Annotated in this window: 55 protein-coding genes and 1 tRNA gene (1 of these 56 running past the window's edge); 23 read left to right on the top strand and 33 right to left on the bottom strand. The window is 58.7% G+C overall.

What is annotated here, in order from left to right; genetic code table 11:
- Positions 1-314 (bottom strand): transcription antitermination factor NusB (locus tag GKA01_RS13815; RefSeq protein WP_371859268.1); only part of this gene is annotated, 314 nt, incomplete at its 3' end.
- 75 nt (positions 315-389) lie between these two features.
- Between GKA01_RS13815 and GKA01_RS09475 the strand changes: the two genes are divergently transcribed.
- The 7 genes from GKA01_RS09475 to GKA01_RS13625 all read left to right on the top strand — a co-directional run bounded on the left by GKA01_RS09475 (position 390) and on the right by GKA01_RS13625 (position 7,562).
- Positions 390-1,085, top strand: coding sequence for a YggS family pyridoxal phosphate-dependent enzyme (locus tag GKA01_RS09475; protein ID WP_146862208.1), 696 nt, complete (start codon positions 390-392; stop codon positions 1,083-1,085).
- A gap of 139 nt (positions 1,086-1,224) precedes the next feature.
- Positions 1,225-3,255: a potassium transporter Kup gene (locus GKA01_RS09480; protein ID WP_146862017.1), complete on the top strand. Its 2,031-nt coding sequence runs from the start codon at positions 1,225-1,227 to the stop codon at positions 3,253-3,255.
- Between the two features lie 11 nt (positions 3,256-3,266).
- A complete protein-coding gene (gene hemW / locus GKA01_RS09485) occupies positions 3,267-4,430 on the top strand; it encodes a radical SAM family heme chaperone HemW (protein WP_146862211.1) in 1,164 nt (387 codons plus the stop codon).
- A gap of 36 nt (positions 4,431-4,466) precedes the next feature.
- Positions 4,467-5,555: a nucleoside hydrolase gene (locus GKA01_RS09490; protein ID WP_146862020.1), complete on the top strand. Its 1,089-nt coding sequence runs from the start codon at positions 4,467-4,469 to the stop codon at positions 5,553-5,555.
- Positions 5,556-5,582: 27 nt separating this feature from the next.
- Positions 5,583-6,002, top strand: a complete 420-nt coding sequence (locus GKA01_RS09495; RefSeq protein WP_146862023.1) for a DUF1489 family protein — start codon at positions 5,583-5,585, stop codon at positions 6,000-6,002.
- A gap of 169 nt (positions 6,003-6,171) precedes the next feature.
- Positions 6,172-7,134: a VOC family protein gene (locus GKA01_RS09500; protein WP_228119740.1), complete on the top strand. Its 963-nt coding sequence runs from the start codon at positions 6,172-6,174 to the stop codon at positions 7,132-7,134.
- Positions 7,131-7,562 (top strand): hypothetical protein, encoded by a 432-nt coding sequence (locus GKA01_RS13625; protein ID WP_167506349.1) that lies wholly within the window; start codon positions 7,131-7,133, stop codon positions 7,560-7,562. The genes GKA01_RS09500 and GKA01_RS13625 overlap by 4 nt, the downstream gene beginning before the upstream one ends.
- 66 nt (positions 7,563-7,628) lie before the next feature.
- Here the strand turns inward: GKA01_RS13625 and GKA01_RS09505 are convergent, their stop codons facing one another.
- The 10 genes from GKA01_RS09505 to rimP all read right to left on the bottom strand — a co-directional run bounded on the left by GKA01_RS09505 (position 7,629) and on the right by rimP (position 20,820).
- On the bottom strand, positions 7,629-9,617 hold the full coding sequence (locus tag GKA01_RS09505) for an FUSC family protein (protein WP_146862026.1): 1,989 nt from the start codon (positions 9,615-9,617) through the stop codon (positions 7,629-7,631).
- 4 nt (positions 9,618-9,621) lie between these two features.
- Complete coding sequence (locus GKA01_RS09510) at positions 9,622-11,040, bottom strand: NAD(P)H-dependent flavin oxidoreductase (RefSeq protein ID WP_146862029.1); 1,419 nt, start codon at positions 11,038-11,040, stop codon at positions 9,622-9,624.
- A gap of 63 nt (positions 11,041-11,103) precedes the next feature.
- Complete coding sequence (gene pnp / locus GKA01_RS09515) at positions 11,104-13,254, bottom strand: polyribonucleotide nucleotidyltransferase (RefSeq protein WP_146862032.1); 2,151 nt, start codon at positions 13,252-13,254, stop codon at positions 11,104-11,106.
- A 196-nt stretch (positions 13,255-13,450) separates the two neighbouring features.
- Positions 13,451-13,720 (bottom strand): 30S ribosomal protein S15, encoded by a 270-nt coding sequence (rpsO, locus tag GKA01_RS09520; RefSeq protein ID WP_146862035.1) that lies wholly within the window; start codon positions 13,718-13,720, stop codon positions 13,451-13,453.
- Positions 13,680-14,681 carry a tRNA pseudouridine(55) synthase TruB gene (truB, locus tag GKA01_RS09525; RefSeq protein WP_146862038.1) on the bottom strand — a complete coding sequence of 334 codons (1,002 nt, stop codon included), beginning with the start codon at positions 14,679-14,681 and terminating at the stop codon, positions 13,680-13,682. The genes rpsO and truB overlap by 41 nt, the downstream gene beginning before the upstream one ends.
- A gap of 94 nt (positions 14,682-14,775) precedes the next feature.
- On the bottom strand, positions 14,776-15,204 hold the full coding sequence (gene rbfA, locus GKA01_RS09530; RefSeq protein ID WP_194265786.1) for a 30S ribosome-binding factor RbfA: 429 nt from the start codon (positions 15,202-15,204) through the stop codon (positions 14,776-14,778).
- Positions 15,201-17,960 (bottom strand): translation initiation factor IF-2, encoded by a 2,760-nt coding sequence (gene infB, locus GKA01_RS09535; RefSeq protein WP_146862041.1) that lies wholly within the window; start codon positions 17,958-17,960, stop codon positions 15,201-15,203. The genes rbfA and infB overlap by 4 nt, the downstream gene beginning before the upstream one ends.
- Entirely contained in the window at positions 17,957-18,646 is a 690-nt protein-coding gene (locus tag GKA01_RS09540; RefSeq protein WP_264789384.1) for an RNA-binding protein, read from the bottom strand. The genes infB and GKA01_RS09540 overlap by 4 nt, the downstream gene beginning before the upstream one ends.
- Entirely contained in the window at positions 18,621-20,174 is a 1,554-nt protein-coding gene (nusA, locus tag GKA01_RS09545; protein WP_146862045.1) for a transcription termination factor NusA, read from the bottom strand. Before nusA ends, GKA01_RS09540 begins: the two co-directional genes overlap by 26 nt.
- Before the next feature lie 34 nt (positions 20,175-20,208).
- Complete coding sequence (rimP, locus tag GKA01_RS09550; RefSeq protein WP_146862048.1) at positions 20,209-20,820, bottom strand: ribosome maturation factor RimP; 612 nt, start codon at positions 20,818-20,820, stop codon at positions 20,209-20,211.
- Positions 20,821-21,036: 216 nt separating this feature from the next.
- Between rimP and GKA01_RS09555 the strand changes: the two genes are divergently transcribed.
- From GKA01_RS09555 to GKA01_RS09565, 3 genes are read left to right on the top strand one after another with little or no spacing between them, the layout of a single operon-like run.
- Positions 21,037-21,648: a hypothetical protein gene (locus tag GKA01_RS09555; protein WP_146862051.1), complete on the top strand. Its 612-nt coding sequence runs from the start codon at positions 21,037-21,039 to the stop codon at positions 21,646-21,648.
- 33 nt (positions 21,649-21,681) lie between these two features.
- Positions 21,682-22,935: an AAA family ATPase gene (locus GKA01_RS09560; protein WP_146862221.1), complete on the top strand. Its 1,254-nt coding sequence runs from the start codon at positions 21,682-21,684 to the stop codon at positions 22,933-22,935.
- A gap of 3 nt (positions 22,936-22,938) precedes the next feature.
- Entirely contained in the window at positions 22,939-23,883 is a 945-nt protein-coding gene (locus GKA01_RS09565) for a hypothetical protein (RefSeq protein WP_146862055.1), read from the top strand.
- A 42-nt stretch (positions 23,884-23,925) separates the two neighbouring features.
- On the opposite strand, the gene GKA01_RS09570 is transcribed toward GKA01_RS09565, so the two are convergent.
- Together GKA01_RS09570 and GKA01_RS09575 are read right to left on the bottom strand one after the other, a co-directional pair.
- The gene (locus GKA01_RS09570) at positions 23,926-25,452 is read right to left on the bottom strand and encodes an ABC transporter substrate-binding protein/permease (protein ID WP_146862058.1); all 1,527 of its coding nucleotides are present in this window, start codon (positions 25,450-25,452) and stop codon (positions 23,926-23,928) included.
- A complete protein-coding gene (locus GKA01_RS09575; protein ID WP_146862061.1) occupies positions 25,452-26,198 on the bottom strand; it encodes an amino acid ABC transporter ATP-binding protein in 747 nt (248 codons plus the stop codon). Before GKA01_RS09575 ends, GKA01_RS09570 begins: the two co-directional genes overlap by 1 nt.
- A gap of 235 nt (positions 26,199-26,433) precedes the next feature.
- Between GKA01_RS09575 and ccmA the strand changes: the two genes are divergently transcribed.
- The 3 genes from ccmA (at position 26,434) to GKA01_RS09590 (ending at position 31,143) form a co-directional block, all read left to right on the top strand.
- Positions 26,434-27,069 (top strand): heme ABC exporter ATP-binding protein CcmA, encoded by a 636-nt coding sequence (gene ccmA, locus GKA01_RS09580; RefSeq protein WP_146862064.1) that lies wholly within the window; start codon positions 26,434-26,436, stop codon positions 27,067-27,069.
- Entirely contained in the window at positions 27,066-27,731 is a 666-nt protein-coding gene (ccmB, locus tag GKA01_RS09585) for a heme exporter protein CcmB (protein WP_146862067.1), read from the top strand. Before ccmA ends, ccmB begins: the two co-directional genes overlap by 4 nt.
- 103 nt (positions 27,732-27,834) lie before the next feature.
- Positions 27,835-31,143: a S41 family peptidase gene (locus tag GKA01_RS09590; protein WP_146862070.1), complete on the top strand. Its 3,309-nt coding sequence runs from the start codon at positions 27,835-27,837 to the stop codon at positions 31,141-31,143.
- 75 nt (positions 31,144-31,218) lie between these two features.
- Here GKA01_RS09590 and GKA01_RS09595 read toward each other — a convergent pair whose 3' ends face one another.
- Positions 31,219-31,767 (bottom strand): cytochrome b, encoded by a 549-nt coding sequence (locus tag GKA01_RS09595; RefSeq protein WP_146862073.1) that lies wholly within the window; start codon positions 31,765-31,767, stop codon positions 31,219-31,221.
- Between the two features lie 145 nt (positions 31,768-31,912).
- Here GKA01_RS09595 and GKA01_RS09600 point away from each other — a divergent pair, with 145 nt between their 5' ends.
- Both GKA01_RS09600 and GKA01_RS09605 read left to right on the top strand, forming a co-directional pair.
- Complete coding sequence (locus tag GKA01_RS09600) at positions 31,913-32,491, top strand: YqaA family protein (RefSeq protein ID WP_146862076.1); 579 nt, start codon at positions 31,913-31,915, stop codon at positions 32,489-32,491.
- A 444-nt stretch (positions 32,492-32,935) separates the two neighbouring features.
- A complete protein-coding gene (locus tag GKA01_RS09605) occupies positions 32,936-34,774 on the top strand; it encodes a Hint domain-containing protein (RefSeq protein ID WP_146862079.1) in 1,839 nt (612 codons plus the stop codon).
- A 71-nt stretch (positions 34,775-34,845) separates the two neighbouring features.
- Here the strand turns inward: GKA01_RS09605 and GKA01_RS09610 are convergent, their stop codons facing one another.
- Positions 34,846-36,765 (bottom strand): transglycosylase SLT domain-containing protein, encoded by a 1,920-nt coding sequence (locus tag GKA01_RS09610; RefSeq protein WP_146862082.1) that lies wholly within the window; start codon positions 36,763-36,765, stop codon positions 34,846-34,848.
- 227 nt (positions 36,766-36,992) lie between these two features.
- A complete protein-coding gene (locus tag GKA01_RS09615; RefSeq protein WP_146862085.1) occupies positions 36,993-37,829 on the bottom strand; it encodes a uracil-DNA glycosylase in 837 nt (278 codons plus the stop codon).
- A gap of 98 nt (positions 37,830-37,927) precedes the next feature.
- Here GKA01_RS09615 and GKA01_RS09620 point away from each other — a divergent pair, with 98 nt between their 5' ends.
- The 3 genes from GKA01_RS09620 to GKA01_RS09630 are packed head-to-tail and all read left to right on the top strand — an operon-like array spanning position 37,928 to position 41,081.
- A complete protein-coding gene (locus tag GKA01_RS09620) occupies positions 37,928-39,703 on the top strand; it encodes a tetratricopeptide repeat protein (RefSeq protein ID WP_146862088.1) in 1,776 nt (591 codons plus the stop codon).
- A gap of 11 nt (positions 39,704-39,714) precedes the next feature.
- Positions 39,715-40,653, top strand: a complete 939-nt coding sequence (locus GKA01_RS09625) for a 4-(cytidine 5'-diphospho)-2-C-methyl-D-erythritol kinase (protein ID WP_146862091.1) — start codon at positions 39,715-39,717, stop codon at positions 40,651-40,653.
- A gap of 32 nt (positions 40,654-40,685) precedes the next feature.
- Complete coding sequence (locus tag GKA01_RS09630; protein WP_228119741.1) at positions 40,686-41,081, top strand: hypothetical protein; 396 nt, start codon at positions 40,686-40,688, stop codon at positions 41,079-41,081.
- 14 nt (positions 41,082-41,095) lie between these two features.
- On the opposite strand, the gene GKA01_RS09635 is transcribed toward GKA01_RS09630, so the two are convergent.
- The 10 genes from GKA01_RS09635 to GKA01_RS09680 all read right to left on the bottom strand — a co-directional run bounded on the left by GKA01_RS09635 (position 41,096) and on the right by GKA01_RS09680 (position 49,291).
- Positions 41,096-41,461, bottom strand: coding sequence for a hypothetical protein (locus tag GKA01_RS09635; RefSeq protein WP_146862094.1), 366 nt, complete (start codon positions 41,459-41,461; stop codon positions 41,096-41,098).
- Positions 41,427-41,822 carry a response regulator gene (locus tag GKA01_RS09640; protein ID WP_146862097.1) on the bottom strand — a complete coding sequence of 132 codons (396 nt, stop codon included), beginning with the start codon at positions 41,820-41,822 and terminating at the stop codon, positions 41,427-41,429. Before GKA01_RS09640 ends, GKA01_RS09635 begins: the two co-directional genes overlap by 35 nt.
- On the bottom strand, positions 41,819-42,868 hold the full coding sequence (locus tag GKA01_RS09645; protein WP_146862099.1) for a protein-glutamate methylesterase/protein-glutamine glutaminase: 1,050 nt from the start codon (positions 42,866-42,868) through the stop codon (positions 41,819-41,821). Before GKA01_RS09645 ends, GKA01_RS09640 begins: the two co-directional genes overlap by 4 nt.
- On the bottom strand, positions 42,865-43,722 hold the full coding sequence (locus GKA01_RS09650) for a CheR family methyltransferase (protein WP_146862102.1): 858 nt from the start codon (positions 43,720-43,722) through the stop codon (positions 42,865-42,867). The genes GKA01_RS09645 and GKA01_RS09650 overlap by 4 nt, the downstream gene beginning before the upstream one ends.
- The gene (locus GKA01_RS09655) at positions 43,719-44,141 is read right to left on the bottom strand and encodes a chemotaxis protein CheW (protein WP_146862105.1); all 423 of its coding nucleotides are present in this window, start codon (positions 44,139-44,141) and stop codon (positions 43,719-43,721) included. Before GKA01_RS09655 ends, GKA01_RS09650 begins: the two co-directional genes overlap by 4 nt.
- A gap of 16 nt (positions 44,142-44,157) precedes the next feature.
- On the bottom strand, positions 44,158-46,182 hold the full coding sequence (locus GKA01_RS09660; protein ID WP_146862108.1) for a chemotaxis protein CheA: 2,025 nt from the start codon (positions 46,180-46,182) through the stop codon (positions 44,158-44,160).
- Entirely contained in the window at positions 46,179-46,538 is a 360-nt protein-coding gene (locus GKA01_RS09665) for a response regulator (RefSeq protein WP_146862111.1), read from the bottom strand. Before GKA01_RS09665 ends, GKA01_RS09660 begins: the two co-directional genes overlap by 4 nt.
- Entirely contained in the window at positions 46,535-46,804 is a 270-nt protein-coding gene (locus GKA01_RS09670; protein WP_167506350.1) for an STAS domain-containing protein, read from the bottom strand. Before GKA01_RS09670 ends, GKA01_RS09665 begins: the two co-directional genes overlap by 4 nt.
- Positions 46,804-48,279 carry a methyl-accepting chemotaxis protein gene (locus tag GKA01_RS09675; protein ID WP_146862116.1) on the bottom strand — a complete coding sequence of 492 codons (1,476 nt, stop codon included), beginning with the start codon at positions 48,277-48,279 and terminating at the stop codon, positions 46,804-46,806. Before GKA01_RS09675 ends, GKA01_RS09670 begins: the two co-directional genes overlap by 1 nt.
- A 115-nt stretch (positions 48,280-48,394) precedes the next feature.
- A complete protein-coding gene (locus GKA01_RS09680) occupies positions 48,395-49,291 on the bottom strand; it encodes a retropepsin-like aspartic protease family protein (RefSeq protein WP_208653407.1) in 897 nt (298 codons plus the stop codon).
- 231 nt (positions 49,292-49,522) lie between these two features.
- On the opposite strand from GKA01_RS09680, the gene GKA01_RS09685 reads away from it, so the two are divergent.
- Both GKA01_RS09685 and GKA01_RS09690 read left to right on the top strand, forming a co-directional pair.
- Positions 49,523-49,599: transfer RNA gene (locus tag GKA01_RS09685), tRNA-Asp, on the top strand.
- Positions 49,600-49,669: 70 nt separating this feature from the next.
- Positions 49,670-50,020: a DUF3147 family protein gene (locus GKA01_RS09690; protein WP_146862122.1), complete on the top strand. Its 351-nt coding sequence runs from the start codon at positions 49,670-49,672 to the stop codon at positions 50,018-50,020.
- Between the two features lie 9 nt (positions 50,021-50,029).
- Here the strand turns inward: GKA01_RS09690 and GKA01_RS09695 are convergent, their stop codons facing one another.
- Together GKA01_RS09695 and GKA01_RS09700 are read right to left on the bottom strand one after the other, a co-directional pair.
- On the bottom strand, positions 50,030-50,800 hold the full coding sequence (locus GKA01_RS09695) for an ABC transporter ATP-binding protein (protein WP_146862125.1): 771 nt from the start codon (positions 50,798-50,800) through the stop codon (positions 50,030-50,032).
- Positions 50,801-50,804: 4 nt separating this feature from the next.
- A complete protein-coding gene (locus GKA01_RS09700) occupies positions 50,805-51,644 on the bottom strand; it encodes an ABC transporter permease (protein WP_146862128.1) in 840 nt (279 codons plus the stop codon).
- Positions 51,645-51,778: 134 nt separating this feature from the next.
- On the opposite strand from GKA01_RS09700, the gene queE reads away from it, so the two are divergent.
- From queE to GKA01_RS09715, 3 genes are read left to right on the top strand one after another with little or no spacing between them, the layout of a single operon-like run.
- The gene (gene queE / locus GKA01_RS09705) at positions 51,779-52,420 is read left to right on the top strand and encodes a 7-carboxy-7-deazaguanine synthase (RefSeq protein ID WP_146862131.1); all 642 of its coding nucleotides are present in this window, start codon (positions 51,779-51,781) and stop codon (positions 52,418-52,420) included.
- Between the two features lie 2 nt (positions 52,421-52,422).
- Entirely contained in the window at positions 52,423-53,157 is a 735-nt protein-coding gene (gene queC / locus GKA01_RS09710) for a 7-cyano-7-deazaguanine synthase QueC (RefSeq protein ID WP_146862134.1), read from the top strand.
- Positions 53,154-53,681, top strand: a complete 528-nt coding sequence (locus GKA01_RS09715; RefSeq protein WP_146862137.1) for a 6-carboxytetrahydropterin synthase — start codon at positions 53,154-53,156, stop codon at positions 53,679-53,681. Before queC ends, GKA01_RS09715 begins: the two co-directional genes overlap by 4 nt.
- Positions 53,682-53,700: 19 nt before the next feature.
- Here the strand turns inward: GKA01_RS09715 and GKA01_RS09720 are convergent, their stop codons facing one another.
- The 5 genes from GKA01_RS09720 to folP form a co-directional block, all read right to left on the bottom strand.
- Positions 53,701-54,600, bottom strand: coding sequence for a fructose bisphosphate aldolase (locus GKA01_RS09720; RefSeq protein ID WP_146862140.1), 900 nt, complete (start codon positions 54,598-54,600; stop codon positions 53,701-53,703).
- Between the two features lie 155 nt (positions 54,601-54,755).
- A complete protein-coding gene (locus GKA01_RS09725) occupies positions 54,756-55,361 on the bottom strand; it encodes a CatB-related O-acetyltransferase (protein WP_146862143.1) in 606 nt (201 codons plus the stop codon).
- A gap of 161 nt (positions 55,362-55,522) precedes the next feature.
- Positions 55,523-56,194: a GTP cyclohydrolase I FolE gene (gene folE / locus GKA01_RS09730; RefSeq protein ID WP_146862146.1), complete on the bottom strand. Its 672-nt coding sequence runs from the start codon at positions 56,192-56,194 to the stop codon at positions 55,523-55,525.
- A complete protein-coding gene (gene folB, locus GKA01_RS09735) occupies positions 56,191-57,090 on the bottom strand; it encodes a dihydroneopterin aldolase (protein ID WP_146862149.1) in 900 nt (299 codons plus the stop codon). Before folB ends, folE begins: the two co-directional genes overlap by 4 nt.
- A protein-coding gene (folP, locus tag GKA01_RS09740; protein WP_244289194.1) for a dihydropteroate synthase crosses the window boundary here: on the bottom strand, positions 57,087-57,671 show its 3' portion. 252 nt of this gene lie beyond the right edge of the window; the window shows 585 of its 837 coding nt (coding positions 253-837); the start codon falls outside the window, past its right edge — the gene reads right to left on this strand; it ends in the stop codon at positions 57,087-57,089. Before folP ends, folB begins: the two co-directional genes overlap by 4 nt.

Here is a 57,671-nt window from a genome sequence, read left to right on the forward strand (position 1 = left end):
GGCTCGGGCGGCTCGCGGCGCAGCAGCGGCTGAAGCAGTTCGGTCATGCTGCCGAGATGGCGCAGGGTCGTCGCCGCCAGCCTGTGGGCGGAGGCACGGTCCCGCGGGTCCAGCCCCTGCCCGGCGCGATCCAGCGTCGTCTCCAGCATCCGGCGATGCTCGACCACCCCGCAGACGATATCGAACGCCAGATCGCGCGTGGGATCCGGCACCGGTTTCCGCTCCTGCGTTCTGCCAGACGGACGGCGTGGACCGCCGCTTCGGTTCGCGGAGGCGGGATTGCGGGGGGGATTGCTGGAAGGCTTCTGGGTCATGACGGGCTATCAGTCTCTCGCATCCTGCCGAAATCGCATCTTGCGGCCACGGACGCAATGGCGTCTTCTCCCGACATGTCCGATCCTGTTGCCCAGAACCTGATTATCGAGCGCCTTGCCACCATCCGCCGCCGCATCGCTCAGGCGTGTCTGAAGGCGGGACGTGCGGAGACGGATGTCTCCCTTGTCGCCGTCAGCAAGTTCCATCCGATCGAGAGCGTTGAGGCTGCCTTGAAAGCCGGTCAGCGCCTGTTCGGCGAAAACCGCGTGCAGGAAGCCGCGTCCAAATTTCCTCAACTCCGCCAGAGCTTCCCCGACCTGCGGCTGCATATTATCGGCAGTCTTCAGACCAATAAGGCCTTCGAAGCCTGCGAGATCGCCGACATGATCGAGAGCCTGGACCGGCCCTCCCTCTCAGACGCCCTTGAAAAGGGGGCACAGAAGGCCGGTCGACTTCCCGAGCTTCTCATTCAGGTCAATACGGGTGACGAGCCGCAGAAGTCCGGAGTGGCGTGTGAAAAGGCCGATGCTTTCATCGAAACCTCACTCGAACGCTTCGGTTCAAAGATTCGCGGTCTGATGTGCATTCCGCCCGAAGACCAGAACCCAGCGGCCCATTTCCGCCTCCTGCGCCAGATGAGCGAACGCCATGGATTGCCTGTGCTCTCAATGGGCATGTCTGCCGATTTTGAGACAGCCATAGCCGAAAATGCAACGCTGGTCCGGTTGGGGACGGCCATTTTCGGAAGCCGTCCTGCCCCCCATCCGTAACGCCGTTCATTGCCACAATCCTGACACGCGGCTTGCGTCCGGGCCCGAAATCTTGTCATGAGGGACAAATGCCCTGATGCGGAGCCGCGCCCGGAAAGCGCTGTGACAGTAGACTGCGGCACGCTTCTGATGCCCGTAAATGGAACCAGCAATGCCTGAACATGACGGTGACCACGCCTCGAACACATCTCACGGCGTAGGAATTCCCAACGACTCCGGCGAAATCATACAGACGATTGAGCAGGCCCGTTCGGAAGGACATACCCATGAGATTGGCGGTAGCGAGGATGACAGTTCCAGCCATCACCGTCCGGCAGGCATGGGCGCCCTGCTCGCGGTTCTGGGCGTCGTGTATGGCGATATCGGCACAAGCCCGCTCTACGCGCTGCAATCATCGGTCAGCATCGTCAGTTCCCCCAAATCTCCGGCCCAACCCTGGGAAATCATGGGGCTCGCCAGCCTGACCTTCTGGGCGCTGATGCTTATTGTTACCATCAAATACGTTATCCTCATCATGAGGGCGGATCATGATGGCGAAGGCGGCATCATCGCGCTCATGTCGCTGGCCCAACGCGTATGCAAATCACAGCATTTCCGATGGATCTTCGGTCTCGTCGGTATTGCAGGCACCTGTCTGTTCTTCGGCGACAGCATCATTACTCCGGCCATTTCGGTGCTTTCGGCCGTGGAGGGCATCGAAACGTCCGTTCCCTCCGCCAGTCACATCATTATTCCGCTGGCCATGGTCGTCCTCATTGCCCTGTTCTCGGTTCAGGTTCTGGGCACAGGGAAGATCGGCAAGGCTTTCGGACCGATCATGGTCTGCTGGTTCAGCGTACTCGCCATTCTCGGCATCAAGGGCATTTTCCTCTATCCCCATATCCTGCTCGCCCTGTCTCCGACCTTCGCGCTCGAATTCATCGCCATGCACGGCTATCTATCGTTCATCGCACTCGGCTCGGTCGTACTGTCCGTCACAGGTGCCGAGGCTCTTTACGCCGATATGGGCCATTTCGGACGCGCCCCGATCCGCAAGGCCTGGCTGTTCTTCGTCCTGCCCTCGCTGACGCTGAACTATTTCGGACAGGCCGCCCTGCTGATCCATAACCCGCACGCCCTGTCCAATCCGTTTTATCTTCTGGTGCCGCACTGGGCGCAGATCCCCATGCTGATCCTCGCGACCTTCGCGACCGTGATCGCCTCACAGGCCGGTATTTCGGGCAGCTTCTCACTGTGCCGCCAGCTTATCCAGCTCGGCTATCTGCCGCGTACCCGCATCATGCACACCAACGCATCCGAGGAAGCACAGATCTATCTGCCCTCGCTGAACTGGATTCTGGCCTTTGGCGCGCTGGTTCTGGTCCTTTCCTTCCGCTCATCCTCGGCCCTCGCTGCGGCTTACGGCATTGCTGTAACCGGCACGTTCCTGTGCACCTGCGTGCTGGCCATGGTGGTGTTCCGCCGCGTTTTCAAATGGAAGACCGCTACGGTCGCGATCGTCTTCGGCTTCTTCTTCATCGTGGACAGCATCTTCTTCTCCGCAAATGTGCTCAAGATCCCCGATGGCGGATGGGTCCCGCTCGCAATCGGCATCATCAGCACCATCATCATGACGACTTGGAAGCGTGGGCGCAGCCTGATCTCCTCGCGCCAGCAGGCGGATTCCATGCCGATGGGCTCCTTCCTTGCGCGTCTACCGCAGTCCCGCACGATCCGTGTTCCCGGTCTGGCCGTCTTCCTGACCGCCAACCCCGACATTGTGCCGAATTCACTGCTGCATAACCTCAAGCACAACAAGGTCCTGCACGATCACATCCTGTTCGTAACGGTCCAGAACCTCGACCAACCGGAAGCCGAGCGCGGTCACCGCGCCATCGTTCAGGAACTGGCTCCCAACATTCACCGCGTCATCGTCCGCTACGGCTTCATGGAGATGCCCAACCTGCCTCGCGCCCTGCTGGAACTGAATGCGCTCGGCGTGGCGTTTGACGCCATTCAGGCGTCCTATTTCACGTCCCATGAACTCGTCGTCCGCTCCCGCGTACCGAAGATGCAGCTCTGGCGCATGTGGATTTTCCTCCTGCTCCAGCGCAATGCGGCCTCCACGACCGAATTCCTGCGCATCCCGCCTGACCGTGTGGTGGAATTCGGCGTCCGGATTGCCATTTGACCACCCGTCCTTTGGCCGAGCCACTTTCCCTCTACATCCACTGGCCGTTCTGTCTGGCGAAGTGCCCCTACTGCGATTTCAACTCCCATGTCCGGGAGGTGATCCCGCAGCAACGCTTCGCCGCAGCCCTGCGCCATGAACTGGCCCATGACGCCGCCCGCCTGACCCGCGATGGCGTCAAGCGCCCCCTGCGTTCGATCTTTTTCGGCGGGGGCACGCCCTCGCTGATGGCTCCCGAAACCGTTGCGGCCCTGATTGAAGACGCACACCGCCTGTTCGACGCACAGGACGATCTGGAAATCACGCTCGAAGCCAACCCGACCAGCGTCGAGGCCGGAAAATTCGCAGCGTTCCGTCAGGCCGGAGTCAACCGTGTGTCGCTCGGCGTACAGAGCCTGAGGGACGATGCGCTCCACAAGCTTGGCCGCGAACACTCCGCTCTACAGGCCATCCGCGCGCTCGAAACCGCCCGAACCCTGTTCCCACGCATTTCTTTTGACCTGATCTACGCCCGCCCCGGCCAGAGCGACGCCGATTGGACGGACGAGCTGACCACAGCGCTCGACCTCGTGGCCGACCACCTGTCACTGTATCAACTCACCATCGAACCGGGCACGAAGTTCGAAGCCATGCACCGGCGCGGCGAACTCAGCTTGCCCGACGAAGACACCGCCGCACGCCTCTATGACCTGACCGGCGACATCGCCGCCCGTCACGGCCTGCTGCCCTATGAAGTCTCGAACTACGCCCGACCCGGCGCCGAAAGCCGCCATAACCTGACCTACTGGCGCTATGCGGATTACATCGGCATCGGCCCCGGCGCTCATGGGCGCCTGACGCTGGACGGCGAATTATACGCCACCCGCCGCCACCGCGCGCCTGAACCCTGGGCCGAACGGGTTGAAAAGACCGGCTCCGGCAGCACTGAGGAAACCCTGCTCACGCCGGAAGAAAAAGGCCGCGAAGCCCTGCTGATGGGCCTGCGCCTGTCCGAAGGCATCGACGAGGCAGCCTTCGCCGCCCGCACGGGCCGCGCGCTTCTGAACTGTGTGGACCCTGCCCTGCTCGAAGCCTGCATCGAGGAAAACTACCTCGAACGGAACAACGGTATCCTGCGCGCGACCGGCGAAGGACGGCTTCGTCTTGAAGCGATACTGGCGCGTCTCGTCACTTGAGGGCATGATCCGGTCTTAATCCATCTGGAAGAGACCATGCGCCGATCCATTCTTTCTGCCCTTCTGGCTGCCTGCACCGTACTCGCCCCGCTTTCCGTTGCGACGGCTGCTCCTGCTCCGAACTACGTCGTGCTCGACAACGACTTCCTCGGCCCGGGCGGCTCCAACATCCAGTCCATTATCCCGTTGCTGAACCATCCAGGCGTCACGCTGCTGGGCCTGACCTCCGTCATCGGCGATGACTGGGAAAACGCAGGCACGGCGCACGCCCTGCGCTTTCTGGAAATCGCGCATCAGACGCAGATCCCCGTCGCCGATGGGGCTACCACGCCGCTGGTCAACACGGTTGCGGAGACGAAACTGCGCGAACAGCAGTTCGGCATCATTCCCTGGAAGGGCGCATGGGGTGGCCTCGGCTCCATCGAGCACGTCCCGGCCACGCAGCCTCCCGTCGGCAAACTGCCCGAAGGCGCGCCGCATATTACAGCCGACGCGCTCCCGGCTGCCATGTTCCTGATCCGTGAAGTCCATGCCCACCCGCATCAGGTTACGGTCATCGCTGCTGGTCCGCTGACGAATCTTGCGCTCGCCATCCGCATCGACCCGACCTTTGCCGCAACTGCCAAACAGCTTGTTTTCATGGGTGGTCTGCTCGATGCCAGCATGATGTCCGTCACCGGAAATGCCGATTTCGCGTCCGACTTCAACCTGATTATGGACCCTGAAGCCGCCCGCATTGCCCTGACCGCGCCGTGGGCTTCCATCACCTGCGTCGGAAATGTTTCGAACGACATCATGATGACGCCCGAAATCGCCAGCCGCATCGACGAAAAGCACAATGCTGTCACGGACTATCTGAAAAAGTATCAAGCCCCCCTGCCGCTCTGGGATGAACTGACCTCCGCCATCGCCGTTGATCCCACACTGATCACGAAGTCCGTCACGGCCGTCATGGACGTCAATATCGAACACGGGATGGATTACGGTCACGCCCATATCTGGCCGGATTCCACAGCGCCGAAGGGCATAAAACTGCAAAAGGTGAAGATCATACAGTCCATCGACAAAGCGCGCTTCATCAACGAGTTCGTCTCGCAGTCCCAGAACGCCATAGGCACGCACTAAGAGCTTGCAGGAGGGCAACCGACACCTATGCTGAACATCATCAAACTGGCCGTCGGCTGCCCGAGTATCGAAGTCCTGCGCGAGCGGCTGAACCATTACCGTCTCAACGGCCATGCCACCGTCCAGACCCGTACCATGCCCAAACGGGCCGAGGAGGTTCTGGACGGTGGTTCCCTGTATCGTGTGATGGATGGCATGATCCTGTGCCGCCAGCCCATCATCGGGTTGGAAAGCGCCCAGCGCGCGGATGGCAGCACGGGTACGCTGATCGTCGTTTCGGACGAAATCATCCCGGTCCAGCCACGCCCGATGCGTCCTTTTCAGGGCTGGCGTTATCTGGAGCCTAAAGATGCGCCCCCAGATCTGGGCAGCAGCCTGGGAGAAGACGGTATTGCCAATCTCCCACCACAGCTCCGTAGGGAACTTGCTGAACTTGCGCTGATTTGAGGAGGAGCATTTCTGGCCACTCTGAAGTCTGCCCTGTTTTTGCCATAAAGCGGGAACGGTATGGGAGCTGACACGTCATACTCCTGCATACGAAGACTGTATGACGATCCCGCCCTACAGGGTCTTTGAGCCGCCTTACGGGCGGAATATGAATAGAAGGAGTGCCACTTTGCCCCCCTCTCACCGTCCCTCCCGTACCGGCGCGGCCGCAGTCACACTTTCGGCGGCACTGTGCCTCAGCCTGACAACGGCTCTTCCCAGCGCCTGCGCCCAGAGCGCCGTGCCGTCATCGCCGGAAACCGCGGGCACCCCGCCTACCCCGGCTCTGGCCAGCGTACCTCTGCCCGGCAAGGTAGTGTATGCACAGCTCACGACACCGGACCTGGCAAAAGCGAAAACGTTTTATGGCGGTCTTCTCGGATGGACATTCCAGGATCGGCCCGTCTCGGGGGGACATTACGCGGAGGCGCTCGTGAATGGCCATGTTGTCGCGGGCCTCGTCGAGCGACGGCTTCCCGAAGGCAGCAATCCGCCCCGTCCGATCTGGCTGCCCTTCATTTCAGCGACGGACGTTCCAGCACTGGCGAAATCCTCCCGCCAGTGGGGCGCGAAAATCATTTTCCGTCCGACCGACATTCCGGGTCGCGGTGAACAGGCCATCATTGCCGATCCGCAGGGCGCACTTTTTGCACCGTTACGCAGGCCTCACGGAGACCCGCAGGATACGGACGCAACCGTTCAGGGCGACTGGATCTGGAATGCCCTTCTAACGCCTGCTCCGTCCGCAAGCGCCGGCTTCTACCAGAAGCTCTTCGGTTATCGGGTGGAAGCGGCTCCGGCGCCTGATTCCGCCCAGCGCTACATTCTCGAATCACAGTCCACGGCCCGCGCGACCGTCAATCCGCTTCCTGCCCGTCTTCCCGCGAACGCCCGTGCCCGCTGGCTCAGCTTCGTACAGGTCGACAGCGTCGGGAGCGCGGCTGAAAAAGCGGTGCAACTGGGCGGGCGCGTTCTGGTCGAGCCCCATCCCGATCATCAGAACAGCATGATCGCGATCATCGCCGATCCGGCAGGCGCGGCGTTCGGCATTATGGAATGGCATGATCCGATTGCGACAGGAGATACGAAATGACCCGTCGTACAAGAGGAACCCTGATCCGTATCGGTGGCGCCCTGTGCCTGCTCGGCATGCTGTCAGGCTGCGCCGGCTATGACGGATATGGTTATAACGGCTACGGCAGTTATGGCGGAGGTGGATATTACAGCGCCTATGACACCGGCTGGGGCGGTGGCTGGGGAAGCGGCTGGGGACGTGGCTACGGTGTCGGCCCCTATTATGGACGCGGTCACGGCGGTCGCGGACCAGGGGGCTGGGCGCCAGGCGGACGCGGACCCGGAGGTCATGGGCCCGGTGGGCGCGGGCCGGGGGGCCCTGGCGGACGCGGCCCTGGTCCCGGAGGTCATGGAGGACCGGGTGGAGGCGGTCACGGTGGAGGTCCCGGCGGCGGCGGTGGGCCCGGCGGAGGTCATGGAGGCGGTGTCCATGGTGGTCGCCACTAAACACCTGCGATCCTGAAAACACCGGACGTTTCCGACATCCAATGTCGGTCTCGCCCGGTTTTTCGGCTAGCTGGAAGCGGACTGGCGCCCAGACCGTTCGAGAGCGGCGATTTCTGCCGTAACGTCTCCGCTCTCGATCCGACGCATCACATCCGCCATTCCCTGTCCCGCCTCCAGTGCGGTAGCCGTATCGAGCCAGTATCGAGCCGCCTCAGGATCGCCATCGCACAAGCCCGCGGTCATATCGAACCGAAGCAGCGTCGCCTCTCCGCTCAGCCTACGCAAAGCCCGCAACAGGGCATGGGCCTGCGTGGCCTGCTCCCCAACAGCAGAGACGCCTCCCAGCACAGGCAACGACCCCCGGGCGAATTCAGCGCGCGTCGTATCGATCCCTGCCTGGCGCTGGATTCTGTCCGTAGCGAGAGGATCGGCTCGGTCTAACACAGAGGCCAGATAGCGCAGATTCCCGATAACGGCTGTCTGCAACAGGCCATCCATGTCCTGCCCCCGCCTTTGCGGGCACACCGTAAACGCGCAGAGTAGCCCGATGACACTTCCCAGCGTGTTGTCGAGCATCCGCATCCAGGCCACACCCTGCGAGGGCATGATCATTTCCGTCACGACGATGAACTGGGCACTGATGAACACGACGAGCATGGTGTAATTCACCGCCCGCATGGCGATGGCACCAATCACGAAAACTGCCACGGCCGCCAGCATCTGTGCGTTGCCCGGCAGGAACGGCGTCAGAAGCAGCGCCAGAACACCACCGCCGACCGTGCCCAGAACCCGTTCCAGCGCGCGGACAAGGGTCGTCTGTCCGGACGGCTGCACCACCAGAAGCAAGGCCACCAGCGCCCAGAAACCGTAATCAAGGCCAAGCCACCAGCTTGTCATATATGTCGTCAGCAGGCCCACGACGAGCCGGAGCGTATGCTGCCAGATCGCGGGCGTAAGGCGCGCGACATGCCGGGGAAGTTCGGTATCAACGGGAAGGCGCGCTTTCTGCGCCAGCCCTTCCGCGAGTGTTCCCAGGGTCCGGGCACTCGTTGCAACCAGTTCACCAATCGGACCGGCCGTCGCGGGGATGCTTGCGGCTAGACCAAGCCCCTCCGTTGCCAGATGCCCCAGATCGGGCGCAGGTTCCAGCGCTGCGTCGCTGGCGTGCTGGCAGAGTGCGGAAAAGGCGGCAAGCGTGCCGCGGGCCTCAAAATCCAGACCGCGTGTTTCGACCAGATGCTCCACGGCGAGCATCGCGGTAAACAGCCGTTCCGCTCCTGCAAGGGAGGCCATCAGCCTGCCGCGCATGCCATAACTGGCGTGGCCCGCATCGATCTGAAGCGCGAGCCCTCGCGCGCGCTCGATGGCAGTCCGCACATTCTGTCGATGGATCGTTTCCTGAAGACGCCCGGCCGCGATCTCCCCGGCCATGACCGACAGGAGCCGATAGCAGCGCCCAACAGCCCGACGCGCAGGCGCGTAAGGGTGAAGCGGCCAGACGATGAGGCACAGAAGCATCGCCCAGAGCCCGCCGCCGCCAAACGACAGCGCGATAACGAGCGCCTCCCTGATATCATGGGCTGGAAAGCCGGTACCAGCCAGCATGACACAGCTCAATAACGTACAGAGCAACGCCATCGACGGGGTCAGGGTGCGCGCAAGACCAGTCAGCAGAGCGGTTACAACAAGCCAGGGCAGCACCCCCCAGAGCGGAGAGACCGCAACCAGAGAAGTCACGCCCCCCAGAACGGTGCCACCGACCGTGAAAAGACCGAGGATACGAAACTGCTCGCGGGCCGTTCCGCCCGGCTCGATCAGACAGCTCCAGAACGTGGCAAAGGCCGCCCAGGCCAGCACGGCCTGCTGTTCATAAAGTGCCGGAAGCAACGCCACAACCGTCGCAACAGCCGCACGGCTTCCTTCAGCAGGCGCGATCTGCTCGGGGCTGACAGGAATGGAATGACGGGTCAGAAAATCCGTCAGGAAGTCAAACGGCCCACCCCTGTTCGGGGCAGGCCGTGATGACAGAACAAAAGGACGCGGATCTCCGGCCATACGCTCAGCGACCGGTCAGGATTCGCTCCACGAGCTGGCCGACCGTCGGAACGAACCCATTTGCATAGAAAGGGTCTGTTCCGAAACGCCACGCATTCGTGCCGCCGAACATGAGGTTGTGATCGACGATCGCCTCTTCATCTGCGCCGGCTGGGATGTGGGAAATCGTCTGAAGCGTCTTCTGGATACAGAAAGACCGCGGATCCGCCTTCTGGCCGTTGGTATAGGGCTCGCGCTGCATCCAGTTAGAGAAACGGCACTGTGACAGACAGCCCATGCAAGCCGTCTGCGCGGCAAGAATTTCGCGGCCACTTTCCGGCGTTACAAACACCAGCGTATCGTCCGGCGTGCGCAGCGCTTCCGTAAAGCCCGCAGCTTCCCACTCTGCGATCCGCGGGCGGTCAGCAGCCGGAACAAAGACCTCACGTTTGCGGGCGCCCACGCCATAGGACGCTTCGTAGCCATCTCCGGCTTCCGCACTATAGGGAACCTGACGCTCTGAACGGTCACGCAGATCCTGCAGGAAGCTGTTCTTGACCGCAGAGGAGTAGAACCCGGTCGGGGAGAAACGGTTCAGATACACATCCCCCTTCTTCAGGGTCAGCAGGCGCCGCTTCCAGGCATTGGGGATCGGGCTTTCCTGCGTCAGCAGCGGGCGCGTTCCGAACTGAAACGCGATCGGCCCCAGTTCCGGATTTCCGATCCAGTCCTGCCATTCCTCAAGATGCCACACGCCACCCGCCATAATGATCGGGGTATCACCCAGACCATAGTTACGCATGACGCGGCGCAGTTCGAGAACGCGGGGATAGGGATCTTCCGGAGACAGCGGATTTTCCGTGTTGGACAGACCATTATGGCCACCCGCACGCCACGGATCTTCGTAAACCACGCCCCCCAGAAGTTCGGGTGCCTTGCTATACGCGCGACGCCAAAGCGCATTGAAAGCGCGACCGGAAGACACGATCGGATAATAGGGAATACCAAACCGTACGGCGATTTCCGAGAGGCGGTACGGCATGCCAGCGCCACAGGTGACGCCATGCACCAATCCCGGAGCCCCTTCGAGGATCCCGATGATGACCTCTTCGGCACCACCCATTTCCCAAAGGATATTGACGTTGATCCGGCCTCTTCCGCCCGAAATGTCGTGGGCGATCTTCGCCTGCGCGATGCCACCATCAATCGCGTAGCGGATCAGTTCCTGCTGGCGTTCGCGGCGCGTACGACCATGATAGATCTGCGGAACGGGGTGACCGTCCTGGTCATAACTGTCCGCATTGACGGCAGAAATGGTCCCGATTCCACCTGCCGCAGCCCAGTGTCCGGCCGAGACGCCCGTGGAGACGGAAACACCTTTGCCCCCTTCGATCAGAGGCAGCACATCCTGACCACCAAAACGGAGGGTATCAATAGATTTCATGGGGACTGGCTGTCTCCGATACTCAGAAAAAAAGGCGGGGCCTTGTGAGCCCCGCCCGAACACTCACTCGGCGTCGCGACGGGGCGGACGGCCGGGTCTGGCCCCCACACTCTCCGTGATATCGGCACCCGTAGCCTGATCGACAACCCTCATGGAGAGCTTGACCTTGCCGCGGTCATCGAACCCGATGACCTTGACCTTCACGGCATCACCCTGCTTGACGACATCGGACGTCTTTGCAACGCGGCCTTCGGCCAGTTCGGAAATGTGAACAAGGCCGTCACGCGGACCAAGGAAGTTCACGAACGCACCGAAATCAGCGGTCTTGACGACCTTGCCGTCATAGATGCGGCCAATTTCCGGCTCAGCAATAATGCCTTCGATCCGGGAGATGGCCTTCTGGGCCTGCTCGTCGTTCGCAGCGGCGATCGTCACGGTGCCATCATCACCGATATCGACCTTCGCACCCGAATATTCAACGATCTCGCGGATCACCTTGCCGCCGGAGCCGATCACGTCACGGATCTTTTCCTTCGGCACGGAGATCGTGGTGATCTTCGGAGCATTGCCCGAAACATCCGAACGACCTTCCGTCAGGGCCTTGGACATTTCGCCAAGGATGTGGATCCGGCCTTCGCGGGCCTGTTCCAGCGCAATCTTCATGATTTCCGGCGTGATGGACGTGATCTTGATGTCCATCTGAAGCGCGGTCACGCCGTCAGCCGTACCCGCCACCTTAAAGTCCATGTCACCCAGGTGATCCTCGTCACCGAGGATGTCGGACAGCACAGCGTAGCCACGATCTTCCTTGATCAGGCCCATGGCAATGCCGGCAACCGGACGCGGCAGCGGAACGCCGGCATCCATCAGCGCAAGCGAAGAGCCACAGACGGTCGCCATAGAGGACGAACCATTGCTTTCCGTGATCTCGGAAACCACACGCATCGTGTACGGGAAGGCTTCCTTGGTCGGCAGCAGCGGGTGAATCGCGCGCCATGCCAGCTTGCCATGACCGATCTCACGACGGCCCGGGGAGCCCATGCGACCACACTCACCAACCGAATACGGTGGGAAATTGTAGTGCAGCATGAAGTTGGAACGGTACTCGCCTTCCAGCGCGTCGATGATCTGTTCGTCCTGCCCCGTACCAAGCGTCGCAACCACGAGAGCCTGCGTCTCACCACGCGTGAACAGAGAGGAGCCATGGGAGCGGGGCAGAATGCCGACTTCCGCCAGGATCGGACGGACCGTCTTCAGGTCACGACCATCGATGCGGATACCCGTCTTGAGGATGGAACCACGAACGACCTGTGCCTCAAGCTCCTTGAGCATGGGTTTGGCGAGCTCGACGTCCAGACCTTCCTCGGCCAGGATCTCGTTAATCCGGTCCTTGGCTTCGGCGACCTTTTTGTAGCGGGCCTGCTTCTGACGCTCCTTGTAGGCGTCCGCCATCAGCTTGTTGCCGACCTTCTCAACGCGCTTGCGAAGAGCGATCTCTTCCTTCGTCAGCGACGGCAGATCCCACGGAGCTTTCGCAGCGTGCTCGGCCAGCGCAATGATGGCGTCGATAACCGGCTGGAAAGACGTGTGTCCCAGCGTGACGGCCTCAAGCATCGTTTCTTCCGAAAGCTCACTGGCTTCGGATTCAACCATCAGCACGCCCTCAGCCGTACCGGCAACCATCAGGTCGAGCGTGCTGTCCTTGAATTCATCATGAACCGGGTTCACGACCAGCTTGCCGTCGATGCGGCCGATACGGGCGCAGGCAACCGGGCCGAAGAAAGGAATCCCCGAAAGCGTCAGCGCAGCCGAGCAGCCGATCAGCGACACAAGTGCCGGATCGTTCTCGTTGTCGTAGCTCAGAACCGTTGCTGTGATCTGAACTTCGTTGCGGAAGTTTTCCGGGAACAGCGGACGGATCGGACGATCGATCAGACGGGCATTCAGGACTTCGGCTTCGGACGGACGACCTTCGCGCTTGAAGAACCCACCCGGGATCTTGCCGGCGGCATAAGCCTTTTCCTGATAGTTGACCGTCAGCGGGAAGAAGTCCTGTCCCGGCTTGACGCTCTTGGCGCCAACGGCGGTGCAGAGCACGACCGTATCGCCATAAGTGATCATGACGGCGCCGTCTGCCTGGCGTGCGACCTTACCGGTCTCCAGGATCAGGGGGCGTCCGGCCCATTCGATTTCCTTGCGGAAATAATCAAACATGCATGTTTTCCCAAATTAAGGGTGAAACCATCTCCGGGCGTCCGGCAGGTGGCGGAGCAGCGTTTCGGACGGCATGGCGGTGATGGCGGGAAGTCCCCGGCACGACACCATGTGGCCTGAAACGCCGGTCGCGCACCCGCACCGCCGGACAGGCGATGGCGGGGGTGTCCGGGAGCGAGCTCCCGGACAATTCAACTCAGCGACGCAGGCCGAGACGCTCGATCAGGCTCTGGTAACGGGCCTGGTCCTTGCGCTTCAGATAGTCCAGCAGGCTGCGACGCTGGCCAACCATCATCAGGAGACCACGACGGGAGTGGAAGTCCTTCTTGTGGGTCTTCAGATGTTCGGTCAGGTTCGAGATACGCTCGGACAGGATGGCAACCTGCACTTCCGGCGACCCCGTATCCGTCTCGCTCTGCTTGTATTCAGCAATCAGTGCCGTGCGGCGTTCTGCGGTAATCGACATCGTGTTCTCCAAAAAATTCGTGGTTTTCCAGCATCCGCGCTGCCCTGAGCCGCCCCTGACGGACATGACACAGACCCAGCACGTGCTCTCCGACCATCGCGCGCCACAGGTGATCTTCCCCCTGCGACGATGCCGGCAGAGGATGCATGAGGTCCGAAGGGTCTATCGACTGCCCCCAGACGAGCATCCTTCCCTCCGCATCGGTGACGGCCAGCGCCGGGATGTCGACCAGCGCGGTCGCCGCATCCAGCAGAGGAGCCGGAAGAGCATCGGCGTTGTCCACAGTTTGAGTCGATTTGTCCAGTGATATCTGATCGATCGTGAGTGCGTGACTCAGATCGAACGGCCCGCATTTCGTCCGGCGCAGGACTGAAATATGCCCCACCGTTCCACAGGCCAGCGCAATATCCCGCGCGAGCGAGCGCATATAAACGCCTTTACCGGACTGGACGTCGAACACAGCCGTATCCGCGTCAGGACGTTCCACAAGCGTTATCGAATCGATCCGCGCCGGACGGGGCGGAAGCTCGGGCGGGCGGCCCGCGCGCGCCATGTCATAGGCCCGTTCCCCCCCGACCCTAAGCGCGGAAAACACGGGAGGGACCTGCATGACATTTCCCGTCAGCGCAGGCAGAACGGCACGAATCTGGTCATCGGTCGGACGGTTCGGCGACGTCGCCAGAACTTCGCCTTCAAGGTCGTCCGTCGTACGGCTTTCGCCGAAGGTCAGGGTAAAGCGGTAACGCTTTGTCGCATCCATGATGTAGGGAATGGTTCGCGTGGCCTTGCCGAACGCGATCGGCAGCACACCAGAGGCCAGTGGATCAAGCGTTCCGCCATGACCAGCCTTTTTCGCATCAAAAGCCCATCGCAGCTTGTTGACCATATCCGTGGAGGTCGGCCCCAGCGGCTTGTCGAGAATCAGCCACCCGTCGATATCGCGTCCACGTTTCCTGCCCATAAATCCCGTCCTTGCCTGTGAAGGGCGCTGATAGACCAGCAGGGGCCCGGAATGCAAAAAAGCCCCTCACCAGAAGTGAAGGGCTTTTTAAAAGTTAGTCTGGTTTGGAGTTCAGATCCCGCTGGACTTCCGGAGACCGCATGATCTCGTCGAGTTCCATGGCGTTATCCAGCGCCGTATCAGGCTGGAAGTGGATCTCAGGCACCGTCCTGAGATTGAGCGCTTTGGACAGCCCTGTTCTCAGGAAGGGTGCTACCCGCTTCAGGGCAGGCAGCAAAACCTCCACGTCGCTCCGCCCCAGACGCGTCACGAAAGCCGTAGCGTGTCTGAAATCCGGGGAAATGCGAACTTCCGTAACCGTAATCCGCACATCCAGAAGTTCCGGATCGCGAAATTCCGTCCGGGCGAAAAGCTCCGCCAGAACACGGCGGACCTCTTCAGCCACCCGGAGCTGGCGGGTGCTGGGTCCCTGGGCAACAACACCCGAGGGACCCTTCAGGTCATGCTTCGAACGCGAACTCAAGCCGGGATCACTTCCATTTCGTAGCACTCGACCATGTCACCTTCGCGCAGGTCATTGTAACCCGCAAAGGACAGACCGCACTCGTAACCACGTGCCACTTCCTTGACGTCATCCTTGAAGCGCTTGAGCTGGCTCAGCTCGCCTTCATGGATGACCACATTGTCACGCAGCAGACGCACGCCACAGCCGCGCTTGACGAGGCCTTCGGTGACATAGCAGCCCGCGACCTTGCCGGTCTTGGTGATGTTGAAGACTTGACGGATCTCGGCATAGCCCAGGAACTTCTCGCGATGCTTCGGCGCGACCTTGCCCTTGACCAGCTGCTCCACATCATCCGCCACCTGATAGATGATCGAGTAGTAGCGGATATCCACACCATCACGCTGGGCCAGTTCACGGGCCTGCGTAGTTGCACGGACGTTGAAGGCCACGATGATCGCATCGGATGCTTTGGCAAGCTGGATGTCGCTTTCCGTGATCTGACCGACACTGGCGTTCAGAACACGAACCGCAACTTCCTCATGGGCCAGCTTTTGCACAGTCGTGGAGATCGCCTCAGCCGAACCCTGCACGTCAGCCTTGATGAGAAGAGCGACTTCCTTCTGCACGCCAGCCTGAATCCGGGCCAGCATCTGATCAAGGGTTCCGCGGGCCGCAACCTGCGATGCGGCGTCCTTCTCCTTGATCTTCCGCTGGCGGAATTCGCTGATTTCACGAGCCCGTGCATCGTTTTCAACGACCACGAAAGGCTCGCCCGCACCCGGAACACCTGTGAGACCCAGAATCTCGACGGGCAGCGACGGACCGGCATCCTTGACCTGACGACCGCGATCATCAAGCAGTGCACGCACACGCCCCCATTCAGAACCTGCCACCACGATATCGCCGCGATGCAGGGTTCCCTTCTGAACGAGGACCGCAGCGACCGGACCACGCCCGCGATCCAGACGACTCTCGATCACGACACCCTCGGCCACGCGCTCCGGGTTTGCCTTCAGATCCAGCAGTTCCGCCTGGAGCAGAATGCATTCCTCAAGCTTGTCCAGCCCGGTCCGCTTGAGAGCCGAAACCTCGACGTCCTGCGTGTCGCCACCCATTTCCTCGACCACGATCTCGTGGCTCAGCAGCTCCTGACGAACCCGGTTCGGATTGGCACCCGGCTTGTCGATCTTGTTGATCGCCACGATGATTGGAGCGTTGGCCGCCTTGGCGTGCTTGATGGCTTCAATCGTCTGCGGCATCACGCCGTCATCGGCAGCCACCACCAGCACCACGATATCGGTGACAGAGGCACCACGAGCCCGCATGGAGGTGAAGGCCTCATGACCCGGCGTATCGATGAAAGTGATCTTCTTTCCCGACGGCGCCGTGATCTGGTACGCGCCGATATGCTGCGTGATGCCACCAGCTTCAGTCGCCGCCACATCGGTGGTGCGCAGGGCATCGAGCAGGGAGGTCTTGCCGTGATCGACATGACCCATGACGGTCACGACCGGAGCACGCGGCTTCAGATCGGCTTCAACGTCTTCAACGCCTTCAATTCCGATTTCGACATCGCTTTCGGACACGCGCTTGATGCGATGACCGAATTCCTCAACCACGAGCTCGGCAGTATCGCCATCAATGCTCTGGGCCGCAGTCGCCATAACGCCCATCTTCATGAGCGCCTTGATGACTTCACCCTGACGGGAGGCCATACGGTTGGCCAGTTCGGCCACTGTGATGGTTTCCGGCACAATGACGTCACGGACAACGCGAACCTGGTCGGAACGCAGACGCTCCAGTTCGGCCTGGCGACGCTCACGGTCGCGCTGACGACGGACCGACGCCAGCGAACGCGTCTTGTCATCATCACCTTCGATCGCCGCACGGACGTCGATGCGCCCGGAACGACGGTCACTACCACTCCCCTTGCGGGAAGGTGCAGAAGGGCGACGCTGCGGTACGGCAGCAGGACCGGGACCACTGCGACGGGGCGCCGGACGACGCTCATCTTCTCCCGCAGCGGGTCCACCGGTACGGAGATGAAGCGTTTCGTTGTTGCGGACCGAAGAGGATGCGGCGGGAGCAGGACGTGCGGGCTGAACCGGGCGCGGCGGCATGATCGCACGCTCGGCCAGCGGACGCAGGCGCTGCACGGGCGCTGCAAGCTGCACGCCACCTGTAGGCTGACTGCGGGGATCCAGAGGGGCCGTACGTTCGGCTTCCTCGGCAGCCCGGGCAGCAGCCTCGGCGGCAGCCTGCTCGGCGGCACGTGCCGCAGCTTCAGCAGCGGCCTGTTCGCGGGCAGCCTGCTGCTCGCTTTCCTTCAGAGCAGCTATCTCAGCCGCTTTCTGTTCAGCGATCAGACGCTCTTCCTCGGCGGCGCGACGCGCAGCCTCGGCGGCGGACATGATCTGGATCTTCTCTTCCTCACGCCGCGCAGCTTCTTCGGCCGCAGCCTGACGCTGCCCTTCGAGCGCGCGCTGACGGGCTGCGAGTTCCGCTGCCGTCAGAGCACGTCCACCTGCACGGCCGCCTCGAGCCGCCGCACCGGCACCCGGGCCAGCGGCATTGCGCTTGGGTTTACGCACCTCAACCTGCACGACCTTGGAGCGGCCATGGCTGAAGCTCTGACGCACGGAGCCGGCATCCACGGTACGCCCAACCTCCTGACGTCCAGCAGGGCGAAGCGACAGGCGGCTGCTTCTGGTCTGTTCGCCGCCCTGTGATGGGGTGTTGTTTCCGTCCTGGTTGCGCTCGTTGCCGTCGCTCATAGTTCCGCCTGTTCCTTACTGACCCCTGCGGGGTCTGGGAGCGGACGTCCTGCCACTCCCGAAAATCTCTCATGTTCGGCGATCAGGCGCTGTGCCAGCGCACCGGGCGCCATCACCGCATAGACCGCCCGGTCCCGGCTGAACGCCGATTCCAGGACCCGATCGGGAACTGTCACCACCGGCAGAAAACGCCGGCCCGACACCAGTCTGGAGAATTCGTCCGGACTTGCACTTTCCGAACGGATCACCACCCCTACCCTGCCTGAAGTGAGCCACTCCCGGCATTTCTGAAATCCGCAGACCGTCTGTCCCGCACGTCGGGCCAGACTGACTGCATCCAGCATACGCTGCACCAGCGCGGTCGCGACCAGATCGGCCAGACCCTCCGGCACAGTCACCTGGGCTTTCGTTGCTCTGGCGAAAGCCTGTCGTGTGCGGGCGCTATCTAACACATCCCGGCTGGCACTCAACCACATTCCCCGTCCCGGAAGTTTTCCTGCGAGGTCGGGGACAACCCGGTTATCCGGACTGACCACGAAACGGATCATGCCTTCAGGCGGCTTCTGCTCTCGCGTTACGATGCATCGCCGCTCCGAGCCGCGACGCCCCAGAGCACCCCCTGAAGCACCACGAACGGGACCATTATCAGTATCAGAAATTTCAGACGTCGGTCGACTCCCCGTCACCGTTTTCTGCCTTCGCCGAGTCGGAGCCTTCACCATCGAACCAGTGAGCACGGGCCGCCATGATGATTTCATTGGCCGCGTCCTCATCGAGAGCATCTTCGCCAAGAATTTCCACCAGTTCGTCACCGGCCAGATCCGCAAGGTCATCAAGCGTCTTCACGCCCTTTTCACCCAGCGTCACCAGCATCTGGTTGGTGAAGGTCCCCAGTTCGGCCACATCGTCCGTCACGCCCAGCGCCTTACGCTGATCGTCCAGAGCCTGTTCCTTGCTGGCCAGATAGTCATTGGCACGTGCCATGAGCTCGTCAGCCACGCTCTCGTCGAAGCCTTCGATATCATTCAGCTCCGTCGGGTCCGTATAGGCAAGCTCCTCGATTGTGTGGAAGCCTTCCGTCACCAGAAGCCCCGCGATCACGTCATCAACATCCAACGCTTCGACAAACTGCGAAGAGCGCTTGCGGAACTCTTCCTGGCGACGTTCCGATTCCTCGGCTTCCGTCAGGATATCGATATCCCAGCGGGTCAACTGGCTGGCAAGACGCACGTTCTGTCCACGACGACCAATGGCGAGCGAAAGCTGCTCGTCGGGCACTACGACCTCGACGCGACCCGCTTCCTCATCCATCACCACCTTGCTGACTTCAGCCGGAGCCAGAGCATTGACGACGAAGGTCGCAGCCTGCGGGCTCCAGGGGATGATGTCGATTTTTTCGCCCTGCAGCTCAGCCACGACGGCCTGAACGCGGGAGCCGCGCATACCGACGCAGGCACCGACGGGGTCGATCGCCGCATCGCGCGAGATCACGGCCATCTTGGCGCGCGATCCCGGATCACGGGAAACGGCCTTGATCTCGATGATCCCGTCATAGATTTCCGGCACTTCCTGTGCGAACAGCTTCGCGAGGAAGGCCGGATGCGTGCGGGACAGGAAGATCTGCGGGCCACGCGGCTCGTCACGCACATCATAGATGTAAGCGCGGACGCGATCGGAATTACGGAAAGACTCGCGAGGGATCAGCTCATCGCGACGCAGCAGGGCTTCCGTATGGCCGATCTCAACCATGAGGTTGCCGTATTCAGTCCGCTTGACGGTCCCATTGACGATTTCGCCCACGCGGTCCTTGAACTCGTTGTACTGGCGCTTGCGCTCGTATTCACGCACGCGCTGCACGATGACCTGCTTGGCCGTCTGCGCGGCAATGCGTCCGAAATCGATCGGAGGAAGCGGATCAACCAGATGCTCGCCAGCCTGGATTTCAGGCTGGAACTTCCGTGCGATGTGCAGCGGGATCTGCGTGTCTTCGTTCTCGACCTGCTCGACCGCTTCGGTCCAGCGGCTCAGACGGACTTCGCCGCTCTTGCGGTCGATCGTCGCGCGGATGTCTTTTTCATGCCCGTACTTCGCACGGCCAGCCTTCTGGATGGCCTGCTCCATGGCTTCGAGCACTTCCTCGCGGTCGATATTCTTCTCGCGGGAAACTGCATCGGCAACCAGCAGCAGTTCGGGACGTGTAACAGACGTGTCCATCAGATCGGACCTCCAGCCAGCATGAAACGGGTCATCACTTCTTTCCCGGCTTCTTCGGATTCAGTTTGGGCGCCTGGCGCGCTTCTTCGCCATCTTCCCCTTCGGAACTCACCCCTGCAAGAGCGGCACTCGCTTCGATCAACGCATCGGTCAGGACCAAACGCGCCTTTCGGATGTCCACCAGCGGCAGGACGGCCTCGGTCCCATCGTCGAGACGAATGATGGCATTCCCGTCACGCGCGCCCATCACCGTTCCAGAAAAACGGCGCCGGCCATTGAGAGGAACGTCCAGCTCGGCCTTGGCAAGATGACCGGCGAATCGCTCCCAGTCCTTGGCACGTGTCAGGGGGCGGTCGATCCCTGCGGACGACACCTCCAGCATCCACGCACCCGGGATCGGGTCGTCAACGTCCAGGATGGCGCCAGCAGCGTGGCTGATTTGCTCACAGTCTTCCACCGAGATCAGGGAACCGTTCGCACGGTCCGCCATGATCTGGATCGTGGGCGTGTCCCGACCCAGAACGGACAGACGCACGAGCTCATAGCCCAGATCGGCCAGCGTCGGTGCGATCCGTTCCGCGATACGGGCTTCCAGCCCCGTAAGGTGGGGCAGTTCGATGTCGGAAGAGGCGTTCTGCTGAGACAAGACAAAAAAGGCGGCCCGTCAGGGCCACCCCCCAAATGAGCGGAAGATGAATGGAATGAACCTTATGTAAGTCACCTCCCCTCAGGACGCAAGAGGAGCGCAAATTCCGTGCTCCCTAAAGCTCTTACCCATTGGGCGAGTCGAAAGATTTGTTTACATTCCCATACTGCGAAAGCCCTTGTCTTCGGACGCCTTCGGGAGTGAGATGGTTCTGAAATGAATTCTCAGTACGAGCCCCGTCCAGAGCCGCGCGCCCAGCCACTGCCCTCCGAACCAGCACCCCGCAGCCGAGCGCTGTGGGGCGGAGGCGGGCTGATCGCCGCTCTGACGGTCGGGGCCGGAGCCTTTTTCTACACGCACAATACATCGGCGCCACCCGTCTCTGCGGCCTCACCGCCGTCCCAAAGCACGCCAGCCGTACCGGCCGCCCAAACCGCCGCGGTCCAGCTTTCGATGCTTCCCCCCGCAAGGGCCCCGGCCGCTCTCGCAAAAAGCGGCTTCAGCCCTGCCGACCGCGCTCGCATTCTCGCAGCAGTGAAGGACGGCAAGATGCGGCTCGTGGAAATGCCGGTACTGGATGCGTCAGGAGCAGTAGGCCAGACCATTGACGTCACGGTCTCGGGCCTGACACAGCGCGTCGTCCTGACGGGCAAGTTCCAGCATCTGGTCATTCCCATCGTCGAAGCCGGTCAGATCCTCATCACACCTGTCAGCATGCCACATGCTCCCGCCCTGATTATCGGAGCACTGACAGCCCTCGGCCCAGAAGCCCTGCCCGCCCTGATGACGCTCGACCAGCGCGTCCTGCTCAACGTGATCGTCCAGTAAGGAACCGCCCCGGTGTTCAAGTCTCTCGTTCCCATGCTCAACCGGGCCATGCCGCTAATGATGGCGGCCTTCCTCATTCTGGCAGTGATTCAGGTAGCGGTCATGCTACACTTGTCGCTGAACGGGCTGTGGGCCGCCATCGAGTGGGGACGGCGTTTCTATCTTCCGCTGGCAGGCATCGGTGCCCTTCTGACTGTCACGGGACTGGCGTATGAAACGTCAGCCGAAAAACTGGCGCGGCGCGGACTGCGCCGCAGGAAAGGTCTCATCATGGATGTTCTCAGCCGTCTGACAAACCGCGGAGCCCTTGAAGAGCTCATGGCCCGCGAACAGCGCGAAACCGTCATCGACGCCGACGAACTGGCCGCCTCGCTGCGTGCCCGCGTCATCGGACAGGATCAGGTCTGCGAAGACATCGCCCAGCAGATGCGCCGCCGCCTGGCCCTTCAGGTCCGCGGCAAACCCGTCGGCATCTTCCTGCTCGCTGGCCCTCCAGGCACCGGAAAAACATATCTGGCCAAGCAGATGGCCAAGCAGATGGAACGCCCCCTGCTGCATTTCGACATGACGCAGATGTCGAGCGCCCATGCCGCAACCCAGCTTTTCGGCTCACCCAAGGGCTATGTGGGTTCAGACACCTTCGGCAAGCTGACAGGCGGCCTCAAGGATCATCCGGATGCCGTGGTGCTGCTCGACGAGATCGAAAAAGCCCATCCGGACGTCTTCAAGAAGTTCCTCACAGCCTGGAACGACGGCCATGTTACGGAAGCCTCCACGGGTGAACAGGTTTCGACCACCCGCGCAATCTTCATGCTGACATCCAACGTCGCAACCGAGGCTCTCACCGAAATCGCCGATCGCCTCGTCAACGAACCTGAGAAGATGCGTGCCGAATCGGTGGAGGCTCTACGCAAGTCCGGCTTCGCCCCCGAGGTGCTGAACCGTCTGGACCGTATTTTCATTTTCCGTGCACTGCGCGGATTGGATCTGGCCCGCGTCGCTGCACTCGAAATCGAAGCCATGATCGAAGGCTATGGCCTGCATGTGGAAACCGGCGGCATCGATGCCGGAGTACTGTTCCAGGTCATGGTCAAGCAGAAGAATCTCGGTACCGGCGCGAGCGCACGCGATCTTGTCCGCTCCATCGAGGATATGGTCAGCGAAAGCCTTATCGTCGCCCGTCAGCAGGGCGCCAAGCGCGTCCGTCTCGTCACACAGGAGGACGGCACGGTCGTCACCGAGATTGCCAGCGACACAGAAACCCAGCTTGGCCGGGTGAGCCACTGATCCATGACGGCATTCGGACGGCTCTGGCGACGCGCGCCGCTCTGGCGCACAAGCGTAATCATAACGGTAGGCGCGCTCGGCATGGCCGCCTTCTATCCCACGCCGGCGCTCAAAAAGGCCATGCCGTGGCTTCCAGGCCACCTGCCCGGGACGACACCATATAATGCGGCGGGCGGCGCACCACAGCCGAGTGAACAACAAGGCGGCCAGCCCGGCGGCGCTCCGGGTCTGGGAGATCAGATCGGCGTGCCCGATCCCGGCATTGCCCAGCATGGCAGCATCACCATCGCCGGGCGCACCCTACCGCTTCCCGCCGGTGACTGGCATCCGATCCTGACAGCCCGGAGCGGAGCGCATGGTGAACTGTCCCAACAGGTTCTGGCCCGCACTGATCGCGGTGTCGTCTCCGGCGTCATCGTGGTCCGTGCCACGCAGCAGCCCGTCCCGGCCGATCTGGCAGAGCAGCTTGAAACGCCATGTCATGATGACCGGGACTATGCGTCCCATATTTCCGACAGGGCCGGCGTATCGCAGGAATGCAGCTACACCAGCAATGCCGTGCTCGAAAACCAGAGTGTGAGCACAGATCCGTTCATAACGGCGGCGTTTTCGCGGATGCGCACCCTGGGGTTCCCGATCCCGAGCCTGATGATCAATGTCGGCTGGTATTATGCGGCGGCGGCAGGCAAGGGCACCGCTCATATCGAAACGGTGGAAACGCTCGTCGCCCCGATCGAGCATGGATCACGCCAGCTTCTGGCGCCACCGCAGTACTGGAACAAGGCTTCGGTTCACAAGAATCCTGATGCAGCTCAGTTCATCGATGCACTGGATCGATGGATGATTGGCTGGTCCCGGGTTCTGCGGCAGGGCTTCGATGGTACTTTGAATCCGGCCACACTGGTGCCGCCCCTCATCAACGACCCGTCCGCCCCCCGGCCGGCCTGAACGGGCCAAGCCGGAGTGGATCAGGCCGGGATCTCACGGATCTTAGTGGTGCCCGGTTCCTGAAAATCCCCGCCCCAGACGCCGCTCCGCCATCCGGGCCAGACGCACGAACGGCAGTCCGAGCAGGAGATACGCCAGCCCGACCATGATCCCCGTTCCGAAATAATCGTAATAAGTGGAAGACAGCCGCACATAGGTCTGGCTCAGTTCCGTCAGCGTGATGACGGAGACGAGCGAACTGTCCTTGAGCAGCGAAATGAAGTCGTTGGTCATGACCGGCACGACCGTGCGGAACGCCTGCGGCACAATCACGAGCCTCAGCGCCTGCCAGTGCGTCATATTCAGCGCAACCGCCGCTTCCATCTGCCCACGTGGTACCGAGAGAAGCCCGGCGCGGTAGTTCTCAGCTTCATACGCCGCATAGTTCAGGCCCAGCGACAGCACGCCCGCCATGAACGGCGACAGCCGAATTCCGAAAGCCGGCAGTCCATAGAAAATGAACAGCACCTGAATCAGGAGCGGGGTTCCGCGCACGACTTCGACATACACACCCGCCACGAAGCGGAGCGGCGCTGCACCGTAATGACGTGACAGGGCCAACAGCAAACCCAGCGCCACAGCCAGAATCATGGCCAGCGCCGACACGGCCAGCGTCATCAGCGCCGCCTGTCCGATTAGGGGGAGAAAACTCACATAACGCCGTGCCAGAACATACCAGCCGCTGCCGGTCGTGTTTGCCATGGCCTGTCGATATCGGTCCCATTCCGTTGGCGCAATATCCGGCTGGCTGGTGTCGCCCGTGTAATTCGCCATAAGCGGCGTCCACAGGTTCCAACGCGCCAGAATGCGATGCAGCGTCCCGTCCTTAATGATCTCGCCGAGCGCCGCATCCACCTGATCGCGCAGTTCCCGGTTTTCAGGCGAGAACGCAATCCCGTATTCCATGCTCCCGATCGGCTCGCCCACGAGCTTCATGTCCGGCGAGATACTGCCATAATAAAGCGCAATCGGTGCATCGAGCAGGATCGCATCCAGCCGCCCGTTCCGCAGATCCGAGAACGCATTCGTCTCTTCTTCATAGGACCGGACGTTCGAGCCACCCTGCCGACGCAGCATCCGCTCGGCTGTGGTGTCCTTGATCGTCCCGACGGTATGGCCCTTGAGGGCCTCCATCGTATCCAACCCATTCTGGTCGTTTCGGACGATGATGCGCTCACTCGTCACATAATAAGGACGCGAGAACAGGACGGCCGCCTTGTGCTCCGGCGTCATTTCGATGCCGTCCAGCACCATCCCGTACAGCCCGCGTGACAGGCCGGGGATCAGACCGTCCCAATCATTCTGAATGAACTTCGCCTTCCGGTGCAACCGTGCGGCGATCTCGTTAACCAGTTCGTACTCGAAGCCGGTCATTTGAGATTCATGGGCCGGATCGTGGAAGACGTAAGGCACATTCGCCTCACCATCCGATGCCCAAAGCAGCTCCTGCGATGCAACGGGCGCATCTGCCAGCGCGGTGGAAACAGGGCTGATGGCAAGCGCCAACAGAAGTGCAAGAATTGTCTTCATCACAGAAGCGTCCGCAGGAATTGACGTGTCCGTCCCTCTTTAGGGTTGGCGAACATCAGGTCCGGATCACCGCTCTCGACGATTTCACCACCTTCGACAAACAGAACACGGTCTGAAGCCGCACGCGCGAACCGCATGTCATGCGTCACGACAAGCTGCGTCATGCCTTCGTCATCCAAAGCCCGCATCACGGACAGGACTTCCTCCGACAGTTCAGGGTCCAGCGCGGATGTCGGTTCGTCATACAGCATCACGGACGGCTTCATCGCCAGAGCGCGCGCAATGGCTGCGCGCTGCTTCTGGCCGCCCGAAAGACTGTCCGGATACCGGTCCTTGGTCGCGGCAAGACCGACTTTCTCCAGAAGTTCACAGGCGATGGACTGGGCTTCGTCCCGCGACATCTTCTTGACCTGGATCGGCGCCATCATAACGTTGTCCAGCACCGTGCGATGGGGAAACAGGTTGAAGGCCTGAAACACCATGCCGACATGGGCGCGCAATTTATGGGCATCGATCTCGTTGGTACGGCTCCAGTGTTTTCCCGTGGACGCAACCGTCACATCCTCGATCCGGACAGAGCCCGCATCCGGATGCTCCAGAAAGTTGAGGCAGCGCAGGAATGTGGATTTTCCACATCCCGAAGGCCCGATCATCGAGATCAGCTCGCCGCGCTCCACATCGAGCGACAGGCCTTTCAGAACCTCGTTCCCACCAAAGGACTTGGCGATATTCCTCGCCTGCAGCACCAGATCAGCCAGTTCCGGAAACCCTCGAAAAAAGACTTACGATCACATGATCGCGCAGCCCTCATAACGGACCTGCGCCAGCGTATCGAGACCTTAATACAGAAGGCGGCACAATTCATACGATCATCATATTCGTCCGGTCCTGAGCGCGCCCCTTGCGAAGGATGTCCGCAGGGTCTCTAAAACAGAAAGACACACACCGGGACCGAGCCAGAACCCCGTATGAGACCTTTCGATGACCAGCCCATCTGACTTTCCCATGCCTCCCACACCCGAACGCCTGCTTGATGTCGAGGACGTCACGGTGTTCCGCGGGGATCGGCTGGTGCTCGACGGCGTTTCCCTAACGCTGGATGCGGGGGACGCCATGATTCTGACCGGACCGAACGGCGCGGGAAAATCCACCCTTCTGCGCACGATTTCCGGTCTGCGCCGCCCCGATTCAGGTGAGGTCATCCGTTATGGCTCCCTCGCCTGGCTCGGACACCAGGATGCCCTCAAGCCGGGGCTGACGCTGGCGCAGAACCTCGCTCTGGCTGAAAAGCTCGGCACGAGCAGTCTGGCTGACGCACTCGACGCGCTCGACCTTACGCATTTGACGGACCTTCCCGCCCGTCTCCTGTCCTCGGGCCAGAAACGCCGCGCGGCCTTCGCCCGCGTCATGCTGTCCGGCGCTCCACTCTGGCTGCTCGACGAACCGACGGTCGGACTAGACGTCGCCAGTATCGAGCGTCTCGGCGCCGTCATGGCCGCCCATCGCGCAAAGGGCGGTGCTATGATCGTCACGACACATGTGCCGCTTCCCCTCGACAACACCCGCTCGCACGAACTGCCCTCGCTCGCGCATGTGGAATCTTTCTGGCTGTCATGACCGCTTTCCTCGCCCTGATCGACCGTGACCTCCGTCTGGCGTTCCGCTTCGGCGCCGATACACTGGCCTCGCTACTCTTCTTTATATTATGTGGCAGCCTGTTCCCGCTCGCCCTCGGCCCTTCGCCCGACCTTCTGCGACATATGGGACCGGGTATCATCTGGGTGTGCGCGCTGCTGGCCTGCCTCCTGCCGCTGGACCGTCTGTTCAGCGCAGAACTCGAAGATGGCTCTCTCGATCTTCTGATGCTAACCGGCCCGGCCCCCGCCGCCGTGGCCTTCGCCAAAATGGCCGCGCACTGGCTGACAACCGGCCTGCCCCTGTTGATAGCCAGCATCCCGCTCGGCATCATGCTGGGCGTAAAAGGCTCGGAACTGCCGCTCCTGCTGTTCGGCCTTGCAATGGGGACGATGTCTCTCTCTCTTCTGGGCGGCATGGCGGCCTCGATCGTCCTCGGTGCGCGGCGTGGCGGCGTTCTGCTTCCGCTGCTTGTTCTGCCACTGGCAACGCCCGTCCTGATCTTTGGCGCGGCCTCGTCTTATGCCGGGCAGCTCGCTACATCTCCCGCCGCCAGTCTGGATCTGCTGGGAGCGTGCCTCTTCGCCTGCCTTCCGCTCTGCCCCCTCGCCGCCGGACAAGGTCTCAAGGCTGCCGTAGGCTGAGAGAAATGTTATATCTTAACAGGATGTCATCCGGGGGCCTTTGACGCGATGACACCTTTATGAAACGACTGGATCATATTCGTTTCATATCGGGATCATCGCCATGCCCCATCGCCCCTCCCTCAGAAGCTCCCTCCTGTCCTGCGCAGCCCTGATGGGGCTTGGCCTCGGTGTCGCGCAGGCCGAGCCGGGTTATCTGCGGGAACCTTCGATTTCCGGCCAGACGGTCCTGTTCAACGACGAACAGTCCGTCTGGAGTGTTCCCCTCGCGGGCGGGCAGGCCCAGCGCCTGACGACCGTGCCGCAGGGTGCGAACGCTATCGATCCATATCCCGTCATTTCCCCGGACGGCACCCAGGTCGCTTTCGCCGCCAATTTCGACGGCCCGACCGAAATCTATGTCATGCCCCGCAGCGGCGGCACGCCGCGCCGTCTGACGTTTGAGAACGTTGCGCGCCTGAAGATCATTGGCTGGGACGCGCATGCGGGCATTCTTTATGCAAGCCCGGCGGCAACCGGTCCCTATTACACCCAGACCGTCACCGCGATTGACCCCAAGACCGGCGCACAGCACGTCTTCCCACTTTCTGGCGCGAATGATGCCGCGCTCAGCCCCGACGGACGCTGGCTTTATGCCGTCCGCTTCGGCCTCGCCACGACCGGCGATCACATGCGCGCCTATCGTGGCGGTGCGCTGTCCCAGCTCTGGCGTTTCGATCTTCAGAACGGCAAGGAAGCCGAACGCATCGGCACGCATGATGCCAACCTGATCCGCCCGATGCCCTGGCGCGACCGCCTGATCGTCATTTCCGACGAAAACGGCCGCTACAACCTCTGGAGCCTCGCCACCGACGGCACGGACGCGAAACAACTTACCCATTTCACGGATTACAGCGTCCTCGAAGCCGCAATCTCCGGCGATCACATCGTCTTCCGCAAGGGCGCGGACCTGTTCGATTTCAATCTGGCGAGCGGTGAGACCGCGCCCATCAAGGTGGATCTGACCTCCGACAATCTTCCCCGCAGCCCATACTGGCTGGAAAAGCCGACCCGCTTCCTGACCTCCTCGACGATTTCGCCCAAAGGAGAGACGGCGGCCTTCACAATGCGCGGCCATGTCGTGATCGCAGGCGCGTCCCCGCGTCGCGTCGTCGTGCTGGCAACTCCGGACAATGTCCGTCTGCGTCTTGCCCAGATCACATCGGATGGCAAATCCGTCATTGCCTTCAGCGATGTGAAGGGCGATTCCGCCCTGTGGCGCTTTGCCGCCGACGGCAGTGGTCAGGGCGAGGCCATCACCCAACCCTCCCCCACCGAACCCGTCATCCTGTCTCTCTCGCCAGATGGAAAATATGCAGCCCATACGGATCTGCTCGGTCGGCTGTGGCTGACGGACCTGTCCACGAAGGCCGACAAGCTCGTCGATAACGCAACGCTGGACGGGACCAACGTCTTCGACTCCCTGTCGTGGTCGGCGGACGGACATGTTCTGGCCTTCGTGCGCACACGCGGAACGAACCTGCGTCGTCAGATCGCGCTCTACGTTCCCGCGACCGGCCAGACGACATGGGCCACGGACGGGCGCTACGAATCCTATACGCCCAGCTTCTCCCCGGACGGCAAATGGCTGTGGTTCCTGTCGGACCGTACCTTCTCGCTCGCCAACGGCTCGCCCTGGGGAGACCGCAATATCGGACCGGCCTTCCCGAAACGGACCGGCATTTATGCCCTCGCCCTTCAGTCCGGCGAACGCTTCCCGTTCCTGCCCGCAACCGAACTGGACCCGACCGACAAGAAACCGGAGGCTGACAAGAAGAAGAGCGACGACAAGAAAAAATCTCTTCCCGCCATCGAATGGGCAGGCCTCGCAACGCGTCTCTATCAGGCTCCCGTTCCGGCTGGAGACTACGAAGGTCTCGGCGTTTCGGACGACTATCTCTTCACGATCGACAATTCCGGCTCAGGCGACGGTCCGGGCGATCTGAAGTCGATCCATATCGACAATAACGAACACAAGATCGAAACCTACGCCGCCAAGATCTCGGGCTTCGACATCACTCCGGACGGCAAAACACTCCTGACGCTCAGCCGTCGCGGCAAAAACGCGCCGGAACTGCTTCTGACGCCGTCGGGTGAAAAACAGCCCAAGGAACTGGCCGGTAAGAAAATCGAGCTTGATCGTCTGCGTCTGCGGATCGACCCCGGACAGGAATGGTCGGACGAATTCGTGGATGCCTGGCGCCTGCATCGCGATCATTATTATGACCGCGATCTGCATGGCGTGGACTGGAAAGCCGTACGTGCGCATTTCGCACCGTTCGTGGACCGTCTCGGCGACCGTGCGGATCTCGACGATCTGCTCGGCCAGATGGTGGCGGAAATCGGCGCCATGCACTCGCAACTCCATGCCCCCATGACGTTCGATCAACCGGCCTCCAGCCTTATCGCCGGTCTGGGTGCACATCTGACGCATGCGGATCGTGGCTTCCGCATCGATCATATCTATCAGGGCGACCGCGACCTTCCCGACCAGCAGTCTCCACTGGCCGCGCCGGGTGTGGATGCGCGTGACGGAGACCTTATTACAGCCGTCAACGGACAGCCCACAGCCGGACAGCCCGATCTGGGCGCGCTCCTTGCCGATCAGGCCGGGAAACAGGTTCTCCTGACACTTTCCCGCGCCGGAAAGGAGCACAAAGTCATTGTGACGCCGGTCTCCTATATGAAGGAGCGTGAACTGCGGACACGCGACTGGGAGGTCAGCCGTGCTGATATTGTCGACCGGGCCAGCCATGGCCGCATCGGCTATCTGCACCTGCAATCCATGGTCGGCGACGACATGGAAGCGTTTGCCCGCGAGTTCTATGCCAATATCGACAAGGACGGTCTGATCGTGGACGTCCGCGGCAATACGGGTGGCAATATCGACAGCTGGGTTCTCACACAGCTCATGCGTCGCCCATGGATGTTCTGGGGCCGCTACGGCAACGCACCATCAGTGGACATGCAGCAGTCCTTCCAGGGTCGTCTGATCGTCCTGTCCGATGAGATGACCTATTCGGATGGCGAGACCTTCTCGCAGGGCATCAAGTCCCTGCACATCGCCCCGCTGCTGGGCGAGCGGACCGCAGGCGCGGGCGTCTGGCTCTCGGACGGAGACCGCCTGATCGACAACGGTAATGCCCGCACGGCCGAAAATCCCTATTTCGACCTGAACGGACAGTGGCTGGTCGAGAACAAGGGCGTCTCGCCGGACATCGAAGTCGAGAACATGCCGGTCGCCACCTTCAACGGACAGGACCAGCAGCTCGACGCCGCCCTCACATGGCTGCGCAAGGATATGGCCGACCATCCGCGCCCGGTTCTCAAGCCCGAAGCCTTTCCAGCCCAGCAGCCCGCTGCGCCGAAATAAACCGGAGCATCTCTCCACAAAAAAAGGCCCCTGCCCGATCACCCGGGCAGGGGCCTTTTTCATGACATGCGGTTTTCAGAGCATCCGGTTCATAACCGTATCCCTGCGACCATAGCGATGCAGCAGCGCCGCAATGCCATGTCCGGCAATCAACACCCCCAAAATCCATGATGAAAACTGGTGCAACACATTTACCAGCGGCACGAACACAGGCGCCTTGTGGGCCAATGGCGGCAAATCGACGACCCACATCATCGGGATCGGCAGCCCATGGACCGAACTGCGCACCCACCCCGTCAGCGGGACGACCAGCATCATCGCATAAAGCGCAAAATGCCCGACCTGCACCGCCAGGCGCTCCTCTTCAGGAATATCCGAGAACATCGCGGGCGAACGATGAGTCGCCCGCCAGACAAGCCGCAGGACCGTGAGGACGATGATGAACGGTCCGATTTCCTTGTGAATCAGCAGCAGGAGCGTCTTCTGGGGCGTTGCCGCATGCGGCATGATCCGGCCCACATAAAAACCGAGCAGCCATAGCGGCACGATGATGGCCGCCATTCCCCAGTGAAATATCCTTGCGCCGAGGGAATAGCGTTCGAAAAGTGAAAGGCTCTTGTCCATACGGCGGCGGCACTCCGGAAAAACGGTTTCGCTTCCTATAACCCGTTCCCCGACCGAAACACATCTTCCCTGGGCATATGGATTTTCAAGAGGGGACAGGACGGGTAGGACATCGAGCACGCTTTTACAGGGATGTCCGATCGCCATGCTGACACTGCTTTACAACCGCGTCACCGAACTGGCCGCTTCACCTCGGGCCATCTGGTGGCTGATTGTCGTTGCCATGGCAGAAGCCTCCGTTTTCCCACTTCCTGTCGATCTGATGCTTGTTCCCATGTTGCTCGCCAATCGCGAGCGTGCATGGCTCCTCGCCACCGTCTGTACGGCTGCCAGCGTCACAGGCGGACTGATCGGCTGGGTTCTGGGGGCTTTTCTGATGAAACATGTCGGGATGCCCATCGCCCATTTTTACCATGCGGACCAACGTATCCTGAATCTTGAAAGCATGTTCCGCCATTACGGCGTCTGGATCATTCTTGCCAAAGGTCTAACGCCACTTCCCTATAAGTTCGTGACGCTCGCTGCAGGCGCTGCCCATTTTTCCCTGCTGCCGTTCATTGGCGCCAGTATCGTGACCCGCGGCGCCCGCTTCTTTCTCGAAGCCGCGCTGCTGCGCACGTTTGGCGAACCCATCCGCAACTTCATAGAAAAGCGTCTGGCGATTGTCCTGATGGCTGCCCTGCTTCTGATTGGCGCGGGAATCGCCTTGGTCGAGCTTATATAAAAATAATTTTATAAAACCCATCTGACCCATTTTTCAGGGCTTTTCCGGAAGGATTTCGAGTGCTGTTCAGCGATGCTCGTTATTCCGCGGATAAACATCGTTATCGCAATCACAAAATTAGTTAATTTTTCGACAATTAGAATATGCCAGAAAAATTCTAAAAATCAGGCTTTTAGATGGCAGAAAAAAAACACAATAACCCCAAAAATTTTCTCGTAGCATCCAAAAATTAATTAACAATATATCTGGAAATATTCTGTTTGTAGAAAACAATCGAAATTTTTCCGAAGCAAAAAAACATAAGCTCACTTATATTTGAGTTAATTTTTTATTGATTAAAATCCCTGGCAAGCATGAAGTAACGACATCCCGCTTCAGAATGTCGAATGTAAGATCACTGGCCTGGGATATTGCATTAGATTAATCCTAACAAAAGGAACTGCCATGACTTCGTATAGCGATGCTAATGCTAATTATACCGTCACGCGGACTGGACTCCTTACAAGCACTGTAGTCATTCAGGACAGTTCAGGCAGCACCCTTCAAACTCTTTCTGGTGTTTTCACTGGAAACATCATTACTGGATCCGATTCAGTAGATGTTCTCGCGAGCGTGCTTTATTCAACGTATGTCAGCGTTCCGGGATCAACAGGTGACTTCAATATTGGTATAAATGCCCTCAGCGCCCTTAATTTCTATATCGGAGGCGACACGGCTGTCAGTATTGGGGTGAGTGCCCTCTCCGGGCTGACGTTGAATGTCATCGGCGGCCAACTGACCTTTTCCAGTGGAGTTCTTGCCAGTGCATTGCAGGGCTCAACCATCAATATCAGCGAGGGCGGCACCTATGTTTCCGGCTCCAACCTTGCCAGCATCCTGACAGGATCAACCATCAACTTCGGCGCCGGTGGCGGAACGCTGATCCTCAATGGCGGCGGAACGCTGATCAATCTGAGCGGGACAAGTATTACCAACTACAATCCCAATAGAGACACGATCGAGCTTCAGGATACGGTCACCGCCATCAGCGGGTATACAATCTCCGGCACAGGATCATCACGTACCATCACCCTCTTTGGCGGCAATAACAATACAGAGATCGCAACCTACACCGTGACGCTTTCCAGCGACGCGACACTCAATACCGGAACTTATAATGCCCTGAGTTCCAGCAATAACCCACTCCAGATTACCTATTCCAAAGGCAATACCTATATCGGGGTCTGCTTCCTTGCTGACTCCATGATCCGCACCCCCTCAGGCGAAACACCGATCCAGGATCTTCGTGCAGGTGACGAAATTCTGGCGTGGCACGAAGGCAAACCCGCCGTCCGCAAGGTGGTCTGGACAGGCAGGCGCCAGGCTACCACCGCCCCCTCCCTTCCGGACGATCAGGCCGGCTATCCCGTCCGCATTCTGGCCAATGCCATCTCGGACAACGTTCCTTACAAGGACATGCTGATTACGGCGGAACACTGCCTTTTCATGGATGGACGCTTCATCCCCGTGAGGATGCTCGTCAACGGCAGATCGATCTTCTATGACCGCTCCCTTACGTCCTATGAATACTTTCACGTCGAAACCAGGGATCATTCAGTCATCATGTCCGACGGCATGCTAACTGAAAGCTATCTCGATACCGGCAACCGACACACCTTCCGGCAGGATGGAAAAATCCTTGCCATAGGCGGCCAGCACAAGAGCTGGGCAGATGCAGCAGCCCCTCTGGACGTCAGCCGGGCTTTTGTCGAGCCTCTCTATCGACAGATCGAAGCCCGCGCCCATACGCATACGGCCTGCCAGCAGCCTGCCGCAAAAACCGGTAACACCGTGATACCGCAGACAACGGATGACCCGGAACTGCATCTTGTCGCTTCGGACGGTCAGGTCATCTACCCGATGCGACAGACGAAAGACCGGACGCTGTTCATGATTCCGCCAGGTATCGGTTCGGTAAGACTTGCCTCCCGGGCGTCACGTCCATGCGACACGATTGGACCGTTTGTCGACGACCGCCGGACCCTTGGCGTGCTGGTTGGAGAAATCATTTTCTTTGATTCCGGCACGACCACCGACCTTGAAGCCCATCTGGAGCATCAGCCTCTGGACGGATGGTCCACCCCTGAAAACTCGCTCTGCCGCTGGACAACGGGCAACGCCCTCATTCCACTCGGCGAGCGGGCGCCACTCCATTTCGGTGTGCTGTCCATCACCATTCTGGCAACCGGCACCTATTCCACTGAGCCACTCAGACTCCAGGATCAGACGGCCCTGAGAGCCTGAAGTACTCCAGACCCTGCCGAACAAAAAACAGCCCCGATTTGAACCGGGGCTGTTTTTTTTATTCGGGACTTTCAGTTCAGAGCCATTCGTTCATGCGCCATGGCCTGCTCGGCGCCAAAGGACGGCCATTCCGAGCGGGTGAGCGCTTTCAGGGAGGGCGAGGACAGGCCCATCCGCTGTGCATAAAGCCATGTATAAGTCAGAGCCCGATGAACATAATCCCGCGTCTCGCCGTTGGGGAGGGTTTCCATAAAGAACAACGGATCACGCATTTCAGCCTTCTGGGCCCCCTCCCAGCGCGCGATGGCTCCGGGACCCGCATTATAAGAAGCCAGAACCCGAACCAGATCTCCGCCTTCAGGGACCCGAACCGTGGCGACCCGGCTCGACTGACCGGCAAGGTACAGCACATAAAGCTGACCGATTTCGAGATTGGACGACGGATTGCGCAGACGGTTGATCATGTCCGGAGTCACCGGGATCACGGCAACGCCATGTGAATTGTAGGTAATGCGGGATGTCGTAACAAAGCTCGCAGTGACAGGACGGATCTGCATCAGGCCTTGCGCCCCGGCACCAGACCGCGCAGCAGGATCGAAGTTGGATTCAACGCGCGTCAGAGCATAAACCAGCGCGGGATTCATCCGGAAACCGTGACTGGGCCTCAGTACCGGCAAAGGCAGCGGCGTCGGTTTCACCGTCTGCGATTCCTGATGCATGATCAGCGATGCAAGCTGTTCGGACAGATCCTCGTAACCTGCGGCCTGAGCGACAAGCTGAAGCGAACGAGAACAGGCGCTATCCGCCGCCACATCCATCCACATACGACGGATCAGGGCCTCAGCCCTTGCCCTTTCACCAACCTGCAACAGCGCATAAAGCTGACGCCCCTGCGGCATCGCACCAACCGCTTCGACATCGATTTCGGCGAGAACGGGAACGGGATCATGCAACGTGACATCCGCATCACCGTCCGGCAGGCGCGCATGACCGTGTCGCCCAAGCTCGAGGGTCTGGGAGGCGAGAATGCCATAGAATGTCTCGTGATGGATGGCGGCGCGATGCAGCCACTTCACATATCCCACCACATCATGACGCCGCCCTTCCGCACGCGCTGCCCAGAATGCCGCGGCAGCGCGAAGTTCGACAGCGGTTACAGGTGCGTTTGCGGCTGACTGGAAGAGATCATAAGCGGCCTCGATATGGCCTTCCCTCCAGGCGGCAAGGCCAGCCACGTAGGCAGGCAGACCTACCTGACTGTTACCGCGGCCAAAACCCGCACTGCCATGCCGCAGGGCTGGAAGGGTCTCCCCCTGCGACAGAAGTGCTAACGCCACCTCACCATAGAGTTGGGCTGCATAGGGAGGCGTCATCCCAGGGGTGATATCCACGAGGTGCAGCGCACTTTCCGCACCACGCAGGCCCGTCATGGCCCGCTCCTGAACCGTCCGGTCCAGTAGTGGATTGCGCACGAATGCATGCATCAGTGGATCGCCCGGAGCAGACGCTCCCTGAAGGCTGTCAGCCCGCACATCAGAGGGAAGAGGACGAACGTAGGGCTGAAGCTGCACCGTACCAGGAAGGGCAATCTTCAGGAGAAGTGCCTGTATTTTCTCGGCGTCGGGTTGCGTTGCATACTCATGCAGCCAGCTACGTAGTTGTTCGACCGAAGGATGCGCTCCAGAGGCCAGGTAACGTTCTGCCAGCACATCCGCCAGCAGGACATGATCCGTCAAAAGACGCATCTGTTCCTGAAAAACAGGGCCATTTCCGTTTCGCTGGGCCTGAAAAATCTGCCGGTAGCGATTGGCCACGGCGGCCGTCAGAGGATGGGGAAGGGAGACAGCGCCGTCTCCCCCAAGGGATGGGCGCACCTCCGCAAATGCGGTCTCGTCCCCTGCCGGCTCGGGCTGGGGAGGAAGATTCCTGGTGCTCTCCGCACGCGCCGGTGACAGTGAACCACCGGCCAGAATCAGCACGCTGACGAGCATGGCCCGAGCGGTACTGCCTGAAATGAAAGGGGGTATCCTTCGCATAGCAGCGGGTTGCTACCCGCTTTGCCTGCGCCTGGCAAGAAAATGTTAATCTTCCTACAGCCTTGGACTGGGCAATGATATAACCCAACCCCAAAACAATCCAGTGGCAAACACCTGTTCCAGCGCGTTTTTTTACGTTTTCCCAAAGTTTTTTGATAACAGAATCAGTATTCTTTTGGTCCTCATTCGTCTGAGGCAAGTTTATCCATCAAAACAAGCAGATCCTGCCATGCATTTCGCCGCGCAGCTGCGCTGGCCCGGAGCTGAAGCGGATGCCGCATCGGCAGTAGCGGCACTGGAGTCGCAAGCCCAGGCACAGAGACTTTTGTCCATTTTCCTCTCAGACGCCCCACAACCGCATCCGGTCCCAGAAGCATTCTCAAAGGCGTTCCCCCCATCGTGACCAGATAACGCGGACGTCCCAGTGCAATGGTGCGCAGCAGGAGCGGATGGCAGGCCTGCATTTCGGCCTCGCTGGGCGTGCGGCCGCCGGGGGGCCTCCAGGGAAGAGCAGGCGCCATGGAAATCTTTTCCCGCTCCAGCCCGACCGAGCGGAGCATTCTGTCCAGCAGCGCTCCTGCTTCACCCGCGAAAAGCGTTCCGGACCGGTCTTCGTCCGCGTCCGGCGCCTCCCCCACCAGCATAAAGGGCGCATCCGCAACGAGGAGCGGTTCCAGACGATGGGTTGCGGTGCGCGCAAGGAAAAGATCATCCGGCGCAGCCGTCAGCTTCATCAGCGTCGGCAGGTCGGGCGCGTCCGCGATCACGCGCAGGGACGCATTCCTGTCGGCCGTACCAACGGGCCCGGAGCGCTCACTCTCCGATTTCAGGACACGTCGCAGGTCCTCGTACGGCGATTTCGGCTCCGTCTCCGCAGACAGACGCGGCGGTAAACGCGGGGGAGCCTCTGAAAGGCGGTCCACCGGCATTTCACACAGAGCCTCGTCCGCCCCCCATTCGTACTGAAGCTGGAGCGCGGCCAGCAGTTCGGCCCGGCTCACGACTGGCTGGGGCGTCATGATCTATCCGTTCGCGTTACCTCATGGTCTCATGCCGCCAAGCGCCCGTTACAGGCCGGTTGGCGTGAGACCCCAAGAGGGGTAGTGTTTCATCCATTATGCAGATCATACGCGGCTGGCCCAGATCCCTCGACGATTTTTCCCGTCCGCTCCGTCTGGCGCTCCCCGTTCTCATGCTTGGAAGCAGCCTCACAGGAGTCTTCGCGGCCAGCATTCCTCCGGCACTCAAACCGGCCGTCAGCCCGCAAAACTCGCTGACAGGCTGGCTCATGGCCGCGACGGTCATGATGCAACGCGGAGATGTACCCGCAGCGAATGTAGCCCTGTCCCATGCCCTGCAGCTGTCACCTCATGATCTTCGTCTGCAACATGACGCCCTGCGCTATGCTGCGATGGGTGGACATCAGGCCCAGGCCGTCAGACTCGCCAATGCTCTGCCGAACCATGGCACTGGAAGCGATATCGGAACCCTGATCCTCGCTCAGGATGCCTTCTCCCGGCAAGACTGGACGGAAATGCGTCGCCTGCTGACGCGTACACCTCATCACGGCCCGCTCGTTACAGTCGCTGCACCTGTTCTGATGGCCTGGAGTCTCGCTGCGGAAGGACAGACCGAGAAAGCGCTCAATCTGCTCGCGCAGGCCGCCGCCCAGCCCGCGACCCGCAGGCTGTATATCCTGCACGCCGCCATGATCGCTGAACGCCTCCCCTCCCCCCTGCTCGCAGGGCAGCTTTATCATCGGACAGGCAATGCTCCTGGTGACCCGCTGACGCTCCAGATCCTTTATGCACAGCTTTATGGTGGCTGGCTCGAACGTCACGGTCGACACAAGGACGCCAACGATACCATCACGGCGCTCGGCGTCACCTCACCTTTAGCCTCTCTCGTCATCGGGCCGCTGCAACAGGCGCTTCCCCGTTTCAAACTACCTACCCCGGCTCTGGGGGGAGGCATCGTCAATCTCCAGATCGCACTTATGGTCACGGACGTTATCCAGCACGACGGGATTCCGCGCGATCCTGCCATCATCGCCCTGCAACAGTCCCTTTTTCTTGACCCCGCCCTGACCATGGCTCGCATTTTTCTTGCCGACACATTTCGCGAAGCCAATCAGATCTCCAGCGGTCTGTCTGAACTGAGCAGCATCTCCGCCGACGATCCGCTGGCTGCACTGGCCGCACAGGAGCGTGTCAACCTCGCCATGCGGTCCGGCGTCCCCGAGCAGGAGGCGGACGCCCTTCATCGTGCTCTGGCACTCCGGCCCGACAATCCCGAATTCCTGATCCAGCTTGCCGAAGTCGAGGACCAGCGCGGAAACCATACAACCGCCATTGATCTTTTTACGCGCGCGCTCAGTGCGTCCTCACCACGCCGCGAGACCCTCTGGCCCATCCTGCTGGGACGCGCGATGGCTGCGGAGGAAAGTGGTAACTGGGCTATGGTGCAGGATGACATGAGGCGCGCGCTCGAACTTGCTCCCGAACAGCCCGAGGTGCTCAATTTCGTCGGTTACGCCAATATCGAACATGATGTCGATCAGACACAGGCGTTGGCCATGCTGAAAAAGGCCGTCGACCTTCAGCCCACGGATGCCTCGATTCAGGACAGCTATGCCTGGGCCCTCCTCAAATCTCGTGCGGATCTCAAAACCGCCCTCCCCCTTCTTATTCAGGCAGCCGAACACTCTCCCAGTGACCCTGAAATCGGCTATCATCTTGGCGTTGCATACTGGTATCTGGGACGGCATACCGAAGCTCAGGACCAGTGGAACCAGTCCCTGGACGATAGCCCGCAACCTCAGGATCGCACCCTTCTGATGCAGGCGCTCCAGAACGGCGGCCCCCATCTCGCAGCTTTTGAACAGAAACCATGACTTTTTCAGACATGATATATCCAGAAACAGCGGCCGCTCTCCATCCCGCAGTCATCACGCAGGATTTTGCCCACGCCAAAATCAATCTGTTTCTTCACATCACGGGTCGACGTCCTGACGGCTACCATCTGCTCGACAGTCTGGCCGTTTTTGCCGGCGCTGCTGATCGCGTCACGTTAACCGGCCCCACTGAATCGATGTCTCTCACAATCCAGGGACATTTCGGGCAGGGTCTTGAGGCGGACAGCCAGAACCTCGTGCTCCGTGCTGCCCGCGCGCTTCAGGAAAAGGCAGGCACAGCCTTCAATGGCGCAACTGAAAATTTCCGGCTTGAGCTGGAAAAAAATCTCCCGGTCTCTTCCGGCATCGGAGGGGGTTCGGCTGATGCGGCTGCGACCCTTCGTCTGTTGGCACAGGAATGGGATGTCGATCAGGCCGAACTCTTTCCGATAGCCGCAAAGCTGGGAGCGGACGTCCCTGTCTGCATAGCCCAGCGCCCTGCGCGGATGCTGGGCATCGGGGAAATTCTTGCTCCTGCGCCGATCCTGCCCGATGCCGGTCTTCTACTTGTCAATCCGGGGGTTGGTGTCTCAACACCAGACGTCTTCCGCGCTTTTGCTTCAGGTGGTGGCATTGTCGAGCGGCCGGAAGCCTGTCTTCCATCCCGATGGGACGACGCTCGGGACATGGTGTCGGATCTCAAGGCCACAACAAACGATCTCCAGGCTCCAGCCATGTCGCAATGTCCTGTTATCGGGACAGTTCTGGCATCAATCGACAGCCTCCCCGATTGCCTCCTCAGCAGGATGAGCGGTTCGGGAGCAACATGTTTTGGAATTTTCCCCGACCCGGAAAGCGCATGTCAGGCAGCGATGCTGCTGAACACTCAGGCCGCACGTCTAGGTTGGTGGACATGGGCAGGAGGTTTCCATCACACTACTGCATCCTGATTACAACGAATTACGGCAGGGGGTCCCATATCATGACAGCTCCACGCATGCAGGTAGCGCGCGAGGAAGACAGCGAAACCGTTACACTGTCTTTCCTTGAAGGCAGCGGTGTCACGGGCAGCATCTCCCTTGACGAAGCCCAACTCTCACAACTGATAACAAGCCTTGGCCTCGCCCATGCCAATCTGATCGAAAAGCGACCTCCTCCTCCGATTGCAGGAGCGCGCTTTACACCAGTCTATACGACAAACTGGGCACTCCAGATCGATGCCCTGACCGAAGGATCGATGCTGGCTTTTCAGCATCCCGCCTACGGTCCGGTAGGTGTCGTCTTTGGCCCGCATGATGTTGAAAAAATCATTGGCGGTCTTCAGAAACAGCGCACCATGATCCGTTCAACACCGCAGGACGCCAGTCAGCCCAGCTGAGCGGGGGCATCTCTTCAGAACAGCTCCATGTTTCCAGCTATGCTGCTGGCACTGGAGGGTTGTGACAGCAGCCATTCGCGCAGTTCTCCCAGGGTAATGCGGTTCACGATCTCAGGTCCAACCATGACATTTTTCAGACCGGGCTCAGCGCAAAGTTGTCCACAACATATCGCCAGTTGCTCAATGATCTGCTCAAGTCTGTCGAAACCCTGCAACGCAGGTGCCACCTCGTGTGGCACCGCATCAAAACACACCTGTTCCAGGCCGCGTAGATCTTGAAGCACCCCACCCAACTGCCCCGCCAAACCTTCAATGAGCTGGCTGGCTGGCAGGACTTTCGCTTCCTCATGCACTGCAAATTGGCCCAAATACAGCTTCAATGCGGGACTTCAATGAACTGGCCGTAAAAGGCTTTGCCAGAAAATTATTAACACCCTCCGCTACTGCCTGCTGCACGAGATCTTTGTTGGCCTGGCCGGTCAACATGATGAAACCGGTTTTGGCCGTGCGCGGGTTGCTTCTGATTGCCTTGAGCAATTCAAGCCCGTCCATATCCGGCATATTAAAGTCAGAAATGATCAGATGAGCTGAATTATTCTTAAGATGCTCAAGCGCTTCGACCCCATTCCGGACCCCGGCAATCTGAACGAACCCGATCTGCGCAAGCGTGTTACGCAAGATGGAACGAATGGAGGTCTGGTCATCGACGAGAAGAACAGACATGGAAGATGCAGAAATCATGGGTACGTCTCCAGAGAGCGGCGCTCACAACGATTGAGAATGGCTTGACCAATCTCGGTAAGGGGAAGCTGCTGTTCGACCGCACCCAGTTCAAAAGCAGCTCGCGGCATTCCATAAATAACCGAGCTTGCCCGGTCTTGCCCGATCGTGAGGGCCCCAGCGTGCCGCATTGCGAGCAAACCCTGTGCTCCGTCACATTCCATTCCGGTCAGAATTACGCCAACGGCATGTTTCCCGACGGTTTTGGCAAGAGAATAAAAAAGTTCGTCCACAGAGGGACGGTGTCCATTAACTGGCGGCCCGGCAACCAGTTGGCAGACATATTCTCCCTGCCGTGCTCCAGCTCGGACACGCAGATGGCGTTCTCCACCAGAAGCAACATATACTGTACCTGGCCTGAGAATATCCCCTTCCTCCGCCAACCGGACCTCAGGCCTGACAATTCGGTTCAAACGGCGAGCAAAACTTTCCGAAAACTGCTTGGGCATATGCTGGACAATAACAGTCGCGGGACAACTCTCAGAAAAATGCTCAAGCACATCCGTAAGAGCTTCCACTCCTCCAGTTGACGCTCCAATCCCGATCACTACCCCTTCCTTCGAACCTGGGATATCGATGTTGTGAGAAGTGGCAACAACAGACAACGGCGTTTCTGCAGCCCGGACAATTGCGTCTCCCAACCCGGAAAACGGCTCTACTCCTCCTTCTGGCGTAATTTTAGAATACCAATCCGCCGCTCCCATTCTAAGGGCCTGTTCAACGAGACCTTTGTGACTGGCAAGATGACCTGAAACCATTACGACAGGCATCGGTCGCAAGCGCATGATTTTTTCGAGAAATTGTAAGCCATTCATAGACGGCATTTCGAAATCAAGCGTCAGAACATCAGGATTTAATTGTACGATCAGATCCCGCGCTTCAAGAGGTGTTGCAGCCGTTCCAATGACACGCACTCTGGCATCTCGCTTTAGCGAAGCCGCAATCAAGGCGCGCGTCGTAAGCGAATCATCAACGACAAGCACATTCAACGGTTTCAGAACAGTCAAGAGCGCGACTCCGTGAGCGCAACCTTGCAATAGGCATTAGGGCCAATTCCCTCCAGTCCATACCTTTCGGGATGCGCGATACGTTCAGAGTGCCCCAAATAAAGTTCTCCTCCCGGAAAAATTCTTTTGGAGAGATTTTTCCAAAGAAGATCTTGCGTTTCTCTATCGAAATAAATAGCAACATTTCGGCAAAAAACCGCATGGAATCGAGATGAAAACGGCCACGGTTCAACCAGATTCAGGCGACGAAAACGAATTATGTCGCGTAATGTCTGGGACATAGAAATTCTGTCGCCATCTTGATGGAAAAACCTTTGTCCCCCGTCTTCCAATACGTTTCCAGCCTCCGAAGCATCGTAATATCCAGCTTTTGCACGAAGCAGGATATCCGCATCGATATCAGTCGCCAAAATTTTGACTTTCAATTCCGTAATCGCTGAAAGACACTTCATAACTGTCATTGCGATTGAATAGGCTTCTTCACCACTGGAGCAAGCCGCTGACCAGATCCTGAGCTCTTCTCCACGTGCAAGGCGATTATAAAGTCTCTGACGCAGCAAATGTTCCAAATAGACGAAATGATGTCTTTCACGAAAAAAGCTGGTAACATTGGTTGTTAAGGCTGAAACCAGATACTGGCGCTCGATTACTCCATCAATTCCAGAAATGAAGTCACAATAATCATCAATAGACCCAAACCCTTCCCGACGGACCCTGCGCGATATTCTTGAATAGACAAGATTTTTCTTCGTTAAAGATAGGGAAATTCCTGAACAATCTTTAGCAATCCTAGAGATAATTTCAAAATTTCGATCTGAAATATTATTTTCATAATCAAAATCATTTTCAGTCATTGAAGACTGCCCTCGAACAGTGATGAAACATTCACCGAAAAGATCATTCTTTCTCCGAGAGACTGAATACCATTCGAAAAATATTTGAGATTTTCACTTGATAACTCTGGAAGATCTCTGAAATGGGTATCGTCCATATCAGAGATATCAGTAACATTCGTTACAGAAAATCCAATAACCTTTGTTTCGTTTCTAAGGAAAATAATCGCTTTCTTCTCGTTATTATCTGACGAAACCCCTATCATCTGGCCCATGTCGACCAGCGGAATCACCGCTCCACGGACATTCACTACACCTTCGACAAATGATGGTGCAGCAGGAAAGGCAGTCGCTTTAGACCATTCTTTTATCTCTTTAACCGCGGAAATCTGAACAGAAAATTCCTGCAGACCCAGAGAAAAAACGAGAGATTTACCCATGATTATACTTCCTCCTCTAGCAAGGACTCTCTTTTTTCAAAATTTCACCAAAAAGGAATTCCACGTCTAAAATGAATGCAACATTTCCATCCCCAAGTATTGTCGCCGTAGAAAAGCATTTTATCTTTCGATAATTATCTTCAAGGTTTTTCACAACAAATCTTGAGTGATCTATAATCTTATCAACAACAAAAGCAATTTTGTCTTCGTTTTCATTTTCTATCACGAAGCATATTTTCTGATTTTTACCATCTGGCCGATATCCAAGAATTTCAGCCGCGTATATGACGGAAAGATAACCATCTCTATACGGATAACCGTATTTCCCATCACCAATATGGAATGCTTTAGCTGGATCAAAAATAACTGTTTCCGAAACATTATTGACAGGAATCACAAAATCCTGGCGTTCGGCTTTAAAAATAATTCCTTCGATTACGGACAGGGTAAACGGAAGAGAGATCGAAAAGGTCGTACCTTTTCCTTTGGTCGAATTAATGAAAATACGCCCATTAATCTGCTGGAGGCTCTTTTTAACAACATCCATTCCTACCCCCCTTCCAGAGACATCGGTGACTTTTGCCACGGTTGAAAATCCTGGCTCGAAAATCAGAGAGAAAATCTCGTCACGATCAAGCTTTTCCCCTTTTTCAATAATTTTCTTTTCAACCGCTTTGTCATAAATTCTTTCTGGATCAAGGCCTGCCCCATCATCCTGAATCTCGACAATAATCCGGCCGGAACGTTGAAAAGCCCTAAGCCTAAGAAGACCTTCCGCTTCTTTTCCGACTTTCAGCCTTTCAGCAGAGTCTTCAATACCGTGATCTATGGCGTTACGGACCATATGGGTGAGCGGATCAGAGATTTTTTCGAGGATAGACCGGTCAACTTCAGTGTCTTCACCTTCAAGAATTAGCTTTACCTGCTTGTCCGTGAACCTTGCTGTCTCCCGCACAACACGCCCGAGTTTCTGGAAAACCGTCTTAATGGGATAAGCCCGCATCATGATGACGTTTTCCTGCAACTCATGAATGAGTTGTTCCTGAGCTGCTACGACATTCCCCAGAAAAGAATCGCCTGAAATTTTGTTCCGACGCATCTGTGACTGGATGGCACCTTGATTAATCACCAACTCGCCGATCAGGTCGACAAGCTTATCAATTCTCTGAATATCCACTCTAACAGTCGCAATTCCTTTCCTATCAACTGTTTTTTTTATTTGTAGCTCCTCATGCTTATCATCAAAGATAGGTAAATACGTTTCAGTTTTTATAATTTTGTCAGTTAATAAAATAATTTCTGCATGAATATCATCACCAGACCACTCAAAAACCTCCTCGATTTCTTGACGAGCAATGTCGGTCACAAGAAGGACTTTCCAAATCAGATAGCTCTGATCTGGTTGTATTGTGTTCAGCAACGGGACGTTCGCGACATCAAGATCGACCGTCATCTGGCCAAGCTCGCTCAATGTCGCCAGAATATTCCGAATGTCATCCCCACGCTTATAGAATTGAGAGGAAACATTTATAATTATTGAATATTTCTGGTCCGTAGGCGGATCAATTTCAATTTTTACTGGGGCAAATGACAGTCCGAAAACATCTTCCATCTCGATATTTTCAGACCGGGACCCAGCCCCTGAATTAAGATAAACATCTAATTCGGCAACATTTTCTGGCGCAACAATGTAGCTCTGGCCTCCATCCTTGAAAGCGCCTACAATATCAAAGAGCGTATCCTTACATTTGAGAAAAGTCTTAACAGCTTCCATATCTACTGGAATGTAACCGGATCGAAAGCGATCGAGAACGCTCTCAAAGAGATGCGAAAATTTTACCAGATCTTCCATGCCAAATGCTGCAGCGCCGCCTTTGATGGAATGAACACAGCGAAAAATCGTGTTGATCTTTTCCGCGTCTCCTGTGTTCTCTGTCAGAGAGGTCAACTGTTCCTCTAAAAGAGCAAGCTGTTCGTCGCATTCGTCAAAGAAAATCTGCCGGATCTCATCCATATCATCTGTAAAATCGTCAGCACTCATGAGCTTACCCGCCGCACAGCGGCACAAAGCTTTGGGCCATCAAATGGTTTGACAATCCATCCGGTAGCCCCAGCTTCGCGAGCAGCTTGACGTAGTTCACCCCCTGATTCTGTCGTCAGAAAAATGATCGGTATATACCTTGTCTCAGGGCGTGCCCTCAGCGCTTTCGTGAGCTGAAGCCCGTCCATCCGGGGCATATTCAGATCTGTTATGACAACTTTCGGCTGGAAACCGCTGACTTTTTTCAGAGCATCAACGCCATCTTCTGCCGTTTCCACGTCGTAGCCTTCTTTGCAGAGCTCCCGGGTTACAAGGTCCCGCATGGTTCGGGAATCATCAACGACCAGAACATTCATGCCTTTGCTTCCTCACAGAGAAGAAACTCTCCCCCCATCAGCCGAAGGCTCTCCTTCAACGCCTCAGAAGGATTATTGATTTTAAAATGCATATTCCGCGCCCGCGCTGTACTGCGGGCTGAAATCATCAACTGAAGACAGAGTCCTCCAACGCGCTCAACATGACGTCCATCCAGGGAAAAATCTTTCTCTTGGGCGCAGAGGCATTCCAGAAATGACTGAACATAACTGGTATCCATAATTTTCGGCAGTATAAGGACGTCCATTATCGAAACTCCTCCCAACCTTCGTCCGAAGTCTGAAAAGAGTTGTTTCCCCATTTTTCGGATTGAACGAGCGGAGATGATGAGGCGCTTTCATAATACTCATCAATGTAACGATTATCCGGCCGCAGATGAAAGCGTTGCAGACTTCCAACTAGTTCTTTGGCTTCAGCACTAAGATTATGACTTGCAGCCGTTGCTTCTTCGACCATGGCAGCATTTTGCTGTGTATTCTGGTCCATCTGACTGACTGCCACGCTGATCTCTGAAAGGTCATTGGCCTGACTACGAGCGGCTGTCGCAATTTCACCGATCAGAACACTGATTTCACTGACATTTTCTACGATCGATTTCATCGCAATACCTGTTTCTTCAACAAGTGTAGTTCCACGACTGACCTGTTGGGTACTCGATGTAATCAGACCTTTGATTTCCTTTGCTGCGTCCGCAGAACGCTGCGCAAGAGCACGAACTTCGGCCGCAACAACTGCAAAGCCTTTACCAGCGTCTCCTGCCCTGGCGGCTTCCACGCCAGCGTTTAGCGCCAAAAGATTGGTCTGAAAGGCAATATCATCAATAAGCCCAAGGATCTGAGCAATATGGATTGAAGATTGCTGAATATCCTGCATGGCAGCCGTAGCAGCAGCCATGACTTCTCCGGAACGCTCTGCCCGGTCTCGAGTCTGGCTTGCAACATCACTTGCATGCACAGAGGCGGCAGCAGTCTTCCGAACCGTTTCCGTAACATTTCCGACTGAGATTGTTGTTTCCTCGAGCCGAGAAACCTGAAGTTCAGTCCGGCGAGCAAGATCGTCAGCAGCAGACGCAATCTCGGCTGAGCCGGAAGAAATTGTGGAGATGCTGTCATTCAAGGACATCATAACCTTCTCCAAGGCTGATGCCGTGTCATTGAAATCCTGCTTCAAACGTTCGTATCTGGCAGGAAGTGCTTCTTCAAGACGAAAACTCAACTCGCCGTCCCGTAGATTTTCCATCGCGTTCCCTACGAGCCGAATGACCCGCTCATGTTCCGCAGCTTCTTCCTGCGCAGACTGCCGCGCTTCCTCAGCTTCTATCCTGGCAGCAGCAAGAGCAGATTGTGCCTGAGACGCCATCACCTCATTACGCTCGGAGTTGGTTCGCGCCTCTCCCAGCACGACCTGAAGTCGAATGAGATCTGCCTCGTTCATGCCATGGGGCAATGTCCCATCCCGGACGAGTTCCTTTACAGCGTTGGCAAGAGCATCGCCGCGGCTGGCAACTCGAATAAATGCAAAGAATCCCGAGAAAGAGAACAGGCAAATAATCAGAACTTCAGGGAAAACGGACTGCCTGATAGCTGCAACAGAGGGACTTGCAACCGTAATCTCCCATCCCACTCCGCCAATGCAAAGCAGGAGGGGCACTGAAAAGGCCATAAGCTGTCGCCTGCGCAGAAGAAAACTTTTTTGCACAGGAACAGAGCGTATGTCGGACATGCCAGACTGCCTCCAGAAATACAGATCACACCCTGGCAGCCAAACCGAACTGTCCAGATGCACTCTTTCCTAAAGGCCTGTTCATTTAAACTCCGTTAATACCCCGCAGACAGTTTCAGGGCATGACAGGCGAAATATCCATATCATGCTGAATGAACATTTTGCTGCCATCCCTAGGAATCCATATCCGATAGTGCCTCAGAACGTCCGCGCCTACCAAACCTTCCGTGTCAGGCAGGTCATCTGCAATTTTCAGCTCGACATTCCGAAACGTAAGATCGCCCAGTTGAAATGTTTCAAAATGATGACGGTAGTTTTTGACTGGATCGCGTATCAGCCCATATCCTGTCGTGACAGGATCCTTTTCCAACATCGCACGGGTAACGCCTGCAGCGCGTGCAGCATCTCGGCTGATGAGCGTGGTCGCTGCTCCTGTATCCAGCATGGCGTCCGTTAGATGGCCGTTCAGGCGAATGGAGACGGATGTCTGATGACCGCCATCATAGAGATGGGAAATGGGCACTGTATGAACGCGACCTGCCCAACCTGGCGTCGGCGTATCGCAGCCTTCGGTTTCAACAAGTTTGACGCGGTGATTCGGCATATCCACGACTGTGTCGTACCGACCAAGAAAGTCACGTCCGAACAATCCCACGACCGGAAGTCCGGCGACATGCCCCGTGAACTTTCCCACGCCGGCAACAGCAACATTCAGCGCCTTGGAACTTCCCATGTCGAGTGTATCGATCATCACGACACGCCCGTAATCGTCACCTCCGACCCCACGAACCCTAAAAGTACCGCCTGCATCCCTGAGGCCGAGCGGTTCAATAAAGCGCTGTCCGATCGTGGTGGAGAACGCCCCCGTATCAACGATCAGTGCAACAGGGTGTCCATTGATCGTGGCACGCACCACAGGGCTGCCCCGGTCATTAAGAACCGGCATATCCCCACTGACATACAATTTGCACTGACGAGGCCCGCTCTGACAGCTTGCGAGCAACAGTCCCATGAGTAGTATCCCCCAGCGTCCGCGTCTCATATCAGCCTTTCTGTATCGTTTCGTTACAGAGGGCACGCTTCGGCATATCGAAACAAGAAGGATTTTTTTGGCTCCCGATGCTTTTTTTTGGGCTCCCCCTATTGCCACCTCCTGAGGAGGCTGATACATCACCGCCACCGACCGAGAGGAAGCCAAACAGCCTCCAAACGGAAGGGCCTCAGGGTGCTGAAAAGCAGCCTTGCGGGTGTAGCTCAGTTGGTTAGAGCGCCGGCCTGTCACGCCGGAGGTCGCGGGTTCGAGCCCCGTCACTCGCGCCACTCTTTTTATAGAGTTGGCCACATTCTCCAAAAAAACCTGAAGTAGCCCCTCCCGTTTTTAGGGAAGACTATGCTGTTCTTCATTCTGAAATGCCTGATTTCAGGGCTCTTGATCGCCGCCGCCTCCAGCATTGCGCGGCGCTATCCCGGTTTTGGTGCGCTGATTGCGTCCCTGCCGCTCGTATCTGTTCTGGGCATGATCTGGCTATGGCTGGAAAAGCCGGACCGCATCGTTATGAGCCATCATGCGGAAGCGACATTCTGGTATGTGCTTCCCTCGCTGCCCATGTTTCTGCTGATCCCGCGACTGCTCCGGGCAGGGCTGCCGTTCTGGTTTGCCCTATTGGCAGGATGCGCGCTGACGATCGTTCTGTATCTCTGCACAACATGGGCGCTCGCCCGTTTCGGTACAGGTGGCTGAGAAGGGCCCTCAGCCCGCCTCGTCCAGATAAACGTCCAGAACCTCGTCTGGCGTGCCATCCATGCGGATATGTCCGTTCTCAAGCCAGATGACGCGCGTACACCATTGCCGCATGATCTTAGGCTGATGCGTGGACAACACAAGAATTTCCGCCTGCTGGACGAGTTCCTCAAGGCGCACTTTGGCCTTATTCATGAACACCCCGTCCCCCGCGAGAAACCATTCATCCATCAGCAGGATCTGAGGAGAAGACGCTGTTGCCAGACCAAAGGCCAGCCGAACACTCATGCCCGCACTGTAAACCTTCATCGGCATGTCCATATAAGGGCCGAGTTCGGCAAAATCCTGCACGTCCTGCTCGATCCGTTCAATCTGCTGGCGTGAGAGGCCCTCATAGCGTCCCTTGAGGCGAATGTTTTCGCGCCCCGTCAGTTCGGGATTCATGCCCAGACTGCTGTCCAGCAGCGTCCGCATCGTTCCATCAAGTCGCACGCGTCCCGCAACAGGCTCGTAAATACCCGCAAGCGCACGCAACAATGTGGTTTTTCCAGCACCGTTACTGCCGATCAATCCCAGCCGTTCGCCGGAATTCAGCGTGAAACTGATCTCCCGCAGCACGCTTACGATCGTGCGCTCCCGCAGATCATGCATCAGATGCGCCGAAGGCGCTGATGGCGCAAACCGGGCCAGCGTTTTGCCGACCTGCCGTTTCAGGGAGCGGCTCTGCCCATGATACAGCGGAAAATCGATACAGAGGCGATCAACAACAATCCCGGGCATCAGATCAGATCCAGTAAGGAATGCGCGACCGCATCCGGCAGAACAGGATGGCCGCTAGAAGCCACAGAAGCACACTGTGCCCAAGAGCCGCTTCCCAGACGATGGACTCCACCCTCTGGCCCAGAAGCGGCGCACGCACGATTTCAAGCAGCGGATAAAACGGATCAAGCAACAGATAGTGCCGTCCGGTCGTGATCAGTTCCGGCTTCCAGATCACCGGAGTCACGAAAAAGAAAATCTGCATCAGAGACGCCACGATGGGCGCAATGTCCCGAAACCGCGCGCCCAACATCCCGATCAGCAGAATGACGCAGAAACTGTCCACGATCCAAAGCGGCAGACTAAACAGCAGGCTCCAGATCTGCTGCGGCAAGACATGGAAGACCGCAAATACGACGACAACGACAACCATGTTATGCAGCAGAATCAGCAGATTCCTGACGATCACCTGCGTGACCGGCAGACTGACCGGAATCCGCATCGCATGGAACAGGGACGTGCTCTGCGTAAAGACTGTTCCCGCATCGTTGATGACGGTCCCGCCATATCCCCACAACACGATCGAAAGTGACAGGAACGGCAGATAGGCTTTCAGATCCATGTGGAAGAGATAGCCGTACACCACCCCCATCGCGCCGATCATGACAGCCGTGGACAACGTCAGCCACAGTGGCCCCAGAATGGAGCCGCGATATCGCATCTTGATATCCAGCCAGCCGAGCGTCACGGCCAGCGGCAAGAGCCGCAGGCCCGCCTGCAGATCGCTCCACGCGGCGCGGACGAGCCCCCAGCCGCGCAGAGGCTCAAGGGTCAGAACAGGAGAACGGGCATTCATGTCTTCCATGCGCCTTCCCTACCATGAAAGCAGGCGCTGCCCATCCCCCTTGCCCGCGAAACATCCCACTTCGCAGAACACATTCAGCCCGACATGATGATTTCCCTTGCATCCTGCGCCATCCTCGCCGACATGCTGCGGTCATGTCTTATGCTGTGAAGGAAATGTTCGTGACCCTCCAGGGCGAGGGTGCACAGACAGGCCGTGCGTCGGTGTTCTGCCGGTTCGCGGGCTGCAACCTGTGGTCGGGCCGGGAACAGGATCGCGCCACGGCCGCCTGTACGTTCTGCGATACCGATTTCATTGGCACGAATGGCGAAGGCGGTGGCCGCTTCGACACCGCGGAAGCGCTGGCCCATACCATCGCGGCCTGCTGGACTGACACCGCCGATGAGAGCGGTCGGCGGTATGTGGTCTTCACGGGCGGTGAACCCCTCCTCCAGCTTGATGATGCGCTGATTGCGGCTGTAAAAGCGCAGGGCTTTGAAATCGCTGTGGAAACCAACGGTACGATCGCAGCGCCTGCCGGAATCGACTGGGTCTGCGTCAGCCCCAAACCCAACAGCACGCTCGTCCAGACCGAAGGCGCGGAACTCAAGCTGGTTTACCCCCAGCCCGAACTGCCACCCGAACTGTTCGAACAATTCTCCTTCCGTCATTTCTGGCTTCAGCCGATGGACGGCCCCGACCGCATCGCCAACACGCAGGCCGCCGTCGCCTACTGCCTGCGCCATCCGCGCTGGCGCCTATCGCTCCAGACGCACAAGCTGATCGGAATCCCCTGACCATGAGCACGAACACGGCCATCAGCAGCAACACCGCGCTCGTCCTGTTCTCCGGCGGTCAAGATTCCGCAACCTGCCTTGCCTGGGCGCTCTCCCGCTTTGATCGCGTCGAGACGGTCGGGTATGCCTACGGACAGCGCCACGCCATCGAGCTCGAATGCCGCGACACCCTGCGCGAACAGATGGCCGCGTTTTCCCCAGAGTGGACAGCGCGCCTCGGCGACGATCATACGATCGACCTTGCCTCCCTCGGTGCGCTGTCCGAAACGGCCCTGACCCGCGAGGCCGAAATCGGGCTGAGCGAAAGCGGCCTGCCCAACACGTTTGTACCGGGCCGCAATATCATTTTCCTGACTTTCGCCGCCGCCCTCGCCGTGCGCCGCAATGCGCGCCACATCGTCACCGGGGTCTGTGAAACCGACTATTCCGGCTACCCGGATTGCCGCGACGACACGATCAAGGCCCTTCAGGTCGCCCTGAACCTCGGCATGGACCAGCGTTTCGTTTTACACACGCCCCTGATGTGGATCGACAAGGCCCAGACCTGGGACCTGACCGAACAACTCGGCGGCCAGAAACTCGTGGACGTCATCAACCGGGACAGCCATTCCTGCTACATGGGCGATCGTACGCATCAGCATGACTGGGGCTATGGCTGTGGGACCTGCCCGGCCTGTGACCTGCGGGCAGACGGATGGCGCCGCTACCAGCAGAGCCGCCACGGAGGAGCCTTATGACCGCCGAACTCGTCTTCACCCGACGTTTCTGCATGGGGCACCGGCTCATTACCGGGTCAAGCGAACGCTGCGCCATTCCGCATGGCCATAACGAATATGTCCGCGTCACGCTCCGTCCGGCCAAACAGACCCGTCTGGACGGTCATGCGAACATGATTCTGCCTTTTGCCGAAGCCAAGACACGCTGGCACCATTTCGTGGATAACAGCCTTGATCACGCGCTTCAGCTTTCGGAAACGGACCCGCTGCTCGCATGGTTCCGCGCCAACGAGCCCGAACGCGCCAGCCGGATCGTCGTCACGCCCGGCGACCCTACAACCGAACTGATGGCGGCCCTCATGCTCGCCAAACTAACGGCCATTCTCGCGGATCAGGGCGATATCCTGCGCGTTCATGAGATTGAGCTGGAAGAGACACCCACCAACACCGTGCGCCTCGGCGGCAATCCGCAGCATTACCTGCCCGCCGTTTCGCAACCACCAGAACAGTGCTGGTGGAACCGGCCGGATGACAGCATCTCCTGACGTCCGGCCGACAGGGATTTCAGACCTTGTTCACCGAAGCATCATAGATCTGCTCGATGGCCTCTCCGAGCGTCGCATCGAACTGCGCCTCATCCATCTGGTGCCGCAGATCGCCGATCAGGGCACGGGAGAAGCTCGCAATCATCCGGTGATTATGCTGTAGCTTCTCGCAGGCCTGATCCAGGGAATAGCCGCCGGAAAGCGCCACGACCCGAACCATGCGGGGATCACGGGCAATGTCATCATACAGGTCCGCGACCTCGGGAATCGTCACCTTCAACATGATCCGCGCGTCTTGCGGGAGCTTTTGTAGCTCTTCGAGGACATAATCGTGCAGAAGCTGCTCGCATGCTGCCTTATCCGGGCTCTTGATCAGCACTTCCGGTTCCAGAATCGGCACCAGCCCATGTTTGCGGACCTGCTCGGCCACAGCGAACTGCTGCCGCACGATGGCGCGAATTCCACTTTCGGACGGCAGACGGATCGTGGAGCGTTCCTTCGTTCCATAAACGCCAAGTGTTGCCGCACGCGCCAGCAGGGTATCCAGATCGGGCATCGGCTTCATGAGCTGAACGCCGTCCGCTTCCGTCTCCAGACCCTTGTCGATTTTCACGAACGGCACAACACCCCGCTCACGCCACAGATAGGCCGGAACGGGTTCGCCCTCGACCTCGCCATCCATGGTCCGCTCGAACAGAATGGCGCCGATCACCTTTTCACCAGAAAATGCAGGCGCAGTCATAATCCGCACCCGCATTTCATGCATCAGGGCAAACATCTCGGCATCGCTGGAATACGCATCTTCAGGAATACCATATTGCCTGAGCGCACCAGGTGTGGAGCCCCCACTCTGATCCAGAGCAGCAATAAATCCGCCCTTGTCTGCCATTTGCGACATCATCGTTTCCGCGGTGCTCATCAAGATCCCCTTCGTTACAGGGAAACCGTCATCACTAACGAAGGGCTAGACCGATCACCCATGCCGCGACACGTTTCCCGACCTGGTCCAATCGCGTCAGTCCCCCGAAAAGTTCCCCCGAGCGTCTTTCACCCAAGGGTGTACGGGCCCTCTGTTCAGGCCTTCTTATGATCCTCAGGACGTGCCTCGTAAAGCGTTAGAAACGCTTCGATGTCATCACTCATCAGGGAGGCGGAGCGTTCTTCCACCACATTTTCCGGCCACTCCCACCACTTCAGGGCAAGCAGGCGCTCGATGACCTGGGGCGAAAATCGGTGGCGGATCACTTTTGCAGGATTTCCCCCTGCAATGGCGTAGGGAGGCACCGATCGGGTCACGAGAGATCCGGCAGCGATAACGGCGCCGTCCCCGATCGTTATCCCGGAGAGAATGGTTACGTTCGCACCAAACCAGACGTCATTGCCGATGATCACGTCCCCTTTCGAGGTATGATCTTCGAGCCCATCCGCCGCGGAGGGCCAGAAATGCGAAAGTGTTCTGAACGGGTAGGTGCTGACCAGATCAGCCCGATGGTTCCCCAGAATGATCGTGACGTTCGGCCCGATAGAACAATAGTCGCCAATAATGAGACCGGCTTCTTCCGGCTCCAGAACCTTGGGGCAGCCATAGGTGTGAGCGCCGATCCGCCAACCCCACTCGTCGATCTCGCAAGCCAGCGCGTACCGTGTCAGCGCTAGAAAGACGTTCTTTCCAAATGCCAAGGGCGTTACTCCCCGTCCAGGCCTTGCTTCCGGCCTCGCAGGCAGCGGAAACAGGCCGTTCTGGCCAGAGCCAGGAAGCTCCAGCACTTCAACAGGAGACTAGACCCATCAAACCCGGAAAGCCCAGCATTGAATCTGAAAAGGCAGACCCTTGCCCGAGATTATCCCCGCAGGAGAGCCATGATTTCCATTCTGGCGGTGGAATCCCGCAACCAGGTTCCGCGTGCGATGGATGTCACAGTGGTGGAGCCCGGCGAGCGGACACCCCGCATGCTCATGCACATATGCTCCGCTTCGATCACGACCAGAACGGCTTCCGGCGCCAGAATATCTTCCATACCCTGAGCAATCTGGTCCGTAAGACGCTCCTGAAGCTGCGGGCGACGGGCGAATCCTTCCACCAGACGCGCAATCTTGCTCAACCCCGTCAGGCGTCCACCGGCCGGGAGATAGGCGACATGTGCCTTGCCATAGACGGGAAGTAGATGATGCTCGCACATCGAATGAAAGCGGATATCCTTGACGATCACCGCTCCATGATGGCGGTCTGCCGAAAACTGCGTCTTCAGATGATCCCGCGGATCCTGATGCAGGCCGCTGAACACCTCAAGATACATTTTCGCCACACGCTGCGGCGTATCGAGGAGGCCTTCGCGCTCCGGATTTTCACCCAGTGCCTCAAGGATCTCCCGCACGGCCCCCGCAATCCGCACTTCCGCATCCTCGGGAAGCGGCAGGGCCTCCATCGGACGCAGTTCTTCGGACGAAAGGCTGTCCTGACTGTCCGACTGACGTGCCGTGGCTGTCAGGATCGTGGCGTTCAGGTTGTTCATGCGGGTTCAGGCTCCTTTATGCCCCAACGGCCCGTGCCGTCAGGGGCGCGCCGGATCACATCTCCGGGGCTCCGCGGCAGGACTGCTAGCGCGTCCCGAACGCGACGTCCACCAATGACGTGATCTGGATCAATTTCTGCAAGAGGCTCCAGCACGAAAGCCCGTTCGAACAGACAGACATGCGGCAGTGTCAGAACCCTATCCCGCACCTCCCGCGTTCCCTGATACAGCAGGTCAATGTCGATCGCCCGCGCGCCCCAGCGCACTCCCGGCATACGCCCCAGATCCGCTTCGATGGTCTTGCATGCCCGCAAAACCGCATGAGGTTCCAGCGTCGTCCATCCGGTCACACAGATATTGACGAACGCCGGCTGCTCGACCCCACCCCACGGCGCGCTGTCATAGAGCGATGACACGTTTGCGATTTCCAGCCCGTCCATCAGAGAGAGACGATCCACCGCCGCCGCAAGAACAGCCTCCCGTTCGCCAAGATTGCTTCCCAGCGAAAATGCCACCTCTTGAACCCGGGCCTGTTCAACGGCCACCGCCGTTTCCGACACAACATACGGCACCGGTGCGGAAGGCTTGTGAACTGCCACCCGCACCCACATCACCCGTTCCAGCCGTTCCAGAATAGTGGCGGCGATCCGGCCCGCTACCGTCTCGATGAGCGCAAGCGGCTGTCCCGTCACGATTTCAGACGCGATATCACACAGCGTTCCGTAACAGACCGCCTGTTCATAATCATCGGTCGCAATGGCACCGGAAAGATCCGCGCGGATCTCGATATCGACAACGAAACGTTGCCCGATGCGGGTTTCTTCCGAAAGAACACCATGATACCCGAACAGGCACAGATCCCGCACGAAAACAGATGTCAAAGCTGGCACGATCATGGGACACCCTTCAGAATCTGACGCATCGTCAGCGCGTCGACATGCTCGCGGACGTCATGCACTCTCAGCATCGTCGCCCCCTGCTCGACACCATACAGATGGGTCGCCAACGTGCCCGCCAGTCGGTCGGAGGTCGGACGCCCCAAAAAATGCCCGAACATGGATTTGCGTGAAACCCCGAGCAGAACCGGCAGATCATACTCGGCCCGCAGCTCTCCCAACCGCGCCACGGCCTCCACATTCTGCAACTGCGTTTTGCCAAATCCCACGCCGGGATCCAGCACTACCCGATCGCGTGGCAGACCGGCACGCTCAGCATGCTCCAGGGAAGTATCAAAAAACCGACGCCAGTCCGCTCTCAGATCCAGCGCTTCGTCCACAGCATGGCGATTATGCATCACGATAGCCAGCGCATCCGAATCCGCTACGACGGACGCCATGTCCGCATCAGCCTGAAAGCCCCATACATCGTTGATCACCATCGCACCCGCTTCAAGCGCCCGTCTGGCAACGAAGGCTTTGGTCGTATCAATCGAAACCGTCACGCCTTCCGCAACGAGTTCTCCCACGACAGGAGAAAG

This window comes from Gluconobacter kanchanaburiensis NBRC 103587 (assembly GCF_007988905.1).
GTDB classification, from domain to species: Bacteria; Pseudomonadota; Alphaproteobacteria; order Acetobacterales; family Acetobacteraceae; genus Gluconobacter; species Gluconobacter kanchanaburiensis.

What these genes read in the sequence shown, in the direction of transcription:
- GKA01_RS09475 (WP_146862208.1), top strand. Translation starts at nt 390, where the DNA reads ATGTCCGATCCTGTTGCCCAGAACCTGATTATCGAGCGCCTTGCCACC.
- GKA01_RS09480 (WP_146862017.1), top strand. Translation starts at nt 1,225, where the DNA reads ATGGAACCAGCAATGCCTGAACATGACGGTGACCACGCCTCGAACACA.
- GKA01_RS09490 (WP_146862020.1), top strand. Translation starts at nt 4,467, where the DNA reads ATGCGCCGATCCATTCTTTCTGCCCTTCTGGCTGCCTGCACCGTACTC.
- GKA01_RS09495 (WP_146862023.1), top strand. Translation starts at nt 5,583, where the DNA reads ATGCTGAACATCATCAAACTGGCCGTCGGCTGCCCGAGTATCGAAGTC.
- GKA01_RS13625 (WP_167506349.1), top strand. Translation starts at nt 7,131, where the DNA reads ATGACCCGTCGTACAAGAGGAACCCTGATCCGTATCGGTGGCGCCCTG.
- GKA01_RS09505 (WP_146862026.1), bottom strand. Translation starts at nt 9,617, where the DNA reads ATGGCCGGAGATCCGCGTCCTTTTGTTCTGTCATCACGGCCTGCCCCG.
- GKA01_RS09510 (WP_146862029.1), bottom strand. Translation starts at nt 11,040, where the DNA reads ATGAAATCTATTGATACCCTCCGTTTTGGTGGTCAGGATGTGCTGCCT.
- pnp (WP_146862032.1), bottom strand. Translation starts at nt 13,254, where the DNA reads ATGTTTGATTATTTCCGCAAGGAAATCGAATGGGCCGGACGCCCCCTG.
- rpsO (WP_146862035.1), bottom strand. Translation starts at nt 13,720, where the DNA reads ATGTCGATTACCGCAGAACGCCGCACGGCACTGATTGCTGAATACAAG.
- truB (WP_146862038.1), bottom strand. Translation starts at nt 14,681, where the DNA reads ATGGGCAGGAAACGTGGACGCGATATCGACGGGTGGCTGATTCTCGAC.
- infB (WP_146862041.1), bottom strand. Translation starts at nt 17,960, where the DNA reads ATGAGCGACGGCAACGAGCGCAACCAGGACGGAAACAACACCCCATCA.
- nusA (WP_146862045.1), bottom strand. Translation starts at nt 20,174, where the DNA reads ATGGACACGTCTGTTACACGTCCCGAACTGCTGCTGGTTGCCGATGCA.
- GKA01_RS09555 (WP_146862051.1), top strand. Translation starts at nt 21,037, where the DNA reads ATGAATTCTCAGTACGAGCCCCGTCCAGAGCCGCGCGCCCAGCCACTG.
- GKA01_RS09560 (WP_146862221.1), top strand. Translation starts at nt 21,682, where the DNA reads ATGCTCAACCGGGCCATGCCGCTAATGATGGCGGCCTTCCTCATTCTG.
- GKA01_RS09565 (WP_146862055.1), top strand. Translation starts at nt 22,939, where the DNA reads ATGACGGCATTCGGACGGCTCTGGCGACGCGCGCCGCTCTGGCGCACA.
- GKA01_RS09570 (WP_146862058.1), bottom strand. Translation starts at nt 25,452, where the DNA reads ATGAAGACAATTCTTGCACTTCTGTTGGCGCTTGCCATCAGCCCTGTT.
- ccmA (WP_146862064.1), top strand. Translation starts at nt 26,434, where the DNA reads ATGACCAGCCCATCTGACTTTCCCATGCCTCCCACACCCGAACGCCTG.
- ccmB (WP_146862067.1), top strand. Translation starts at nt 27,066, where the DNA reads ATGACCGCTTTCCTCGCCCTGATCGACCGTGACCTCCGTCTGGCGTTC.
- GKA01_RS09590 (WP_146862070.1), top strand. Translation starts at nt 27,835, where the DNA reads ATGCCCCATCGCCCCTCCCTCAGAAGCTCCCTCCTGTCCTGCGCAGCC.
- GKA01_RS09595 (WP_146862073.1), bottom strand. Translation starts at nt 31,767, where the DNA reads ATGGACAAGAGCCTTTCACTTTTCGAACGCTATTCCCTCGGCGCAAGG.
- GKA01_RS09600 (WP_146862076.1), top strand. Translation starts at nt 31,913, where the DNA reads ATGCTGACACTGCTTTACAACCGCGTCACCGAACTGGCCGCTTCACCT.
- GKA01_RS09605 (WP_146862079.1), top strand. Translation starts at nt 32,936, where the DNA reads ATGACTTCGTATAGCGATGCTAATGCTAATTATACCGTCACGCGGACT.
- GKA01_RS09610 (WP_146862082.1), bottom strand. Translation starts at nt 36,765, where the DNA reads ATGCTCGTCAGCGTGCTGATTCTGGCCGGTGGTTCACTGTCACCGGCG.
- GKA01_RS09615 (WP_146862085.1), bottom strand. Translation starts at nt 37,829, where the DNA reads ATGACGCCCCAGCCAGTCGTGAGCCGGGCCGAACTGCTGGCCGCGCTC.
- GKA01_RS09620 (WP_146862088.1), top strand. Translation starts at nt 37,928, where the DNA reads ATGCAGATCATACGCGGCTGGCCCAGATCCCTCGACGATTTTTCCCGT.
- GKA01_RS09625 (WP_146862091.1), top strand. Translation starts at nt 39,715, where the DNA reads ATGATATATCCAGAAACAGCGGCCGCTCTCCATCCCGCAGTCATCACG.
- GKA01_RS09630 (WP_228119741.1), top strand. Translation starts at nt 40,686, where the DNA reads ATGACAGCTCCACGCATGCAGGTAGCGCGCGAGGAAGACAGCGAAACC.
- GKA01_RS09640 (WP_146862097.1), bottom strand. Translation starts at nt 41,822, where the DNA reads ATGATTTCTGCATCTTCCATGTCTGTTCTTCTCGTCGATGACCAGACC.
- GKA01_RS09650 (WP_146862102.1), bottom strand. Translation starts at nt 43,722, where the DNA reads ATGACTGAAAATGATTTTGATTATGAAAATAATATTTCAGATCGAAAT.
- GKA01_RS09655 (WP_146862105.1), bottom strand. Translation starts at nt 44,141, where the DNA reads ATGGGTAAATCTCTCGTTTTTTCTCTGGGTCTGCAGGAATTTTCTGTT.
- GKA01_RS09660 (WP_146862108.1), bottom strand. Translation starts at nt 46,182, where the DNA reads ATGAGTGCTGACGATTTTACAGATGATATGGATGAGATCCGGCAGATT.
- GKA01_RS09665 (WP_146862111.1), bottom strand. Translation starts at nt 46,538, where the DNA reads ATGAATGTTCTGGTCGTTGATGATTCCCGAACCATGCGGGACCTTGTA.
- GKA01_RS09670 (WP_167506350.1), bottom strand. Translation starts at nt 46,804, where the DNA reads ATGGACGTCCTTATACTGCCGAAAATTATGGATACCAGTTATGTTCAG.
- GKA01_RS09675 (WP_146862116.1), bottom strand. Translation starts at nt 48,279, where the DNA reads ATGTCCGACATACGCTCTGTTCCTGTGCAAAAAAGTTTTCTTCTGCGC.
- GKA01_RS09680 (WP_208653407.1), bottom strand. Translation starts at nt 49,291, where the DNA reads ATGGGACTGTTGCTCGCAAGCTGTCAGAGCGGGCCTCGTCAGTGCAAA.
- GKA01_RS09690 (WP_146862122.1), top strand. Translation starts at nt 49,670, where the DNA reads ATGCTGTTCTTCATTCTGAAATGCCTGATTTCAGGGCTCTTGATCGCC.
- GKA01_RS09695 (WP_146862125.1), bottom strand. Translation starts at nt 50,800, where the DNA reads ATGCCCGGGATTGTTGTTGATCGCCTCTGTATCGATTTTCCGCTGTAT.
- GKA01_RS09700 (WP_146862128.1), bottom strand. Translation starts at nt 51,644, where the DNA reads ATGGAAGACATGAATGCCCGTTCTCCTGTTCTGACCCTTGAGCCTCTG.
- queE (WP_146862131.1), top strand. Translation starts at nt 51,779, where the DNA reads ATGTCTTATGCTGTGAAGGAAATGTTCGTGACCCTCCAGGGCGAGGGT.
- queC (WP_146862134.1), top strand. Translation starts at nt 52,423, where the DNA reads ATGAGCACGAACACGGCCATCAGCAGCAACACCGCGCTCGTCCTGTTC.
- GKA01_RS09715 (WP_146862137.1), top strand. Translation starts at nt 53,154, where the DNA reads ATGACCGCCGAACTCGTCTTCACCCGACGTTTCTGCATGGGGCACCGG.
- GKA01_RS09720 (WP_146862140.1), bottom strand. Translation starts at nt 54,600, where the DNA reads ATGAGCACCGCGGAAACGATGATGTCGCAAATGGCAGACAAGGGCGGA.
- folE (WP_146862146.1), bottom strand. Translation starts at nt 56,194, where the DNA reads ATGAACAACCTGAACGCCACGATCCTGACAGCCACGGCACGTCAGTCG.
- folB (WP_146862149.1), bottom strand. Translation starts at nt 57,090, where the DNA reads ATGATCGTGCCAGCTTTGACATCTGTTTTCGTGCGGGATCTGTGCCTG.